This is a genomic window from Salinarimonas sp., assembly GCF_040111675.1.
Taxonomy (GTDB): Bacteria; Pseudomonadota; Alphaproteobacteria; order Rhizobiales; family Beijerinckiaceae; genus Salinarimonas.
This window is the reverse complement of sequence record NZ_CP157794.1, coordinates 4,133,745-4,191,415: the sequence shown is the minus strand read 5'-3', so window position 1 is coordinate 4,191,415 and position 57,671 is coordinate 4,133,745. Positions and strand designations below refer to the sequence as shown.

Annotated in this window: 41 protein-coding genes and 1 tRNA gene (2 of these 42 cut by a window edge); 14 read left to right on the top strand and 28 right to left on the bottom strand. The window is 71.5% G+C overall.

Going from position 1 to position 57,671, the window contains the following annotated elements:
• The 6 genes from ABL310_RS19550 to ABL310_RS19525 form a co-directional block, all read right to left on the bottom strand.
• Nucleotides 1–12,178, bottom strand: the 5' portion of a protein-coding gene (locus ABL310_RS19550) for an amino acid adenylation domain-containing protein (protein WP_349368670.1). It extends 4,481 nt beyond the left edge of the window; 12,178 of the gene's 16,659 nt are visible here — the first part of the coding sequence; its start codon is at nucleotides 12,176–12,178; its stop codon lies off the left edge, out of view.
• Between the two features lie 36 nt (nucleotides 12,179–12,214).
• Nucleotides 12,215–14,173: an AMP-binding protein gene (locus ABL310_RS19545; RefSeq protein ID WP_349368669.1), complete on the bottom strand. Its 1,959-nt coding sequence runs from the start codon at nucleotides 14,171–14,173 to the stop codon at nucleotides 12,215–12,217.
• A gap of 112 nt (nucleotides 14,174–14,285) precedes the next feature.
• The gene (locus ABL310_RS19540) at nucleotides 14,286–14,486 is read right to left on the bottom strand and encodes an MbtH family NRPS accessory protein (RefSeq protein WP_349368668.1); all 201 of its coding nucleotides are present in this window, start codon (nucleotides 14,484–14,486) and stop codon (nucleotides 14,286–14,288) included.
• A gap of 62 nt (nucleotides 14,487–14,548) precedes the next feature.
• Nucleotides 14,549–15,823 carry an aminotransferase class V-fold PLP-dependent enzyme gene (locus ABL310_RS19535; RefSeq protein ID WP_349368667.1) on the bottom strand — a complete coding sequence of 425 codons (1,275 nt, stop codon included), beginning with the start codon at nucleotides 15,821–15,823 and terminating at the stop codon, nucleotides 14,549–14,551.
• 379 nt (nucleotides 15,824–16,202) lie between these two features.
• Nucleotides 16,203–16,928 carry an alpha/beta fold hydrolase gene (locus ABL310_RS19530; protein WP_349368666.1) on the bottom strand — a complete coding sequence of 242 codons (726 nt, stop codon included), beginning with the start codon at nucleotides 16,926–16,928 and terminating at the stop codon, nucleotides 16,203–16,205.
• Entirely contained in the window at nucleotides 16,925–18,583 is a 1,659-nt protein-coding gene (locus tag ABL310_RS19525; RefSeq protein WP_349368665.1) for a cyclic peptide export ABC transporter, read from the bottom strand. Before ABL310_RS19525 ends, ABL310_RS19530 begins: the two co-directional genes overlap by 4 nt.
• Here ABL310_RS19525 and ABL310_RS19520 point away from each other — a divergent pair.
• Both ABL310_RS19520 and ABL310_RS19515 read left to right on the top strand, forming a co-directional pair.
• The gene (locus ABL310_RS19520) at nucleotides 18,582–20,225 is read left to right on the top strand and encodes an ATP-grasp domain-containing protein (protein ID WP_349368664.1); all 1,644 of its coding nucleotides are present in this window, start codon (nucleotides 18,582–18,584) and stop codon (nucleotides 20,223–20,225) included. The two genes, ABL310_RS19525 and ABL310_RS19520, sit on opposite strands and share 2 nt — an antisense overlap.
• Before the next feature lie 174 nt (nucleotides 20,226–20,399).
• Complete coding sequence (locus tag ABL310_RS19515; RefSeq protein ID WP_349367334.1) at nucleotides 20,400–21,608, top strand: IS256 family transposase; 1,209 nt, start codon at nucleotides 20,400–20,402, stop codon at nucleotides 21,606–21,608.
• A gap of 516 nt (nucleotides 21,609–22,124) precedes the next feature.
• Here the strand turns inward: ABL310_RS19515 and ABL310_RS19510 are convergent.
• A tRNA-Gly gene (locus tag ABL310_RS19510) sits at nucleotides 22,125–22,199 on the bottom strand.
• Nucleotides 22,200–22,266: 67 nt separating this feature from the next.
• Nucleotides 22,267–23,358, bottom strand: coding sequence for a 2'-deoxycytidine 5'-triphosphate deaminase (locus ABL310_RS19505; RefSeq protein WP_349368663.1), 1,092 nt, complete (start codon nucleotides 23,356–23,358; stop codon nucleotides 22,267–22,269).
• A 253-nt stretch (nucleotides 23,359–23,611) separates the two neighbouring features.
• Between ABL310_RS19505 and ABL310_RS19500 the strand changes: the two genes are divergently transcribed.
• The 6 genes from ABL310_RS19500 to ABL310_RS19475 all read left to right on the top strand — a co-directional run bounded on the left by ABL310_RS19500 (nucleotide 23,612) and on the right by ABL310_RS19475 (nucleotide 29,254).
• Nucleotides 23,612–24,049, top strand: coding sequence for a hypothetical protein (locus tag ABL310_RS19500; RefSeq protein ID WP_349368662.1), 438 nt, complete (start codon nucleotides 23,612–23,614; stop codon nucleotides 24,047–24,049).
• Between the two features lie 214 nt (nucleotides 24,050–24,263).
• Nucleotides 24,264–24,839: a F0F1 ATP synthase subunit delta gene (locus ABL310_RS19495; RefSeq protein ID WP_349368661.1), complete on the top strand. Its 576-nt coding sequence runs from the start codon at nucleotides 24,264–24,266 to the stop codon at nucleotides 24,837–24,839.
• Entirely contained in the window at nucleotides 24,839–26,374 is a 1,536-nt protein-coding gene (gene atpA / locus ABL310_RS19490; protein WP_349368660.1) for a F0F1 ATP synthase subunit alpha, read from the top strand. Before ABL310_RS19495 ends, atpA begins: the two co-directional genes overlap by 1 nt.
• 79 nt (nucleotides 26,375–26,453) lie before the next feature.
• On the top strand, nucleotides 26,454–27,329 hold the full coding sequence (locus tag ABL310_RS19485; protein ID WP_349368659.1) for a F0F1 ATP synthase subunit gamma: 876 nt from the start codon (nucleotides 26,454–26,456) through the stop codon (nucleotides 27,327–27,329).
• Nucleotides 27,330–27,354: 25 nt separating this feature from the next.
• Nucleotides 27,355–28,788: a F0F1 ATP synthase subunit beta gene (gene atpD / locus ABL310_RS19480; protein WP_349368658.1), complete on the top strand. Its 1,434-nt coding sequence runs from the start codon at nucleotides 27,355–27,357 to the stop codon at nucleotides 28,786–28,788.
• A gap of 67 nt (nucleotides 28,789–28,855) precedes the next feature.
• Nucleotides 28,856–29,254, top strand: coding sequence for a F0F1 ATP synthase subunit epsilon (locus ABL310_RS19475; RefSeq protein WP_349368657.1), 399 nt, complete (start codon nucleotides 28,856–28,858; stop codon nucleotides 29,252–29,254).
• 111 nt (nucleotides 29,255–29,365) lie between these two features.
• Here the strand turns inward: ABL310_RS19475 and mltG are convergent, their stop codons facing one another.
• From mltG to ABL310_RS19440, 7 genes are all read right to left on the bottom strand, one after another.
• A complete protein-coding gene (gene mltG, locus ABL310_RS19470; RefSeq protein WP_349368656.1) occupies nucleotides 29,366–30,817 on the bottom strand; it encodes an endolytic transglycosylase MltG in 1,452 nt (483 codons plus the stop codon).
• Nucleotides 30,818–30,923: 106 nt separating this feature from the next.
• Nucleotides 30,924–32,186 carry a beta-ketoacyl-ACP synthase II gene (fabF, locus tag ABL310_RS19465; RefSeq protein ID WP_349372095.1) on the bottom strand — a complete coding sequence of 421 codons (1,263 nt, stop codon included), beginning with the start codon at nucleotides 32,184–32,186 and terminating at the stop codon, nucleotides 30,924–30,926.
• Between the two features lie 67 nt (nucleotides 32,187–32,253).
• Nucleotides 32,254–32,490, bottom strand: a complete 237-nt coding sequence (locus tag ABL310_RS19460; RefSeq protein ID WP_349368655.1) for an acyl carrier protein — start codon at nucleotides 32,488–32,490, stop codon at nucleotides 32,254–32,256.
• 263 nt (nucleotides 32,491–32,753) lie between these two features.
• Entirely contained in the window at nucleotides 32,754–33,491 is a 738-nt protein-coding gene (gene fabG / locus ABL310_RS19455) for a 3-oxoacyl-[acyl-carrier-protein] reductase (protein WP_349368654.1), read from the bottom strand.
• A gap of 6 nt (nucleotides 33,492–33,497) precedes the next feature.
• Nucleotides 33,498–34,448 (bottom strand): ACP S-malonyltransferase, encoded by a 951-nt coding sequence (gene fabD, locus ABL310_RS19450; RefSeq protein ID WP_349368653.1) that lies wholly within the window; start codon nucleotides 34,446–34,448, stop codon nucleotides 33,498–33,500.
• Between the two features lie 114 nt (nucleotides 34,449–34,562).
• Complete coding sequence (locus ABL310_RS19445; RefSeq protein WP_349368652.1) at nucleotides 34,563–35,408, bottom strand: response regulator; 846 nt, start codon at nucleotides 35,406–35,408, stop codon at nucleotides 34,563–34,565.
• A gap of 101 nt (nucleotides 35,409–35,509) precedes the next feature.
• The gene (locus ABL310_RS19440; protein ID WP_349368651.1) at nucleotides 35,510–36,445 is read right to left on the bottom strand and encodes a tyrosine recombinase XerC; all 936 of its coding nucleotides are present in this window, start codon (nucleotides 36,443–36,445) and stop codon (nucleotides 35,510–35,512) included.
• 87 nt (nucleotides 36,446–36,532) lie between these two features.
• On the opposite strand from ABL310_RS19440, the gene ABL310_RS19435 reads away from it, so the two are divergent.
• Nucleotides 36,533–38,713: a primosomal protein N' gene (locus ABL310_RS19435; protein ID WP_349368650.1), complete on the top strand. Its 2,181-nt coding sequence runs from the start codon at nucleotides 36,533–36,535 to the stop codon at nucleotides 38,711–38,713.
• A 203-nt stretch (nucleotides 38,714–38,916) separates the two neighbouring features.
• Here the strand turns inward: ABL310_RS19435 and ABL310_RS19430 are convergent, their stop codons facing one another.
• From ABL310_RS19430 to ABL310_RS19400, 7 genes are all read right to left on the bottom strand, one after another.
• Nucleotides 38,917–39,624: a DUF1045 domain-containing protein gene (locus ABL310_RS19430; protein ID WP_349368649.1), complete on the bottom strand. Its 708-nt coding sequence runs from the start codon at nucleotides 39,622–39,624 to the stop codon at nucleotides 38,917–38,919.
• Nucleotides 39,621–41,234 (bottom strand): gamma-glutamyltransferase, encoded by a 1,614-nt coding sequence (locus tag ABL310_RS19425; RefSeq protein WP_349368648.1) that lies wholly within the window; start codon nucleotides 41,232–41,234, stop codon nucleotides 39,621–39,623. The genes ABL310_RS19430 and ABL310_RS19425 overlap by 4 nt, the downstream gene beginning before the upstream one ends.
• Before the next feature lie 174 nt (nucleotides 41,235–41,408).
• Nucleotides 41,409–41,882, bottom strand: a complete 474-nt coding sequence (gene greA, locus ABL310_RS19420) for a transcription elongation factor GreA (RefSeq protein WP_349368647.1) — start codon at nucleotides 41,880–41,882, stop codon at nucleotides 41,409–41,411.
• Between the two features lie 109 nt (nucleotides 41,883–41,991).
• Nucleotides 41,992–45,468, bottom strand: a complete 3,477-nt coding sequence (carB, locus tag ABL310_RS19415) for a carbamoyl-phosphate synthase large subunit (RefSeq protein ID WP_349368646.1) — start codon at nucleotides 45,466–45,468, stop codon at nucleotides 41,992–41,994.
• Nucleotides 45,469–45,656: 188 nt separating this feature from the next.
• Nucleotides 45,657–46,898, bottom strand: a complete 1,242-nt coding sequence (locus ABL310_RS19410) for an MFS transporter (RefSeq protein WP_349368645.1) — start codon at nucleotides 46,896–46,898, stop codon at nucleotides 45,657–45,659.
• Nucleotides 46,899–46,994: 96 nt separating this feature from the next.
• Complete coding sequence (locus ABL310_RS19405; RefSeq protein ID WP_349368644.1) at nucleotides 46,995–47,243, bottom strand: hypothetical protein; 249 nt, start codon at nucleotides 47,241–47,243, stop codon at nucleotides 46,995–46,997.
• 13 nt (nucleotides 47,244–47,256) lie between these two features.
• Nucleotides 47,257–47,442, bottom strand: coding sequence for a DUF3309 family protein (locus ABL310_RS19400; protein ID WP_349368643.1), 186 nt, complete (start codon nucleotides 47,440–47,442; stop codon nucleotides 47,257–47,259).
• A gap of 132 nt (nucleotides 47,443–47,574) precedes the next feature.
• Here ABL310_RS19400 and ABL310_RS19395 point away from each other — a divergent pair, with 132 nt between their 5' ends.
• Together ABL310_RS19395 and ABL310_RS19390 are read left to right on the top strand one after the other, a co-directional pair.
• Nucleotides 47,575–47,970: a PIN domain-containing protein gene (locus ABL310_RS19395; protein WP_349368642.1), complete on the top strand. Its 396-nt coding sequence runs from the start codon at nucleotides 47,575–47,577 to the stop codon at nucleotides 47,968–47,970.
• Nucleotides 47,971–48,159: 189 nt separating this feature from the next.
• Nucleotides 48,160–48,696 (top strand): hypothetical protein, encoded by a 537-nt coding sequence (locus ABL310_RS19390; protein ID WP_349368641.1) that lies wholly within the window; start codon nucleotides 48,160–48,162, stop codon nucleotides 48,694–48,696.
• A 12-nt stretch (nucleotides 48,697–48,708) separates the two neighbouring features.
• On the opposite strand, the gene ABL310_RS19385 is transcribed toward ABL310_RS19390, so the two are convergent.
• A complete protein-coding gene (locus tag ABL310_RS19385; RefSeq protein WP_349368640.1) occupies nucleotides 48,709–49,197 on the bottom strand; it encodes an Lrp/AsnC family transcriptional regulator in 489 nt (162 codons plus the stop codon).
• Nucleotides 49,198–49,304: 107 nt separating this feature from the next.
• On the opposite strand from ABL310_RS19385, the gene ABL310_RS19380 reads away from it, so the two are divergent.
• Both ABL310_RS19380 and trxB read left to right on the top strand, forming a co-directional pair.
• A complete protein-coding gene (locus tag ABL310_RS19380) occupies nucleotides 49,305–50,375 on the top strand; it encodes a mitochondrial fission ELM1 family protein (protein WP_374730344.1) in 1,071 nt (356 codons plus the stop codon).
• A gap of 4 nt (nucleotides 50,376–50,379) precedes the next feature.
• Complete coding sequence (gene trxB, locus ABL310_RS19375; RefSeq protein WP_349368639.1) at nucleotides 50,380–51,381, top strand: thioredoxin-disulfide reductase; 1,002 nt, start codon at nucleotides 50,380–50,382, stop codon at nucleotides 51,379–51,381.
• Between the two features lie 296 nt (nucleotides 51,382–51,677).
• Here trxB and ABL310_RS19370 read toward each other — a convergent pair whose 3' ends face one another.
• Nucleotides 51,678–52,484 (bottom strand): hypothetical protein, encoded by an 807-nt coding sequence (locus ABL310_RS19370; protein ID WP_349368638.1) that lies wholly within the window; start codon nucleotides 52,482–52,484, stop codon nucleotides 51,678–51,680.
• 121 nt (nucleotides 52,485–52,605) lie between these two features.
• Here ABL310_RS19370 and ABL310_RS19365 point away from each other — a divergent pair.
• A protein-coding gene (locus ABL310_RS19365; protein ID WP_349368028.1) for an IS630 family transposase occupies nucleotides 52,606–53,558 on the top strand; the annotation gives its coding sequence in 2 pieces (ribosomal slippage) (nucleotides 52,606–52,948 and nucleotides 52,948–53,558; 954 coding nt in all).
• Nucleotides 53,559–53,606: 48 nt separating this feature from the next.
• On the opposite strand, the gene urtE is transcribed toward ABL310_RS19365, so the two are convergent.
• The 4 genes in view from urtE to urtB are tightly spaced (at most 20 nt apart) and all read right to left on the bottom strand, a layout consistent with a single transcriptional unit that may run on beyond the window.
• On the bottom strand, nucleotides 53,607–54,305 hold the full coding sequence (gene urtE / locus ABL310_RS19360) for an urea ABC transporter ATP-binding subunit UrtE (RefSeq protein WP_349368637.1): 699 nt from the start codon (nucleotides 54,303–54,305) through the stop codon (nucleotides 53,607–53,609).
• 4 nt (nucleotides 54,306–54,309) lie between these two features.
• Nucleotides 54,310–55,110: an urea ABC transporter ATP-binding protein UrtD gene (urtD, locus tag ABL310_RS19355; RefSeq protein WP_349368636.1), complete on the bottom strand. Its 801-nt coding sequence runs from the start codon at nucleotides 55,108–55,110 to the stop codon at nucleotides 54,310–54,312.
• Nucleotides 55,111–55,130: 20 nt separating this feature from the next.
• Nucleotides 55,131–56,267 carry an urea ABC transporter permease subunit UrtC gene (gene urtC / locus ABL310_RS19350; RefSeq protein WP_349368635.1) on the bottom strand — a complete coding sequence of 379 codons (1,137 nt, stop codon included), beginning with the start codon at nucleotides 56,265–56,267 and terminating at the stop codon, nucleotides 55,131–55,133.
• Between the two features lie 16 nt (nucleotides 56,268–56,283).
• On the bottom strand, nucleotides 56,284–57,671 hold the 3' portion of the coding sequence (gene urtB, locus ABL310_RS19345; RefSeq protein WP_349368634.1) for an urea ABC transporter permease subunit UrtB. The gene runs 259 nt beyond the window's last position; the window shows 1,388 of its 1,647 coding nt (coding positions 260–1,647); the start codon falls outside the window, past its right edge; it ends in the stop codon at nucleotides 56,284–56,286.

Here is a 57,671-nt window from a genome sequence, read left to right as displayed (position 1 = left end):
CCTCGACCTCAGCGGGCTCGACGCGATAGCCGCGGATCTTGATCTGCGCGTCCGCGCGCCCGAGGAACTCGATCTCGCCGTCCGGTCGGACGCGGGCGAGGTCGCCGGTCCGGTAGATGCGTCGACCAGCGGCTTCGCCCGCCGCATCCGGCAGGAAGGCGCCGGCCGTCGCCGCCGGCTGCCCGCGATATCCGCGCGCGACGCCCGCCCCGCCGATGCACAGCTCGCCGACCGCGCCCACCGGCGCGGGGCGCAGGTGCTTATCGGCGACGAAGACGCGCGCGTGCGGCAATGGCCGCCCGAGCGGGACGCGGCGGCCGCGCGCGACCCGACGCAGGTCCGCCGTGATCGCTCCCACCGTCGTCTCCGTAGGCCCGTAATGATTGAGCAGCGTCAGATCGGGACGGAGCTCGAGGTAGCGGTCGACGGCGTCCCAGGACGTGCTCTCGCCGCCGAGCATGAGCACGGATGCCGGCATCAGGTCCGCCGGCTCGGGCGCGGCCTGGAGCAGCGCGTCGAGATGGCTCGGGGAAATCTTGAGCCCGCCGATGCGGTGCGCGGCCATGTAGTGGCCGAAGGCGACCGCATCGGAGGCGACATCGCGCATCAGATGCACGCAGACGCCGTTGGCGAGCCCGCCCCAGAACACGGTCAGGCCGAAGTCGACCGCGGCGGACTGCGCCACGGCGAACCCGTCGGTCTGGAGCTCGGGGTGCCGGAGCCAGAGCGCTTCGAGATAGGCGGCGAGCTGCCGGTGCTCCACCTCCACGCCCTTGGGGCGGCCCGTCGATCCCGACGTGTAGATCACGTAGGCGAGACCCGCCGGATCGATCGGGGTGGGCGACGGTGCGGGCTCCGGGTCCGGCGCCTCGCCGAGCAGCGCGTCGAGCGTGGTCACGGGCAGGCCGTCCGACGCCCATTGCGCCGCTGCGGCGTCGTCCGCGACGATCAGGAGCGACGCGCCCGCGGTCTCGAGAATCTCGGCGAGCCGCGCCTTCGGGAGATCCGGGTCGAGCGGCAGATAGGCGCCGCCGGCGCGCCACACGCCGAGAAGCACGGGGGCGAGCTCGATGCGGGACGGCATCAGCACGGCGACGAGGTTCTCGACCTCGCAGCCGAGGCGCTGGAGGCGGCCGGCCACACGCTCGGCGAGGCGCACGAGCTGCGCACGGCTGAGCGACCCGTCCGTGGATCGCACCGCGACGGCGTCGGGAAGGTGCTCGGCGATGGCGACGATACGCTCCGGCACGGTCCGGCCGTCGGCGCAGGCACGCGGCGGCGGCCGGCTCTGGTCGGTCGCGGGCGCAGGGGCGAGCGTGATCCGGCCGAGGGGGACGTCCGGCCGAACGGCGGCCTGCGCGAGCAGCTCCGCGAAGAGGCCGGCGATGGTTCGGGCGGCAGCCGGCGTGAACAGATGCTCGTCGTACTTCAGGCGCGCGGTCCAATCGTCGCGCGCAGGGGTCACCGAGAGGGTCAGGTCGTAGCGCGCCCTGCCCTCCCGCGTGGGAACCAGCTCGACGGCGCAGGGCCCGATGCGGTCGACGCCGTGGCTCGCGGGCTGCATGACGAAGCTCGTCTGCGCCAGGGGCGCGCGCCCGCCCGCCCGCTCGGCTCCCAGCGCTTCGAGGATGCGCTCCAGGGGAACGCCCCCGTGCTCGGCTGCGTCGAGGGCGCGCGCCGCGATGCGTGCGGCGAGCGTCGCGAGCGAGGGGTCGTCCTCCAGCGGCGCCCTGACCAGAACCGTGTTGACGAAGCAGCCGACGACGTCCTGAAGCTCGGGATCGTCGCGGCCGGAGACCGGCACGGCAACCGCGAGATCGTCGACGCCGCCGATCCGCGCGAGCGTAGCCGACCAGGCGGCCAGCAGCACCGCGAACAGGCTGTGGCCGTGCTCGGCGGCGAAGCGGCGCACGGCCGCCGCCGTCGCCGCGTCGACGGGGCAGTCGATCCAATGCGCGGCATGGCCGGCGCCGATCCGTTCCGGGCGATCGACCGGGAGCTCCAGGCGCGGCGGCAGTCCCGACAGGGACGTGGTCCAGTACGCGATCTCGCGGGGCAGGCGTTCCGCGCGCTCCGCCGATCTCTGCCAGTCGGCGAAATCGGCGAGCTGGACGTCCGGCGCCGGCGGCGGCTCGGCGTCGCCCGTCGTGATCATTCGGTAGAACGCATCGAGATCCCGCAGGAGGACCTGGAACGAGAGGGCGTCGGCGATCAGGTGATGGAACGTCGCGACGAGGACGGCTCGCTCGGGAGCCGTCCGGATCAGGCGGAAGCGCACGAGCGGCAGCGCGCCGGGATCGAACGTCGCCGCACTCTCGGCCTCGATCACGCGCCACACGCGGTCCTCTTCGTCGTCGGACGATCGCGGATCGATCTCGTCGACGACGAAGGCGGGCTGCGCCGTGGCGGCCACCGTCTGGACGAGCCGATCGTCTCGCCATGCGAAGGAGGTGCGCAGCGGCTCGTGCCGGTGCACGAGCCGGCGGACGGCGTCCTGCAGGGCCTCGACGTCGAGCGCGCCGTGGATGCGTATCGCCATCGGGAGCAGATAGAGCGACGGGTCGCCTGCGACCTGCTCGGCGACGAAGATCGATTCCTGCGCGAGCGAAGCCTGGAAGACGCCCGCACGGGGCGACCGGGGAATGCGCCGCGCCGCCCTGGCGGCGGGTTTCGTCTTGGTCTCGGGTTCGTGCTCGAGGGTGCGAGCGAGTGCCGCGGGTGTCGGGTTCTCGAAGAGGGTTCGGATGGAGATCGCGAGGCCGTGGTCCTCGCGCAGGCGCACGACGATGCGCGCGGCCAGGACGGAATCGCCGCCCAGCCGGAAGAAGTCGTCGTCTCGTCCGATCTCGGGCAGGCCGAGCACCTCGGCCCAGGCGGCGGCGATGCGCGCGGCCGCCGGGGACGGGCGCGCGCCCTCGGCGCCGCCGCTTCGCGCCGGCGCCGGCTCGGAGAGGTCCGGGAGGGCGTTGCGGTCGACCTTTCCGTTGGCGGTCAGCGGCAGGCGATCGAGGACGGCGATCCGGGCGGGGATCATGTGGGCGGGCAGGGTCTCGGCCAGATGCCGGCGCAGCTCGGCCTCGTCCGGGGGGGCGTTCGATCCGTCGGGGGTGACCCATGCGGCGAGCCGGCGCTGCCCGCGCGGCCCCGGCGCGGCGGCGACGGACCGGCCGACCCGGGGATGGCGGGCCAGGGCCGCCTCGATCTCGGCCAGCTCGATGCGATGCCCCTGGATCTTGACCTGGGTGTCGCGGCGCCCGAGGAACTCGATCTCGCCGTCGGGCAGGTAGCGCCCCATGTCGCCGGTGCGATAGAGCCGCTCGCCGGTGCGCGGATGCGGCACGAAGCGCTCCGCCGTGCGCGCCGGGTCGCGCCAATAGCCCCGGGCGAGGCCCGCCCCGCCGATGTGCAGCTCGCCCGGCACCCAGTCCGGCCGCGGGCGCCCGTGCGGATCGAGCACGTGGAAGGCCTGGTTGGCCAGGGGGCGGCCGTAGGGCACGCTGCGCTCGTCGCCGCGCAGGGCGCCCATGTCCTTGTAGTTCGACCAGATGGCGGCCTCGGTCGCCCCGCCCAGCGCGACCATGCGCACGTCGGGCGCGTGGCGCCGCAGCCGCTGCGCCAGGTCCACCGCGACCCAGTCCCCGCTCACCAGGGCCAGGCGCAGGCCCGCGAGGCCCGGCGCGTGGGCGCCGGCCTCGGCGAGGGTGATCTCGAGCAGCGCCGGCGCGCTGTTCCAGACGCTGACGCCGTGGGCCTGCATCCGCGCCAGCCAGTCGGCCGGGTCCGGCCGCTCGGAGGGGGCGGGCAGTACCACCGCGCCGCCGCAGGACAAGAGGCCGAAGACGTCCCAGACCGACAGGTCGAAGCTCAGGGCGGAGACCGACAGGACCCGATCCCGCTGCGTGACGCCGAAGCGGGCGTTCACGTCGGCGATGGTGTTCCAGGCGGCGGCGTGCGAGACGGCCACGCCCTTGGGGCGTCCGGTCGAGCCCGACGTGTAGATCACGTAGGCCAGCGCCTCGGCTCCGGCGCGCGCCTCCCCGGCGGCGAGAAGGCCGGGCGGATCGCCGTCCACGGGCGCGAGACGATCCACCGCGACGACCCGCACGCCCTCCGGCCAGCTCATCGCCTCCGCCAGCCAGGACTGCGTCAGCACCGTGCGCACGCCGCCGTCCGCGATCAGGCTCCCGAGCCGCGCCGTCGGCAGGTCGGGCGTGGCCGGAAGATAGGCGCGCCCCGCCCACAGCGCGCCCAGCAGGGCCGCCGGCTGCTCGCGACCGCGGTCCATGACCACGCCCACCACCTCGCCCGGCTCCCCGGCCAGAGCCGCCGCGACCGCCGCCGCCTGCGCCCGCAACGCGCCGTAGCTCACGCCGCCGCGAGGGTCCACCACCGCCAGGCGTTCCGGATCGCGCGCGCTCCACGCCAGGAACCCCGCCTCCAGCCGCCGGCTCTCCCGCGCCACCACCGTCGCGTTCGCCGCCGACCGCCGCTCCGCCTGCCCGGACGCAAGCCCCTCCACGAGCGCGACATCCCAGTCCGCGAGATCCGCCAGAGCCTCGAGACGAGACCGGAAAAGCTCCTGCATCCCAGCGATCAGGCCACACGGAAACAGGTCCGCGACCGTGTTCCACTCGATGGCGAGCCCGCCGTCCTGCTCGTGCACGATGCAGTCGAGCGAGACCTGCGGGGTCTGCCCGGAACGGTAGACCACTGCGCCCGGCAGGCGTCGACCGCGAGCCTCCTCGAGGCCGAGGAGGCTCGTGAAGACCACGGGCGCGGCCGCTCGCGCGCCGCCACGGCGTCGCGTCAGCTCGCGCAGCACCTCGATCCCGTTGAAGGCGCGATTGTCGAGGTCGGTCCAGAGGCGTTCCTGAACCGTGCGGGCCAGCTCCTCGAAGCTCCCGGCGCCGCACGGCGCCTCGAAGACCGAGACCGAGGTGAAGTCGCCGACGATGTCGGCGATGCGCGGGTGGCGCGGCTCGCGGTTGAACAGGGTCAGCGTCAGCAGGAAACGGTCGTCGGCGGCATGCAGGCCGAGGATCTCGACGAAGGCCGCGAGCACGAGCCCGGTCGGCGTCAGGCCGCGCGTGCGGCATGCGCGTTTCAGGGCCTCCCATGCGCGGGCGTCGACCGAGACGCGCGAGCGCTCGAAGCGCGTGCGAGCGACCGCCCCCGGCTCGGCGAGGATCGGCAGCTCGGGGCCGGCGGGCAGGGCATCCATCCTGGCGGTCCAGTAGGCCCGCGCCTTCAGGTACGCTGGCTGCCCGACCCGGGCGGCCTCCGCGACGGCGAAGTCGCGAAACCCGATCGGCAACGGGGGCAACGGCGCGTCGGGATCGGCGTAGAAGGTCGCCAGATCGCGCTCGAGCACCCCGATGCTCCAGGCGTCGCAGATCAGGAGGCTGATCCCGATGTGAAGCCGAAAGGACGGGCCCGGCAGCTTCGAGATCGCGACGTCGAACAAGGGCCATCGAGCCGGGTCGTGCACGCGCGTCTCGATCCGCGTTCGCAGCGCCTCGACCCGCGCGATCGCTTCAGCGTCCGTCAGGTCTGCGAGGTCGTGCACCGGGATCTCGTGTACGGGCGGGTCGCGCAGGACCTGCTGCCGCCCGGTCTCCAGCACGATCGCACGCAGCATGTCGTGGCGCTCGACCACCCGCGACCAGGCTTTCCGGAACCGGTCGACGTCGAGATCGCTCATCTCGATCTCGACGTAGGTGCGGGCTCCGGCGCCGCTGATTTCGAAGTCGCCGCTGCGGCCGATCCAGTACGCCGCCTGCAGGTCCGTGAGCGGAAAGGGCTCGTGGCGGCGCTCGGGGTCGTGGGTGGTCACCGAGGCGGCGTGCCCTCCCGAGGAGCCCTCCGCCTGCCGACGAGCGATCGTGGCGGCCAGGCCGCCGACGCTCGGATCGCGGAAGAGGTCGAGCAGTCCGATCTCGACCCCGAAGGCGCGCTCCAGCTCCGCGCACAAGCGCGGCGCCAGGAGAGAATGTCCGCCGAGCTGGAAGAAGTCGTCCTGCGCGCCGAGACCGTCCACCCCCAGGGTCCGGGCCATCGCACCCGCCACCCGGGCCTCGATGGCGCCGGAAGCGGGGCGCTCGCGGACGGGGGCGCGCGCGGCGAGGAGCGCGCGTCGATCGACCTTGCCGCCGGGCAGTCGCGGGAGATCGTCGCAGACGAGGAAACGGCCCGGGCGCAGATGCGACGGCATCGTCTCGCGGGCGTGTCGCGCGAGCTGCGTCTCGTCGACGCCGGCCGAGCTCGGCATGATCCAGGCGGTGAGGACGGGCTCGCCGCCATGCCCGCTCTGCGCGGTCACGAAGGCGTCGCGGATGCCGGGAAGCCGAAGGAGGCACGCCGTGACCTCGGCGGGGTGGATCCGATGTCCCCTGATGTTGAGCTCGTCGTCGAGCCTGCCGAGAACGGTGAGCGCGCCGTCGGGCCCGATGCGACCGAGATCGCCTGTCCGGTAGGCGCGGCCGCCGGGTGCCGGGAGGAAGCGTTCCGCGGTTCCCCGAACGTCGTTCGCGTATCCGAGCGCAAGGCTCGCGCCGAGGGCGCAGATCTCGGCGACCTCGCCGACGCCTGCAGGACGCCCGTCGGGCGTGAGCAGCGCGATGGCGCTGCCGGGGGCGACGTCGGTCAGCGGGCAATCCCGCGCCGTCGTCGCGCGCAGCTCTCCGTACGCGACGATCTGCGGCGTCTCCGTCGTCCCGTAGACGTTGAGCACCCGCAGGTCCGGGCGCTCGGCGAGGAGCGGCCCGACGGCGGCGACCTCCAAGCGCTCGCCGCCGAGAAGCAACATCCGCAACGCCGTCGCCCGGCGCATGTGATTCGGCGCGAGCGTGCGCAGGCGCGACACGCTCGTGTTCGCCACCGTGACGGAGCTGGAGGCGAGCCACTCCCCGAGTCGCTCGCCCAGGGTCGAGCCGGCGTCGGGGAAGCAGATCATGGCGCCTGCCGCCAGGGGAATCAACGCGTCGCGCAGGAAGGGATCGTGACCGACCGCCGACAGCGCCGCGCAGCGATCCCGGGCCGCGATCCCGAGCTCGTCGAGATACCCTATCGAGAACGCGTCGAGGGCGCTCAGCGGCGAGGCGACGAGCTTCGGCTCTCCGGTCGAGCCGGAGGTGAAGGCGAGATAGGCGACGCGCTCGCTCTCGGCCTCGGCCGGCGCGGGTGACGGTCGCACCGGCCCGGAACCTTCCGCCGCGCGCCGCGTCACGCGCTCGAGCGGCCAGACGGGCAGGCCGCCGACGTCGGCCGCCGCATGCGCCTGCTTGGCGAGGACGACCGAGGGCCTCGCCGAGCGTATCCGGCTCTCGAGGTAGGGCCGGGGCAGCTCGGCGTCCAAGAGGCAGAACGGCCGCGCCGCGCGCAGGCACGCGAGCATCGCGACGGTCGCGCTCGGCTCGCGTCCGCAGATCACAGCGACGGGCGCGCGGGTCGCGTCCTGCTCGGTCAGGGCCTGCGCCAGCGCCTGCGCCCGCGCGTCGACCTCGGCGTAGCTCCAGGTCGCATCGGGCGAGACGAGCGCCGTGCGCGCGGCATGCGCCGTCAGCGCCGCCTCGAGACGGGCGAGGAACCCAACGGGCGGCCGCGCGTCTCGCCGGTCGAGCCGCGCGGGGGTCGTGGCAGGCAGCGCGTAGGCCTGCAGGGCGCGGCTCGGATCCGCGGCGGCGGCTTCGAGCAGACCCCGGAGCTGGTCGCCGAACGCCGTCATGCGCTCGCGGACGAAGAGCTGTGCGTTGTAGACGATCTGCAGATCCACACGACCGTCGGGCTCGACGACGTAGAGCGTCAGATCCACCTTGGACGTCGTCTCCGGGACGGGCACGAGCTCGGCGTGGAGCTCGCCCGAGCGGGCGGAGGTCGCACGCGCGCCGAGCCCGTTGAAGACGACCTGATACAGCGGATGCATGCGCGGATCGCGGGGCGGCGCGAGATCGGCGATGATCCGCTCGAGCGCGTAGCGCTGGTTCTCGACCGCACCGAGCACGGTGTCGCGAACGTCGCCGACGAATTCCTCGAAACGTGCTTCAGGCCGCGGGCGCACGCGTATCGGAGCCATGGCGACGTAGAGCCCGACCGACCGCAGGTCGCGCGCGTCCTCGCGTCCCGCGCAGGGAAGGCCGATGCAGAAATCGCTCTGGCCGCTCAGGCGCGCGAGCAGCAGCGAGAAGGCCGCCAGGACGACGACGTTCAGCGTCGTCCCGCGCGCGTCCGCGACACGACGCAAGCCGTCCACGACATCGTCCGCGAGGCGCATGGCGACGCTCTCGCCCGCGAACGACCGCACCTCCGGTCTCGGCGCGTCGGTCGGCATGTCGAGGATGGTCGGGACGCCCTCGAGCGTCCGTTTCCAGTAGCGCGCGCTCGCCGCGTCGCTTTCGCTCGAGGCGTCGTCCGCGGCGCAGTCGAAGAAGGATCGCCCCGGCGCCGGCAACGCGACCTCGCGGCCGTCGAGGGCCGCGGCGCATTCCTCGAGCAGCTCCTCCAGGAGGATCGCCACCGACCATCCGTCGGTCACGATGTGGTGCATCGTCAGGAGGACGAGATGCTGGTCCGGCGCGATGCGACGCGCCGTCACTCGCCAGAGCGGACCTCGTGTGAGCGTGAAGGGCTCCGCGATGCGCTCGCGCAGCCACGCGGTCCGTGCGGCCTCGTCCGCGAAAGGCGCATCCTCCATGCGCAGCGGCAGCGGGCGGTTCCCGATCTCGAAGGCGATGTCGTCGTCTCCGACCGGCGCGACGACCGCATCGAGGATCTCGTGGCGTGCCCGCAACCGCGACAGCGCGTCCGCGAGCGTCCCGCGGTCGAGCGCGCCTCGAATCAGCAGGCAGGCGGAAACGTGATGGCTCGTGTCGTCGGGGAACATGCGCGCCTGGAGCCAGAGCCGCTTCTGGGCCGACGACGCCGGACGATGCGTCGCATGCGAGACCGGGCCGTCGAGGGGCGTGACCTGCCCGCCGACATCTCCCGCACGCGACGACGCCAGGTCGGCCGCGAGCCCGCGCGGGGTTCGCCGATCGAACACCTGGCGAAGCCGGAGATCGGGGTAGGCCTCGCGAAGCACGGCGAAGGCGCGAACGGCGCTGATGGAGTCCGCGCCCAGCCGGAAGACGTCCGCATCGGGGGCGACCGCCCCCCGGCCGAGAGCCTTCGCCCAGGCCTGCGCGACAGCTGCGACGATCGAGGGGTCGGCGGGGACCGGCATCGCGTCGCGTGCGCCGCCGTCGGGATCGGCGTCGGCCGAGACCGGCGCCTCTCGTTCCAGCGCGCCGATGTCAAGCTTGCCGCCTCGCGTCAGAGGAAGCCGGTCGCGGATCACGACCGCCGAGGGGATCATGGCACGCGGAAGGCGCTGCGCGAGATGCGACCTGAGCATCTCCTCGCCGACGCCCTCGGCGGCGACCCACGCCACCAGCGTCCGGCGTCCGTCCTGCGCCGGCCGGGCGGCGACATGGGTCGCCGTGACGGCCGGGTGGGAGAGCAGGCAGGCCTCGATCTCCGCCGGCTCGATGCGGACCCCGTTGACCTTCAGCTGGCGGTCGGCGCGACCGCAGAATTCGAGCGCTCCGTCGGACAGACGCCGCACGACGTCGCCGGTGTCGTAGAGCCGGCCGCCGCCGCCGCGCGGGTCCGGACGGAAGGCCTCGGCGGTGAGGCCCGGCCGTCCGAGATAGCCCCAGGCCAGCCCCGCGCCACCGATCGTCAGCCGCCCCGTGCCGCCCGCCGGAACCGTCTCGCCGTCCGCGTCGACGACATGCATCGTGATCGCGTCCATGGGACCGCCGATCGGCACGGTGCCGGAGGGACCGCATCGGACATCGTCCTCCGGCGTGCGCATGTCGATCGCGAAGAAGGAGCACCCGACCGTCGTCTCGGTGGGACCGTACTCGTTGACCACCCGGGTCGGCCCGCAGCATCGCACCCAGGCGCGAACGTCCTCGGGATGGACGGCCTCCGCACCGAGCACGAGAATCCGCGCGCCGCCTGAAGCCGGCCTCTCGCCGATCAGCGCGGTCAACATCCTCAGATGGCTGGTCGTCAGGCTGAGAAACCCGTAGCGCCGCCCGTCGAGGAGGCGGCTCGCGAGTTCCGCGACGCCGTCGGCCAGGATCTCGCAGCACCCGCCGGCGACAAGCGGCGCGAACATGTTCGTGAGGGCTAGATCGAAGGCGGGGGACGAGACGTGAGCGCCTCCGCCCCGGGCGTCGAAGCGGGCCGCGGCGTTCGCGAGATAGTTGGCCAGCGCCGAATGAGGGATCGCCACGCCCTTGGGGCGTCCCGTCGTGCCGGAGGTGAACGTCACGTAGGCGAGGTCGCAGATCTCGTGTCGGGCCGATGCGGGCGGCTCGCAATCCGCGAGGTCGTCGTCCGACCAGCACAGCGCCGGCACGCCGTCGCGACCGTCGGGCGACGGCCGGTCTTCGACGACGAGCCGCGCGCCGCTGTCGCGGAGCATGCCCGCGACGCGATCGCTCGGGCTGTCCGGATCGATCGCCGTCCACGCCGCGCCGCAACGCCATGCCGCCAGCATCGTGACGAGCTGCGCGATGGAGCGCTCCATCCGGATCGCGACGACGTCGCCGCGCGCTACGCCTCGCCGGGCCAGGAGACCCGCGAGCCGGCCGGACCTGTCGGCCAGCTCGGCGAACGTGAGGGCGAAGGAGCCCTGCCGAAGCGCCACGCGGCGCGGCTCGAGGCGCGCGCGCTCGAGCACCGAGTCCACGACGGAGGTCGGCGCGGCGGTCGGCCGGCCGAGCTCGCTCGCGATCAGGCGCGCGCGGTCCGGCCCGACCACGAGCGGCAGGCGCGACAAAGGCAGGGCCGGATCGGCGGCGACCGCCTCGAGAACGGCGCACAGGGCCTTGCCGAACCCCTCCATGCCGCGCGGCTCGAACAGGTCCGCGGCGTATTCGAGCGTGAGGTGGAGCGCGTCTCCTCGCTCGAGCACGTCGATCGTGAGGTCGTATTTCGCGCCCGCCGTCGGGTGCCATACCTCCTCGGCTGCGATCCCGGGAAGGCTCAAGGCCCCGCGCGGCACGCTCTGGAGGTTCAGCATGACCTGGAAGAGCGGCTGGCGGGATGCGTCCCGCGCGATTCCGAGCGCTTCGACGACGCGGCCGAAGGGGACGTCGTCACGCGCCAGCGCGTCGAGCGTGATCGTGCGGGCGCGGCGAACGAGCTGTCCGAAGGAGGGATCGCCACCGAGATCGGCTCGCAGTGCGAGGGTGTTGAGGAAATAGCCGATGAGATCCCGCGACGCAGGGTGTGATCGCCCCGCGACGGGTGTTCCGACGACGAGATCCTCGGCTCCGCCGAGACGGCGCAAGGTCGCCTGAAGACCAGCCAGGAGGACGTGGAACAACGTCGCGCCCTCCATGGACGCGAGGCCGCGCAACGCGGTCGTCGTCGTGCCGCTCAGCTCCAGGCGCACGTTCGCGCCGCGGAAGCTCTGGCGAGGCGGACGGGGCCGCTCGTAGGGCAGGGCCGCGTCCGAGGAGGTCCCGGCCAGGCGCTCGACCCATGTGGCGAGGCGATCGCCGTGGAGCTTCTCCTGCCTGCGCTGCCAGGCGGCGTAGTCGGCGTACTGGATCGCCGCGGCGGCTGGCGAGGCGGCGGTCCCGTCTGCGGCGTACTCGGCCGAGAGGTGCTCGAGCAGGATCTTGTAGGACCAGAAGTCGATCAGGATGTGGTGCATGACCACGAGGAGAGCGTGCCGCTCGGGAGCGAGCTCGAACAGGAACCAGCGCGCCGGGACAGCCTCTTGGATGTCGAACGGCTTCGCGATCTCGGCGCCGACGCGCTCGAGGAGGCCGCTCTCCGCGACGGCGTCGATCACGAGCGGCGGGCCGCTCTCCTCGATGTGCTGGATCGGTCCGGAGGCGGAGAGGGGGAAGCGCGTGCGCAGGATCTCGTGCCTGCGCGCCAGCGCCGAAACGGCTCGCGACAACCTGTCTGCGTCGAGGGGGCCGGTGAGCCGATGCAGGGAGTGCACGGTGTAGGCCGCGCCCGAGCCGCTGACCTCGTGCAGATGCCAGAGCGCCTCCTGCCCGGGTGACAGGAGGAGGGGCTCGTCGCGATCGACGGGACGCAGCGGATCGCCGACCGTGACGTCCAGCCTGTCCCGGGCCTGGCGCAGCAGGGCGAATGCCGATTGAGGCGCTGTCATGGTTCGTCCGTGCCCCCGCGAGAGATGCTGCTCGTGTCAATCGAAGAGGCCGCGGCCGCGCAGAGACTCGAGCATCTCGGAGACCTTCTCGTGGTCCGCTCGCGGCAGCCGCTGCCGCAGCGTTGCGGCGAGCTGGTCGGCCACGTCGTCGAGCGTGACGTCGCCGAGCAGGGTCGCGATGTTGACCGAGACGCCGAACAGCTCGGCGACCCGCGACGCCATGAGCGTGGCCGAGACCGAATCGACGCCGATTTCGGCCACCGTCCTGCCGGGCGAGAGTTCGCTGGCCGACGGCTGGACTTCCCGGACGAGGTCCACGATCAGCGCCAGGAGCGGCGCCGCCCACGGATCCCGATCGGCCGCACGCTCGTTCGGCGCGCGATCCGGCGTTCGGCTCGCGCGACGCGCGTGCGTTCCCGTGAGCACGGCCCGCCGCGCTTCGCCGCGCTGGACCTTCCCGCTCGTCGTCTTGGGGAGCTGATTGCGCCGCAGCCAGACGATGCGGGCGATCGGGAGCTCATGCGCCTCGAGCACGGCCCGGCGCAGCGCACCTTCGAGCCGTTCGCGCTCCGCTGCCTGTTCCGCTGCGCCCTCGATCGCCACGACGGCGACCTCCTCGTCGTGCTCCTCGACGCCGAACACCGCCAGCCGCGCGTCCGCCAGCAGAGGATCGGCCGCGGCGACGGTGGCCTCCACGTCCTCCGAGAAGTGCTTCTCGCCCGACCGGATGAGCACGTCCTTCTCGCGCCCGATCACGAAGAGCTCGCCTCCGTCGAGGCAGCCGATATCGCCTGTCCGAACGAACGAGACGCCGTCCGATCGGAAGAAGGACGCGGCCGTCGCGTCCGTATCGCGCCAGTACCCGGAGGAGACGCTCGGCCCGCCGACCACGATCTCGCCCGGCCCGGTCTCGTCGAGCCGCCCGTCCGCGCGCGCGAACCTCAGAAGCGCGCCGCGGGCCGCGCGGCCGCAGCCGACGACGGCGTTCGTGCCGAGGCTCTCGACCACGCGCGTCCTTCGCTCCGGCAGGCCGCTTCGATCGCCGCTCGCCATGAGTGTCGATTCGGCGAGCCCGAAGCACGGAAAGAACGCCTCCGGCGAGAAGCCCCGGGGCGCGAAGGTCCGGGCGAAGCGCTCGAGAGTGGACGCACGCACGGGCTCGGCGCCGACGACCGCGTAGCGCCAGGACGAGAGATCGAGCGGTCGTGCGCCGTCGCCCTCGCTCCGGCAGCACGTCTGGTAGACGAAATCCGGAGCGCCGCTGTGCGTCGCCCGCGCCGCGCTGATCGCCTCGAGCCACAGACGCGGGCGCCGCCCCACCTGCGACGGATCCAGGACGACGACCCGCGCGCCTTCGGCCAGGGGGGCGAGCAGGCCGAACACGAGACCGAAATCGTGGTAGTGCGGCATCCAGTTGACGGCGGTCGAGCTCTCGTCGAAGGCGAAGGTCGCCTGTATCGCGGCGACGTTCGCTCGTATGTTGCCGTGGGAGATCATTACGCCCTTGGGGCGCCCCGTCGAGCCGGACGTATATTGAAGGTAGAAGACGCTTTGCGCGTCCGCCGTCTCGAGCCAGCGGCCGTTCTCGTCGGCGACGAGAGCCCGGGCGTCGCCCTGCGGCACGTCCGGGGGCTGATCCTCGCCATCGTGCAGCAGGGTCGCGGGCTCGCAGTCTCGGGCGACGGCGTTCTGGAGAGCGGCGCGGCGCTTCGACGAGGCGGCGAACAGCGGAACGGCGATCACGCCCGCCCGCCCGCAGGCCATCAGGGCGGCGACGAAGAGGGCCGGATCCCGTATCGTCAGGAGAACGCGATCCCCCTGTCCGGTACGGCCGGAGAGCCAGGACGCGATCGCTCTCGTGCGGCGCTCCAGCTCGCCGTAGGAGACGGCGCGCCCGTCTTCGGATCCGTCGTAGGCGCAGACGGCGACACGCGACGGCTCGGCTGCCGCTCGCTGAGCGATCCTGTCGAGGATGGAGGCCGACGATGTGATCATGCTGGCGGTTTCCTGCGCAAGAGGTCTCCGTTCCCGCGCGGGCGCCCGCGCGGGTCGGTTCTTGTCGCGAATGGGTCGGCGAACGGCGCGCGAAGGTCTCGCGGCCGCTGGTTCAGGCGCTTCCTTCCATCGAGCGACGCAGGCTGAGCGGCCTCATGTCCGTCCAGACGGTCTCGATGTGGGCGAGACATTCCTCCTTGGTGCCGGCCTTGCCCTCGGCGCGCCAGCCGGCGGGTATTTCCCTCTCGTCCGGCCAGATCGAGTACTGCTCTTCGTCGTTCATCACGACCTTGTACGTCTGTTCTTCCGACATCGGTGGAACTCCAGAGGCATTGTCCGAGTGGGCGAGAGGTCGCTGGGCTTGCGGTCGTTCGATCAGCCCGGGTCGACCCTGGCGCGGCCCACGCCGTAGGCGGGGCCGTCCGTGCGTCCCGAAAGCCGAAGGCTGCGCGCGCGCGCGCTGGCCTCCGCGAGATCTGCGAGGAGGGGAGCGATCGCGCCGGTATGGAGCGGGTTGAGCGCCAGATGAATCGCCGCCGGTCGCAGGCTGCGTCCGAGATACCAGCCGCGCTCGAGCATCAGGTCGGAGACGGCGAAGACATCGAGGTCGGGGTCCGCCGACTTGATCAGGACGATCGAGAGTTCCGACGGCTCGTGAACGCACAGGCCATCGATGTCGGCGATGCCGCGAACGAGCCTTCGCTTGCTGTCGACGATCTGGCGCGCGATCTCGAGGTAGCCGGACTCGCCCAGCGCCTGCATCGCGGCCCAGGCGGCGGCCACGGCGCCCGCGGGCCGCGAGCCGGTGACGGTTCGTGTGCCGTAGGCGCCCCGTGGCCAGCTCGAGAACGAGAACTCGAGATGACGAAGCGCGGCTTCGTCGCGCAGGAGAAGGACCGACGCCCCGCGAGCGGCCATGCCGTACTTGTGGAGGTCGACCGAGATCGATCGAACCCCGCGAACCGAGAAGTCGAAATCCGGGATCGGGTGTCCGAGCCGACGAACGAACGGCGCCAGCATTCCACCGACGCACGCGTCGACGTGGAGCCACACGCCCGCCCGCGCGGCGATCTCCCCGAGGTCCTCGACCGGATCGAAGACCCCGTGCGGATATTGCGGCGCGGACGCCACCATCGCTGCGGTGAGCGGGTCCAGCGCGTCGGCCATGGCGCTCGGCACGGCACGCCCGCTCGCATCGACCGCGGTGCGCCGCACCGTCATTCCGAGATAGGCGCACGCCTTGTCGAACGCCGGATGCGCCGTCTCCGGAACGACGACGTTGAGCGCCGCGGGTGCGCCCTCCTTCGCGTCGCGGGCGGTCTTCAGCGCGAGGAAGATGCTCTCGCTACCGCCGGACGTGAAGGCGCCGGCCGCGTCGGACGGCGCCTGCATCAGCGCCGCGACCATCGCGACGACCTCGTCCTCCAGCTCCGCGACGCTGGGGAAGGCGTCGCCGCCGAGCGCATTCTCGACGAAGAACTCGCGATACGCCTCGGCGAGGAAATCCGTGAACTGCGGATCCTTCTCGTACACGTAGAAGCCGACGCGCCCGCGACGCCAGTCGTAGTCGGCGCGCTTGCGCGTCCGCAGCATCTCGAGAACCCGAGATGCCGGGACGCCCTCGGCGGGCATGCCTGACGGGCGGATCATGTGGATCGCTCCCGCGTCACCGCCGAGACTGCGATGCCGATCGCCACACGTCCGGGCTGGTTCGCCCGCCCGCGCGATCCGCGCCTGGAAGCTTTTTCGGAGTGCATGGGGCGGCACCGACCCATGGATGAGAACAGACGCATTGCAAACACGTCAAAGCTGTGTCGTTCAAGTTTGGCCATGACCGTGAGTGACTCAACGTCTCGAAATGCCTATTCAGGGTAAGCGTCTGGTGCGAGTGGGTCAAGCGTTTTTTGTAACGCGAGGTCGCTTTGATCCCGGGTCTTAATAGCTCCAGATCGTGTACTATGAACACCTCAGATCGCGTTTGGTCACGTTCGTCGAACCCTCGCGCGTTGCGCGATCGCGCCGGCGACCGTTACCCGTAAAAGTTGTGATCGTCTCGTCGCCGATCGGTGATGCGGCGCGCGACGTAACGGACCACGAGCGACATTTGCTCATTGATGAAGAAATGACCGCCCGCAAACATCTGCAGCCGAAACTCCGCGCTGGTGTGCCGACGCCACGCAGCGAGCGTCTCCTCGGGCGCCTCGGCGTCGCCCATGCCTCCGAGCGCATCGACCGGGATCTGCAGCGGCGCGCCGGGCGCAAATCGGTATGTGGCGCAGGCCTTGAAGTCTCTACGGAGGCGGGGGCGGACGATCTTCATCATCTCGTCGTTCTCCAGGACCTCCCGCGGCGTGCCGCTGAGCCGGCGCAGCTCGGCGTCGAACTCGGCGGCGGGCAGGTCGTGCCGAACGGCGCCGCTCGACTCGAGGTGAGGAGCGCCGTGTGCGCAAACGAACAGATGACGGGCGGAGCGCCGTCCGTCCCGCTGAAGGATCCGGGCGGTCTCGAAAGCGACGAGCGCGCCCATGCTGTGGCCGAGGAGGGCGAACGGCTCGTCCGGCGACCGGGCGATGGCGGCCGCGGCGCTTTCGGCCATGTCGAGGATGCTCAGGTCCGGGGGATCGAGATACCCGCCGGGAACCTCGATCGGCGACAGCGCGAGCCAGCCGGGTACGAGCGGCCCCCATTCGCCGAAGACGGACGGCGAGCCGCCCGCGTACGGGAAGAGGAACAGGCGCAGACGTTCGCTGCTCATGGCGCGACGTCCGCGGCGACGTCCCTTCGCGAGACGTCCGATTCGATCGCGCCGTAGCGAAACGTCACGATCCGATCGGCGGTGTGGAAGTAGTCGTCATCGTGCGTGATCGCGATCACGACCTTGCCCCGTGTCGCGAGCTCGGGCAGGATCTGCCGATAGAAGACGTCCCGGAACGCAGGGTCCTGGTCGGCCGCCCATTCGTCGAAGATGTAGACCGGCTTGTCCTCGAGCAGGGCGACCAGCAGCGCCAGGCGCTTGCGTTGTCCGGTCGAGAGGGCGGTCACGGTCGAGATCGCGCCGTTCTCGAAGCGCACCGCCCGCTCGATCTGGAGCCGGCGAAGCAGGTCGTCGATCTCGGCTGCGTCGCGCCCGTCGTCGTCCTCCGTGCGTCGATACTTGTCGAAGACGTGGAAGTCGTTGAAAACGGCGGCGAAATGTTGGGAGTACCAGACGAGGTCGCCGTCCGCCACCGGGGCGCCGTTGAGGACCATGCTGCCTTTCGCAGGCCTGTAGAGGCCGCTCAAGACCTTGGCGACCGTCGTCTTCCCCGAGCCGTTTCCCCCGACGAAGAAGACGACCTCGCCGGGCGTCAGCTCCAGGCTGACGGGGCCGGCTTCGAAGCCGGTCGCGCCCTCGTCGCCTCCATAGGCGTACACGACGTCGCGAAGCCCCAGCATGTGCACCGGGCCGTGACGCGCGACCATCGGAAAGTCCCGCTTCCGGTGCAGATCCTCGCCCAGCACGTCGAGCTGGTTCAGGCGCTCGATCGAGACCTGCGCCATCGTCAGCGTGCTGATGAACAGGACGATGCCTTCGATCGGCGCGGGGAGGTAGAGCACGACGACGGCGAACTTGGTGAGGACCTCCCGGTCCATCTCGACGAAGACGGGAACGAGAAAGACGACCACGCCGAGGCAGAGGAAGTAGAGTACCTGGCTGAGGGTCAAGCCGGAGGTGCTGTAGAGGGCGCCGATGAAGGAATAGCGGAAGTGTCGCCGCAGAAGGGTCTCGAACACCTCCTCGAAGATGAAGTGCTTCCGGCGGCGGTTGAGGGTCAGCTCCTTCACGCCGCGCACCATGCCCCCGGCGACGTCGTAGAGGTCGTCGCGCACCTCGCGCCCCCGGCGCTGGACGACGGCCGCACGGGCGAGGAGCCAGCGATAGATCGCGATGCCGATGCCGAGCACGACGAGCAGCGCCAGCAGGCCTTTCACCGAGACGAAGCCGAGATAGACGAAGGCGCCCGCGAGGACGATCACATTGCCGAACATGGTCGGCAGGCCGCTCAACCCCGCACCGATCCTGACGATGTCGTCGAAGATGAGGGCCATGATCTTGGGGGCGCCGAGCGCCTCGATACGCTCGAGCGGCAGTTGCAGAAGATTGCGCGCGAGGTTGTGGCGGATGCGCGAGATGGCGCGCATGGCGAGCCAATCGAGCAGGCTGCGGGAGGCGATTCGCGCCGCGATCAGGACCACGCACGCCGCCGCGAACCAGAGGCCGGTGGAGGAGAGCGAGACCTCGTCGCTGGACAGTGCCTCGCCGATCAGCTGGAGCGCGAACACCGTCGCCGCCGCCCCGAGCATGACGAGGGCGGTCGCCGGCACCAGAAGGGGCCCGCAGATGCGCGCCAGGAGGTTCACGACGTTCATGGATGGCTCGCGGATGGCGGCGGGGAAGACGTTCGCCGTGCGCCGCATCGGGCGCGGCGCCGTCGACGACGCCAACCTAGAGTTCCTTTCGGACAATGGCAACCTCTGCGAAAGCCGATCCGCGGCGATCGTGTCCGAGCGGGCTCGCCCCGCAGCCTCGAAACCGGCTGCGGCGACGCTGCTCGGCGCCGCCGCAGCCCGACCCGCGCGGGGTCGCGGGCGCCGGCGCGAGCCTCTCTCGGCGCGCGTGAGAAACGCAGATGCGGGCCGCCGCTCGCCGATAGACTGGAATTCGTACGGAGGTGAACGCCTGGAGATCCGTCGTCTGACTCGAGGGTCGCTGATAGAGACATGCGATTGCAAATTCTTGTACGATGTGTTATTGTTTCACTATAATTGTTTTCGTTCGAAAGGGTCGTCGGTGAGAAAAAACGTACTAGTCATTGGCTGCGGCACCGAAATATACCGCGGGTATATCATCAAATCAGTGAGCGAAAGATACAATGTCTTCATAATAAGCGCCACGGATGCGACCTGGGCCGAGCCGTACGCTGCGCAAATCCTTTACGTCGATGAGAATTCTCCGACGAGTCTCTTCGAATGCGTCAAAGAGCTGCGAGGCCGTCACCCCATAGACGGCGTGATGACCTGCGAGGAGCGTTACGTCGAGCTGACGACGGCCGTGGCGCTCGACCTCGAGCTTCCATGCAATTCGCTCGAAAGTGCATTCCTGTGCCGAGACAAGTACGGCATGCGCAGCGCATTCGCCCGCAACGGCGTTGCAACCGCATCGTGCGTATTGGTCCACGACGCGGACGGGGCCAGGAAGGCGGCCGAGGAAATCGGCTTTCCCTTCGTCGTCAAGCCGCGGGACATGAGCGGGAGCATCGGCGTGCGGCGGGTCGACGACCTCCGCTCACTCGAGGAGCACCTCGAATCGTTGTCGAAGGTGCTCTCCTCGGGCGCGACGCGGAGGAAGGGCTTCCTCGTCGAGGAGTTCCTCGAGGGGCCGGAGGTGAGCGTCGAGTGCGTCGTGCTCGACGGCCGGCCGGAGGTCGTCGCCATCACCCGCAAGACCGTCGGCTTCGATCCGTTCTTCGAGGAGCTCGGTCACGTGGTCGCTCCGCGGGAGCCGCTCGCGGAGACCCGCGCCATCGTCGAGGTGGTGCGCGCCGCGCACGAAGCCCTCGAGATTCGTCGAGGCGTCACGCATGCCGAGCTGAGGCTCACGCCGCAGGGCCCGCGCATGATCGAGATCGCTCAACGTCTCGGAGGCGATCGCATTCCCGAGCTCGTGCATCTCGCGACGGGCGTCGATCTGGCGATGGCCGCGGCCGACGTCGCCGTCGGCGGCGTGCCCGATCTCGCGCCGCGATCCGGGCGTGCCGCCGCGGTTCGTTTCGTCTATCCGCCCTACGACTGCCGGATGCGCGGCTTGCCTCCCAACGAGGCGCTCATGGCCATCCCCGGCATACGCGAACTCGGCTGGATCGCCGAAGCCGGGAGCGTCCACCGGCTCCCCCCAGGCGGGTATCTGGCCCGCCTCGCGCTCGTCGTCGCCGAGGGCGCGACCGGCGAGGACTGCCTGCGGACGCTGGATGCGGCCGAGCGCATGCTCGAGCTCGACCTCCTGCCGGCCTAGCTCCCCGCCGTCGCGCTCGTCGAGCGACGCCGCCGCTTCGCGATCTGCGATGGGGCGCGAACTGCCTCGCCGCGGGGTCGCGTACTGTGTCTTCTGCAAAAATCCGATGCTAAGATCGGCGGTCATGGCACGCTGGTGATGTCTGAAGTCACCGACCCCTGGAGGGTGCATGCCATGACCGGAGAGAAGGGTAAGTCCGTCACGTTGGATGTCCAGGCGCTGCTGTCGCGGGACGAGGATTATCTGCCGCGGATGGTTCAAGCGATCGTGGAGGCGACGCTGGAGGCGGAGATGACGGCGGTGCTGAACGCGGAGAAGAGCGAGCGGACGGAGGGGCGCCGGGGCTACCGTGCGGGCTACTACACGCGCTCGCTGGTGACGCGGGTCGGGACGCTGGAGCTGCGGGTGCCGCAGGATCGGCACGGGCTGTTCTCGACGCAGCTGTTCGAGCGCTACCAGCGCTCGGAGAAGGCGCTGGTGGGCGCGCTGGCGCAGATGTACGTGCAGGGGGTCTCGACGCGCAAGGTCAAGGCGATCACCGAGGAGCTGTGCGGACACTCCTTCTCGGCCTCGGCGATCAGCGCGATCAACAAGCGTATGGACGCGGAGCTGGAGGCGTTCGCGCGCCGGCCGCTGACGGAGGCCTATCCCTACCTGATCCTGGACGCGCGCTACGAGAAGGTCCGCGAGATCGGGATCCAGAGCCGGGCCGTGCTGGTCGCGATCGGGATCGACGGGGAGGGGCGGCGCAACGTGCTGGGCGTCGAGCTCGCCAACCGGGAGAGCCGCTCGAGCTGGCGGGACTTCCTGCTCGGGCTGAAGGCGCGGGGGCTGTCGGGCGTGGAGTTCGTGGTCTCGGACGATCACGAGGGGCTCAAGCGCGCGGTGACGGAGACGCTCACCGACGCGGCCTGGCAACGCTGCTACGTGCACTTCCTGCGTAACGCTCTCGACCACGTGCCGCGCAAGCACGACGACGACTGCCTGCAGGAGCTGCGCTGGTTCTACGACCGGCGCGACCTCGCCGAGGTCCGCCAGGATCTCGCCCGCTGGCTGAACAAGTGGCAGGACAAGTACCCGAAGCTGACGCAGTGGGTCGAGGACAACGTCGAGGAGACGCTGACCTTCTACCGGCTGCCGCGCCAGCACCATAAGCATCTGAAGTCCACGAACATGCTCGAGCGCTTCAACCAGGAGATCAAGCGCCGCACGACGGTGGTGCGCATCTTCCCCGACGACGCGGCCTGCCTGCGCCTCGTCCGCGCGCTGGCGGTCGAGATCCACGAAAACTGGCTGGAGGGCACGCGCTACCTCAACATGAGCCACCTGGCCGAGCACAAGAAGGAACAGATGCGGCAGCTGGACCGCGCAGAAGCCGCCTAACGGCGGCTGGGGCGGGGCGAGCGCCCTGCTATTGAGGAGCCAGCGCTCGCCCCGCCCCCGAACCCCACCGGCGCGCCAAACCGCCACGCTTTTGCAGAAAACACTGGACGTAACTCGCCGCGGCCGGCCCCGCGGCGAGCCTGCGCCGCCCGTTGCCGATCTCGTCGCTGCGCTCGGGACGGCTGGGCGAGGATGCCGAGTGGACGGTCGCGGGCCCCCTGTGCGCGCCCGGGTGACGGTGAGACCGTCGAGGGAGCGGAGGCGCACCGTGCTCTTCTTCGCTTTCGGGGATCAGGTCGCTCCGCGCGTCGTCGCGCGCAGGGCCAGCGCCGCGCCGACGGCGTCCGCAGAGGTCGAGGTCGGCGCCGGGGATCTCGCCCGAGCGCATCGGCATCCGCGCCCGGACGAGCCGCTCCGACGTCGGCCTCCGCCGCTCGCGCTCGTCGCCGGCAAACTGCTTCCTCGCCCTCGACAGGGCTGGACGCCTCGATTCCCAACGGCTTGACAAAGCGAGAGTGGAGCGGGCGATCGGGATCGAACCGACGACATTCAGCTTGGGAAGCTGACGTTCTACCACTGAACTACGCCCGCGTCGGCCTCATAGATAGCCGCGCCCGGCGCGGCTCGCAAGCGGGATTTCGCGCGGTGCGCAGGGCGCTCAGGCGAAGTGCTTGGAGAGCTTCAGCCCCTGGGCCTGGTAGTTCGAGCCCGCGCCCGCGCCGTAGAGCGTGCCGGGGCGCGCGGCCATGCGCTCGTAGACGAGGCGGCCGACCGTCTGGCCGTCTTCCAGGATGAAGGGCACGTCGCGCGAGCGGACCTCGAGCACGGCGCGGGCGCCCGCGCCGTCCGCGCCCGCATGGCCGAAGCCGGGGTCGAAGAAGCCGGCGTAGTGCACGCGGAACTCGCCCACCAGCGGATCGAACGGCACCATCTCGGCGGCGTAGTCCGGCGGCACGTGCACCGCTTCCTTGGAGGCGAGGATGTAGAACTGCCCCGGATCGAGAATCAGCTCGCCCGCGCCGTCGGCGTGGAGCGGCTCCCAATAGTCGGCCGTGCGGTGCGCGCCCACCGCGTCGACGTCGACGAGGGCGGTGTGGCGGCGCGCGCGGTAGCCGACGAGACGCCCCTCGCCGAAGCCGGAGAGGTCGACGGAGACCGCGATGCCGTTCTGGAAGGAGGGCGTGGCGGAGGTCACCAGGGTCTGGCTGGCGTGGAGCGCGGCGAGCTCCTCGTCGGAGAGCCGCACCTCGCCCTTGCGCAGGCGCAGCTGCGACAGCCGCGCGCCCTCGCGCACCAGGACGGGGAAGGTGCGCGGCGAGATCTCGGCGTAGAGCGGGCCGCGATAGCCGGCCTCGACGATGTCGAACTCCCGCGCCCGGTCGGCGATGACGCGGGTGAAGACGTCGATGCGCCCCGTCGAGCTCTTCGGGTTGGCGGAGGCGGAGAGGTCGGCGGGGAGCGCGAGGCTCTCCTGGATCTCGGCGATGTAGACGCAGCCCGTCTCCAGCACGACGGGCTTGGTCAGGTCGATCTCGTGGAGCGCGATTCCGTCGAGCCGGTCGCGCACGGCGCGGCGCGGGCCCGGCAGGAAGCTCGCGCGCACGCGCCAGGCGCGCGCGCCGAGCCGCAGGTCGAGGCTCGCCGGCTGCACCTGGTCGGCCGCGAAGGGACGCGGGCTCGCGATGGCGCCCGCCTGCGCCAGGGCGCGGATCGTCTCCGCGGGCTGGATGCCGATTGCTGTCTGGCTCATCTCGTCTCGTCGTCTCCTCGCGGTCGACCTAAGCACCAGGTCCCGGTGGCAGGCAAGCGCGACGCGCGCGCCTCGCCGCGCCGTCTCGGCGATCGTCTCGGGAATGCGCTCGGCGATACGCCCGCCGATCCGCTTGGCGAAGAACCGGTGAACGCCGCCCCCCGGCCGCTCTCGATACCATTTAACGCAAAGGTGACGGGTCCTCGCCTAGGCTGGCCGCCGCGCCCGAGAACGGGCTCCAGGGAGATCGACCGTGGACGCAGAAACCCGTGCCGCGATCAAGAAGCTCGCCAACGCCATCGACGGCGTCGCCGGAATGGCCGCGGGCTGCGCCGCCTACATCGCCGCCATGGAGAACGCCACGCATGCCGACAGGCGCAAGGCGGTGGGCGTCTCGCGCACCTTCGCGCCCGAAGGGCTCGCGGGCGAGGCGGGCATCCCGCCGGCGCGCGTCGCGCAGGCGATGATCGAGCAGATCGCCACGGTGGCGCGCCAGATGGAGCAGCTCAGGCAGCGCATCGACATTCCCCCCCGCCTGCCGCCCCAGCGCGACCGCGACGAGCCGACGCCCGCCGCGTCGGCCGGGGAGGGCGGAGGCGAGACTTCCGGGAAGAAGGCCGCCAAGGGCGGGCCGACCACGGCCGTGCGCGCCGCCGCCGCGGTGGAGAGCCTGTTGCGCCGTCGCGCCTGAGGCCGCGCGCCGCATCGGCTTTTCGCAGTGCGGGACAAGCGTCGCAGGAGCGGTTCCAGGCGCTTGCGCCCCCCGAAAACCCATGGTATCGCACCCACGCCTCGCGGGGGTCGGGTGCATCGCACACTCGCGGCCGAGCCAATCCACACCTCAACGGGCGCTCGCCCGACCGCGGGACGGCGGACGAGCGCTCCTATTCGGGAAGAGAATTTCGGTGGCTGAGCCCAATCAAAAAGGCGGGTCGTTCGTGTCGGGCGTCGCCGGCCGATACGCCTCCGCCCTGTTCGAGCTCGCGCAGGAGCAGAAGTCGGTCGACGCCGTGGAGGCGGACCTCGTGCGCATCGAGGCGCTCGCCGCCGAGAGCGCGGATCTGCGCCGCCTGCTCGAGAGCCCCGTCTACACCGCCGACGAGCAGAAGGCCGCCATGGGCGCCGTGCTCGACAAGGCCGGAATCGGCGGGCTCGCCGCCAACTTCACGCGGCTGGTCGCCTCCAAGCGCCGGCTCTTCCTGCTTCTCCAGATGATCCGGGGCTACAAGGCCCTGAACGCGCAGGCCAAGGGCATCGTGCCCGCCGAGGTCCGCGTCGCGGAGGCGCCGTCCGACGCGCTTCTCGCGGAGATCCGCGCCGTGGTGCGCGAACTCGCGCAGTCGGACGACGTCGACCTCGACGTGAAGGTCGATCCCGCGCTGATCGGCGGCCTCGTCGTCAAGGTCGGCTCGCGCATGATCGACGCGTCCCTGCGCACCAAGCTCAACGCAATTCGCCTTAGCCTGAAAGAGGCCCGCTGATGGACATTCGTGCAGCCGAGATCTCCGCGATCCTCAAGGAGCAGATCAAGAACTTCGGCCAGGAGGCCGAGGTCAGCGAAGTCGGCCAGGTGCTGTCCATCGGTGACGGCATCGCGCGCTGCTACGGCCTCGACAAGGTCCAGTACGGCGAGATGGTCGAGTTCGAGTCGGGCGTGCGCGGCATGGCGCTCAACCTCGAGACCGACAATGTCGGCGTCGTGGTGTTCGGCTCCGACCGCGAGATCTCCGAGGGCCAGACGGTCAAGCGCACCGGCGCCATCGTGGACGTGCCCGTCGGCAAGGGCCTGCTCGGCCGCGTCGTCGACGCGCTCGGCAACCCGATCGACGGCAAGGGCCCGATCGCGTCCGACGAGCGCGCCCGCGTGGACGTGAAGGCGCCGGGCATCATCCCGCGCAAGTCCGTGCACGAGCCGATGGCGACGGGCCTCAAGGCCATCGACGCGCTGATCCCGATCGGCCGCGGCCAGCGCGAGCTGATCATCGGCGACCGCCAGACCGGCAAGACCGCGATCGCGCTCGACACGATCCTCAACCAGAAGCCGCTCAACGCCGAGGGCGCGCCCGAGGCGCAGAAGCTCTACTGCGTCTACGTCGCCGTGGGCCAGAAGCGCTCCACCGTCGCGCAGTTCGTGAAGGCGCTGGAAGAGAACGGCGCGCTCGAGTACTCGATCGTCATCGCCGCCACCGCCTCCGACCCGGCGCCGATGCAGTTCATCGCGCCCTTCGCCGGCTGCGCCATGGGCGAGTATTTCCGCGACAACGGCATGCACGCGGTCATCATCTACGACGACCTGTCGAAGCAGGCCGTCGCCTACCGCCAGATGTCGCTGCTGCTGCGCCGCCCGCCGGGCCGCGAGGCCTTCCCGGGCGACGTGTTCTACCTGCACTCCCGCCTGCTCGAGCGCGCCGCCAAGATGGGCGACGCCGCCGGCAACGGCTCGCTCACCGCGCTGCCGGTGATCGAGACGCAGGCGAACGACGTCTCGGCCTACATCCCGACCAACGTGATCTCGATCACCGACGGCCAGATCTTCCTCGAGACCGACCTGTTCTACCAGGGCATCCGGCCTGCGGTGAACGTCGGCCTCTCGGTGTCGCGCGTGGGCTCCGCCGCGCAGACCAAGGCGATGAAGAAGGTCGCCGGCAAGATCAAGGGCGAGCTGGCGCAGTACCGCGAGATGGCGGCCTTCGCTCAGTTCGGCTCGGATCTCGACGCCACGACGCAGCGCCTCCTGAACCGCGGCGCGCGCCTCACCGAGCTCCTGAAGCAGCCCCAGTTCTCGCCGCTGAAGATGGAGGAGCAGGTCTGCGTCATCTACGCCGGCGTGAACGGCTATCTCGACGCGCTGCCGGTGGCGAAGGTCCGCGCCTTCGAGGACGGGCTCCTCGCGCTGCTCCGCCAGAAGCATCCGGAGATCCTCGACTCGATCCGCGAGACCAAGGACCTCAAGGACGACACCGCCGAGAAGCTCAAGGCGGTCGTGACGGACTTCCAGAAGACCTTCACGGCCTGATCGAGGCCCGCGGTCACCCGCGTCGCCGCCTCCGGGCGGCGACGTCCCGTAACGGAACGAGAAGAGGTCGGGGCGCTCGATGCCGTCTCTGAAGGATCTGCGCAACCGCATCGCCTCCGTGAAGGCGACGCAGAAGATCACCAAGGCCATGCAGATGGTCGCGGCGGCCAAGCTCCGTCGCGCCCAGGCGCAGGCGGAGGCGGCCCGTCCCTATGCCGAGCGCATGGCGAAGGTGCTCGGCAACGTCGCCGCCGGCGTCCAGATCGGCCCGGAGACGCCCAAGCTCCTCTCCGGCACCGGCAAGACCGACACGCATCTGCTCGTCGTCTGCACCGCCGAGCGCGGCCTGTGCGGCGCCTTCAACGCCTCCATCGCCCGTCTCGCCCGCGAGACGGCGAACCGGCTGCTGGCCCAGGGCAAGACGGTCAAGATCATCTGCGTGGGCCGCAAGGGCTACGACATCCTGCGCCGCACCCACGGCAAGCTGATCATGGAGCTGATCGAGCTGCGCTCGGTGAAGGTGCTCGGCTTCGAGAACGCCGAGGAGATCGGCCGCAAGGTGCTCAACCTCTACGCCGAGGGCGAGTTCGACGTCGCGACGCTGTTCTACTCGCGCTTCCGCTCGGTGATCCAGCAGATCCCGACCGCGCAGCAGCTGATCCCGGCCGAGATCCCGCAGGCCGAGGAGGCCGGCGCCGGCGCCATCTACGAGTACGAGCCCTCCGAGGAGGAGATCCTCGAGAAGCTCCTGCCGCGGAACGTCTCGGTGCAGATCTTCTCGGCGCTGCTCGAGAACGGCGCCTCCGAGCAGGGCGCGCGCATGTCGGCCATGGACTCGGCCACGCGCAACGCCGGCGAGATGATCAAGAAGCAGACGCTGACCTACAACCGGACGCGTCAGGCTCAGATCACCAAGGAACTCATCGAAATCATCTCGGGCGCCGAGGCGCTCTGAGCTTAGTCAAGCAAGGACGAGACCCATGGCTGAACCCACCGGACGCATCTCGCAGGTCATCGGCGCCGTCGTCGACGTGACGTTCGACGGCCACCTGCCCGAGATCCTCAACGCGCTCGAGACCGACAACCAGGGCTCCCGGCTCGTCCTCGAGGTCGCCCAGCAGCTCGGCGAGAGCACCGTGCGCTGCATCGCCATGGACACGACCGAGGGCCTGACCCGCGGCCAGCCGGTCACCGACACCGGCGCGCCGATCCGCGTGCCCGTGGGCGTCGGCTGCCTCGGGCGCATCGTCAACGTCGTCGGCGAGCCGATCGACGAGGCGGGCCCCGTCCCGGCCGAGGACACGCGCCCGATCCACGCCGAGGCGCCGAGCTACGCCGACCAGTCGACCGAGGCGCAGATCCTCGTCACCGGCATCAAGGTCATCGACCTGCTCGCGCCCTACGCCCGCGGCGGCAAGATCGGCCTGTTCGGCGGCGCCGGCGTCGGCAAGACGGTGCTGATCCAGGAGCTGATCAACAACGTCGCCAAGGCCCACGGCGGCTTCTCGGTCTTCGCCGGCGTCGGCGAGCGCACCCGCGAGGGCAACGATCTCTACCACGAGATGATCGAGTCCGGCGTGAACAAGGACCCGAAGGAGCACGGCGGCTCCACCGAGGGCTCGAAGTGCGCGCTGGTCTACGGCCAGATGAACGAGCCGCCCGGCGCCCGCGCCCGCGTCGGCCTCACCGGCCTGACCATCGCGGAGCACTTCCGCGACCAGGGCCAGGACGTGCTGTTCTTCGTCGACAACATCTTCCGCTTCACCCAGGCGGGCTCCGAGGTGTCGGCGCTCCTCGGCCGCATCCCCTCCGCGGTGGGCTACCAGCCGACCCTGTCGACCGACATGGGCCAGCTGCAGGAGCGCATCACCACGACGACCAAGGGCTCGATCACGTCCGTGCAGGCGATCTACGTGCCCGCCGACGACCTGACCGACCCGGCCCCGGCGACCTCCTTCGCCCACCTCGACGCGACGACGGTGCTCAACCGCTCCATCGCCGAGAAGGGCATCTACCCGGCGGTGGACCCGCTCGACTCGACCTCGCGCATGCTCGACCCGCGCATCGTCGGCGACGAGCACTACCAGGTCGCCCGCCAGGTCCAGCAGGTGCTCCAGCGCTACAAGTCGCTGCAGGACATCATCGCGATCCTGGGCATGGACGAGCTCTCCGAGGAGGACAAGCTCACCGTCGCCCGCGCCCGCAAGATCGAGCGCTTCCTGTCGCAGCCGTTCTTCGTCGCCGAGGTGTTCACCGGCTCGCCGGGCCAGCTCGTCGCCCTCGAGGACACGATCAAGGGCTTCCAGGGCCTCGTCGCCGGCGAGTACGACCACCTGCCGGAGGCCGCCTTCTACATGGTCGGCTCCATCGACCAGGCGGTCGAGAAGGCCGAGCGTCTCGCCCAGGCGGCCTGATCAGGGCCGACGACCATCGCGGGCGCGCCGGGACGGCGCGCCCGGCTTCCCTTCCGACGAGGATACAATGGCCAGCTTTCCCTTCGAGCTCGTCTCCCCGGAGCGCATCATCTTCTCGGGCGAGGTCGAGGAGGTGGTGATCCCCGCCGCCGAGGGCGAGATGACGCTGCTCTCCGACCACGCCCCGATGATGACCTCGCTGAAGACGGGCTTCCTCGTCGTCGGCGGCGCCAAGGGGCAGGAGCGCATCCTGGTCCAGGGCGGCTTCCTCGACGTCGCCCCCGGCGGCGCCACCGTGCTCGCCGAGCGCGCCATGCCGGTCTCCGAGCTCAATTCCGAGATCCTCTCGCGCGAGATCGCCCGCGCCGAGGAGCTGCATGAGAAGGCCGAGGACCCGGTCCTCAAGGCCGCCGCCGCCGACACCGTCTCCCAGCTCAACGACGCCCGCGCCCAGCTCGGCATGTGAGCGCCGCGCACCGTCGCGAGGTTCGAAAAAGCCGCCCCTCGGGGCGGCTTTTTTCTTGGCGTGCAGTGTCGTGGGATGCGCCGGCGGAAAACTGCGCCGCCTGCGTTCGCCCTATTCCGGCCGACGGGGCGGCAGGGGCGGGCCTTCGCCGCCGGCGGGGGCCGGGGCGGCCTCGGCGCCCTCCGGGAGCGGCGCGCCGTCCTCGCCGAGCGGCTGAAGCTCTGGGACGGTCTGGGCGTTGGTCAGGTCGAAGGTCGTGTTCGCCAGAGGATCGAGGGGCGTGCCCTCCACGGCGTCGGCCGCGTCCGCCGGCCGCGTCGCGGCGGCTGCGGGGGCCGCGGCGGGGGTCGCGGAGGAGCGCTCCGGCGCCTCCTCCGGCACGTCCGCGGGGTCGACCTGGTCGGCCTCGCCGGCGCCCCGGGCGGCCTCGATCTGGCGCCAGCGGGCGACGTTGCGGCGGTGCTGGTCGTAGGTCTCCGCGAAGGCGTGCCCGCCGGTGCCGTCGGCCACGAAGAACAGGTCGTCCGTGCGCGAGGGGGTCGCCACCGCCTCCATGGCCGCGCGGCCGGGATTGGCGATCGGCGTCGGCGGCAGGCCGTCGATGACGTAGGTGTTGTAGGGCGTCGGCTCGCGGATCTCGGTGCGCAGGATGCCCCGCCCCAGCGTGCCGCGCCCGCCGACGAGGCCGTAGACGATGGTCGGGTCGGATTGCAGCTTCATGCCCTGGCGCAGGCGGTTGATGAACACGCCCGCCACCCGCGGCCGCTCGTCGGCGCGCCCCGTCTCCTTCTCGACGATGGAGGCGAGGATGACGAGCTCCTCGGGGGTCGCCAGAGGCAGGTCCTCGTCGCGGCGCGCCCAGATCTCGGCAAGCGCGCTGTCCTGCGCCCGTTTCATGATGTCGATCACCTGCGCGCGCGTGGTGCCGCGCTCGAACTTGTAGGTGTCGGGCATCAGCGAGCCCTCCGCCGGCACCGTCTCGATCTCGCCGGTGAGAACGGCGTCCTCGCGCAGGCGCTCGACGATCTGGAGGCTGGTGAGGCCCTCCGGGATCGTCACCGTGTGCAGCACCGCCCGGCCTTCGGTGAGCGTGTCGACCGCGTCGGCGACGGAGACGTTGGCGCGAAACAGGAACTCGCCGGCCTTCAGGTTCGCCTGCTCGCGATTGAGCACGGCGTAGAGCTGAAAGAGCAGCGGCTGCTCGATCACGCCCTCGCGCTCGAGGATGCGGGAGATCTCGCTCATGCCCGTGGCGCGCGGGATGGTGACGACGGTGTCCGCCGGCAGGGGGCCCGGCTGGTTCGCCTGCTGGGCCAGCACCATCAGCGCCACGAGGGCGGCGAGCGCCACCACGGCGAGGAGGCTGAACAGGCCCGAGAGGGTGGCGAGCAGGCCGCCGCGGGGGCGTCCCACGCGCCGGGGCGGCGGAGGAGGGGCCATCTCGGGCTTGATCGCCTCGTGCGGGCTGCGCGGGGCGAGGCGCGGGGCTTCCGGAGCGCTCCCGTTCGGGGCGTGCTCCGGGGGCGCGGGCGGGGGCGTCGTGTCTCTGTTGCGACCGAACATGGCTCACGTCTGGCGAGGAAGGCGGCGGAGCCTCGCGGCGCCCGCCGCCCGAACTGACCCAGCAATGTGGCGAAAACGCAGCCGATCACCCGTCGCCGCGCGCCCCTCAGGACACGCGGGCGAAGACCAGCGATGCGTTCGTGCCGCCGAAGCCGAAGGAGTTCGAGAGAGCCACGTCGATGCGCTTCTCCTTGGCCGTGTGCGGCACGAGGTCGATCTGCGTCTCGACGGACGGATTGTCCAGGTTGAGCGTCGGCGGGGCCTTGCCGTCGCGCATGGCGAGGATCGAGAAGATCGCCTCGATGGCGCCGGCCGCCCCGAGCAGGTGCCCGGTGGCCGACTTCGTCGAGGACATGGCGAGCCGTGCGCCGTCGTTGCCGAGAAGACGCTCCACCGCCCCGAGCTCGATCTCGTCGCCGAGCGGCGTCGAGGTGCCGTGGGCGTTGACGTAGTCGATATCGGACGCCTGCAGGCCGGCGCGCTTCAAGGCCGCGCGCATGCAGCGATAGGCGCCGTCGCCGTCCTCGGAGGGCGAGGTGATGTGGAAGGCGTCGCCCGAGAGGCCGTAGCCCACGACCTCGGCGTAGATCTTCGCGCCGCGCGCTCTCGCGTGCTCGTACTCCTCCAGCACCACGATCCCCGCGCCCTCGCCCATGACGAAGCCGTCGCGGTCCTTGTCGTAGGGGCGCGAGGCGCGGGTGGGCTCGTCGTTGTAGTGGGTCGACAGCGCCCGGCAGGCCGCGAAGCCCGCCACCGAGATGCGGCTGATCGGCGATTCGGTGCCGCCGGCCACCATCACGTCCGCATCCCCGAGCGCGATCAGCCGGGCGGCGTCGCCGATGGCGTGCGCGCCGGTGGAGCAGGCGGTGACGACGGAATGGTTCGGGCCCTTGAGGCCGTGCTCGATCGAGACGTAGCCCGAGGCGAGATTGATCAGGCGGCCCGGGATGAAGAACGGCGAGATGCGGCGGGGACCCTTGTCGCGCAGGATCAAGGCCGAATCCGCGATGCCCTCGATGCCGCCGATGCCGGACCCGATCAGCACGCCCGAGGCGGCCTGCTCGTCGTACGTCGTCGGGCGCCAGCCGGAATCGTCCAGCGCCTGCTTGGCGGCCGCCATGGCGAAGACGATGAACTCGTCGACCTTGCGCTGATCCTTGGGATCCATCCACCGATCGGGATCGAACGTCCCGTCGGACCCGTCGCCGCGCGGCACCTGGCAGGCGATGCGGCAGGGCAGGTCGGAGGTTTCGAACTTCTCGATGCGGGAGGCACCGCTCCGGCCGGCGAGAAGGCGAGCCCAGGTCTCTTCGACGCCGCAGGCGAGCGGCGTGACCATTCCCAGGCCCGTGACGACGACGCGACGCATCATCTAGCTTTCGAGCTGCGCGGCGCGCCCGCGGAACCGACGAACGGCCCCGCCGGCGCGCACGTCCTCAGCTCGACGCCTTCTCGAGGAACTTGATGGCGTCGCCGACCGTGACGATCGTCTCGGCGGCGTCGTCCGGGATCTCGACGTTGAACTCCTCCTCGAACGCCATCACGAGCTCGACGGTGTCGAGGCTGTCGGCGCCGAGGTCATCGATGAAGTTCGCGTTCTCGGTCACCTTGTCGGCCTCGACGCCCAGGTGCTCGACCACGATCTTCTTCACGCGCTCAGCGATGTCACTCATCGTTCGTGTCCTCGTATCACTCGTCGATCTGCGGACGTTCGTCTGTCGCGACGACCCCGCCGGGATGTCCGTTCGCGCGGCGCGAGGTCGGGAGGCATGGCCGACCCGGACGCGTGCTGCAAAAGCCTTATTCGCGCCCGCGGTCAAGCCCCCTCTCGGAGCCGACGACGAAATTTCGCGGTTTCCTAACACACGGCATCGGCCGTGGCGAGAGCCGCCGCACGGCGGCCCCCAGATTTCGGAGGACACAGCCTCCGCGGGCGTCAGAGCATCGCCATGCCGCCGTTGACGTGCAGGGTGGCGCCCGTCACGTAGCCGGCTTCGTCGGAGGCGAGGTAGACCACCGCCGCGCCGATGTCCGATCCGGTGCCGAGCCGGCCCGCCGGGACGCTGTCGAGGATCGCCGCGCGCTGCTTCTCGTTCAGCGCCTCCGTCATCGGCGATTCGATGAAGCCCGGCGCCACCGCGTTCACCGTGACGCCGCGGCTCGCGACCTCGGCGGCGAGCGCCTTCGACATGCCCACCAGGCCCGCCTTCGAGGCGGCGTAGTTGCCCTGGCCGGCATTGCCCGTGGCGCCGACGACCGAGGAGATGTTGACGATGCGCCCGAAGCGTCGGCGCATCATGCCCTTCACCGCCGCGCGCGAGAGCCGGAAGGCAGCGGTGAGGTTCACCGCGATCACCGTGTCCCAGTCCTCGTCCTTGAGGCGCATGAACAGGTTGTCCTTGGTGATCCCGGCATTGTTGACGAGGATGTCGAGCCCGCCCATGGCGGCCTCGGCCGCCGGCACGAGCGCCTCCACCGACTCCTTGTCGGCGAGGTTCGCCACCTCGACGTGGACCCGCTCGCCGAGCTCGCCCGCGAGCGCGTCGAGCGCCGGGCGGCGCGTCCCCGAGAGGGTGACGGTGGCGCCGCGGGCGTGCAGCGCGCGGGCGATGTCGCCCCCGAGCCCGCCGGTCGCGCCGGTGACGAGGGCCTTGCGCCCGGTCAGGTCGAACATGATCGCTTATCCTCGCTGAAAGGCGGCCTGGAACGCGCCGACGTCGTCGGGCGTGCCGACGGCCTGCGTCGCCGAGCCGGCCGCGATGCGCTTGACGAGGCCGGACAGGACCTTGCCGGCCCCGACCTCGACGAAGGCGTCGACGCCCTCTCCCGCCATATGGGCGACGCTCTCGCGCCAGCGAACGGTTCCCGTGACCTGCGCGACGAGCGCCTCGCGGATGGCGTGGGGATCGCTCGCCGGCGCGGCGGTCACGTTGGCGACGACGGGGGCCTTGGGCGCGGAGATCGTCACCTCGGCGAGAGCGGCGCGCATGGCCTCCGCGGCGGGCGCCATCAGGGCGCAATGGAACGGGGCGGAGACCGGCAGCATCACCGCGCGCTTGACGCCGCGCGCCTGCGCGATCGCCACGGCGCGCTCCACGGCCGGCTTGTGGCCCGACACGACGACCTGGCCGCCGCCGTTGTCGTTGGCGACGTCGCAGACGTCGCCCTCGGCCGCCTCGGCGGCGATCTCCCGCGCGCCCTCGATCTCGATCCCGATCAGGGCCGCCATGGCGCCCGCGCCGACGGGGACCGCCTCCTGCATGGCGTTCCCGCGGATGCGCAGGAGCCGCGCCGTGTCGGTGATCGAGAGCGCGCCGCCGGCGGCGAGCGCCGAATATTCGCCGAGCGAATGGCCGGCGAGGAAGGCGACGTCGCGGGCGACGTCGAGGCCGGCCTCGGCCTCGAGCACGCGCAGAGCCGCGAGCGAGGTCGCCATCAGGGCGGGCTGGGCGTTCGACGTCAGCGTGAGCGGCTCCAGCGGACCCTCGAACATCAGCTCGGAGAGCGCCTGCGAGAGCGCGTCGTCGACCTCTTCGAACACGGCGCGCGCCTGCGGATAGGCGGCGGCGAGCGCCTTGCCCATGCCCACGGCCTGGCTGCCCTGGCCCGGAAACACCAATGCGCGGCTCATGACCTCTCCCTCGTGCGGCGACGCGGCCGTCGATCGACCGGCAGGCGGCTTCGCAAAGGGCGGGGGGGAAGTCAAGCGACGGGCGCGGACGCCGGCCGGCGTCCGCGCGCGCCGTCAGCGCATCGCGGCGACGCGCTGCTTGGCCTCGGCCTCGGGGGTGAGGGCGTTCATCAGGTAGGGCCGACGCAGGCCGTAGATCTTGTGGAAGACCTTCTCGACGTCGCGGATGTAGAAGGGCTTCTTCAAGAGCGCCTCGACGCCGAAATGCTTCAGCGCGCCGGGCAGGCTGTCGCCGGACGAGACGGTCATCATCAGGAGGCGCGTGTCGGGCGCCACCTCGCGGGCCTGGCAGGCGGTCTCGAGCCCGTCGACGCCCGAGAGGTTCATGTCGATCAGCGCCAGATCGTAGCTCGTCATCTGCAGGAGCTTGAGGGCATGGCGGCCCGAATCGGTCTCGTCGATCTCGAAGGAGAACCGGCTGCGCTCGAAGATCTTGCGCACCGTGCCCCGGGCCTGGTCCGATTCGTCGACGAGGAGGAGCCGCAGCGGCTCGCGCATGCGCCGCAGGTTCTTGAGGAGCGCCGTGACGTGATCGGCGTCGAAGGGCTTCTTCAGGAACTCGTAGGCGTCGAGCTCGACGGAAAGGTCGACCCAGTGCTTCATCACGCCGTCGGCCATGAGGATGGTGAGCGGCCGTGCGCCCTGGTGGCGCGCGATCGCCACCGCCTCGGCGCCGGACATGCCGGTCATGTGCACGTTGACGAAGGCGAGGTCCGGCTTGCGCTTGAGAAGGGCGGCGTTGGTCTCGCGGCCGTCCGTCGTCTCGACGATCTCCATCGTCGGATCGAAGCCCTTGAGGGTGACGGCGAGGCTCAGGCGCGCGCCGTCCGCGGGATCGGCGACGAGCACGCGCAGGTGACGGCGCTCCTCGGCTCCGACGCGTGCGGCTCGATCGACCATGAAATCCCCTTTGCGGCTTCCGGAAGACGGCGCAACGGTAAGCAAGAATGCTTTTCAGAACGTTACGGCGATGGGAAAACGGTCGAGCTTCCGCAGCGGCGTCAACCCCGGCGCGCGCGCGGATGAGCGGCCTCGACGGCGGCGAGGAGGCTCTGCGCGTCGACCCTCGTGTAGACCTGCGTCGTCGAGAGGGAGGCGTGGCCGAGCAGCTCCTGGATGGCGCGCAGGTCGCCGCCGCGGGCGAGGAGATGCGTCGCGAAGGAATGGCGCAGCGCATGCGGCGTCGCGCTCTCCGGCAGGCCGAGCCCGCCGCGCAGCTGCGCCATCACGCCCTGCACGATGCGCGGGCTCAGCGGCCCGCCCTTCTCGCCGCGGAAGAGCGGCGCGTCCGCGGGCAGCGGGTGAGGGCAGGACCCGACATAGACGCGAACGGCCTGGGCCACCGCCGGAATGATCGGCACCGCGCGCGTGCGACCGCCCTTGCCGACGACGGTGAGGCGCCCCCCGGCCTCGAGCGGCGCGTCGCGACGCGCGATGCCGAGCGCCTCCGAGATGCGCAGGCCCGCGCCGTAGAGCAGGGCGAGCACCGCCGCGTCCCGGGCGAGCACCCAGTCCGGCTTGTCCTCGTCGGCGCGTGTGGCCGGGTCGGCGAGCGCCACGGCGGCCGGGGCGGGGAGGGGCCGCGGCAGGTCGCGCCTGCGTTTGGGGCCTCGCACGGCCGCGATCCCGGACATCTCGACGCCTGCGTCGCGCGCGAGCCGCCGCGCGAAGCCGCGCACGGCGGCGAGCTTGCGCGAGAGCGTGGCGTCGACGGCGCCCTCCCGTCGTCTGGCGGCGAGGAAGGCGCGCAGATCCCGCGCCGGCAGAGCCGCGATCGCGGCCGCATCCGGAGGCGCGCCGAGATGCTCGGCGAGGAAGGCGAGGAATTGCCGGATGTCGCGTCCATAGGCCTCGATCGTGTTCGGCGCGTAGCGCCTCTCGGTCGCGAGGGCGACGAGATGGGCGCGCAGGGCGGCGTCGACGTCGGGGGCGATCATCACGGGGCTCGACCGTAGCGCCGGCTGGCGCGATGGCGTAAGTCTCGTCGCGCAGGCTCACCAAAGCGTCAACGCGCAACCGATCTCATGTCCCAGACGCTGGCGGACGTCCTCGTCCCGCTGCCCCTCGACACCCTGTTCAGCTACCGCCTGCCGGAGGGCTATCGCCCGCGGGTCGGGGAGACCGTGCGCGCGCCCTTCGGCCAGCGCGAGGTGGCCGGCGTGGTCTGGGGCCTGCGCGAGGGGGCGGGCGACAATCTCAAGACCCTGTCGGGACCGCTGGAGGGGCCGCACTTCGCCGAGCCGCTGCGGAAGCTGATCGACTTCGTCGCCCGCTGGACCCTGGCGCCCCGCGGGGCCGTGCTCGCCATGGCCCTCAAGCTCCCCGACGAGAGCCGCCCCGAGGCGCCGCGCGTCGGCGTGCGCGCCACGGGCGCGCTGCCCAGGCGGATGACGCCGGCTCGCGAGCGCGTGCTCGCCGCCGCCGCCGACGGCCTGGCGCGGCCCAAGCGCGAGCTCGCCCTCGCCGCGGGGGTGAGCGCCGGCGTCGTCGACGGGCTCGTCGACGAGGGCGCGCTCGAGGCGCTCGCGCTCGCGGAGCCGCCGCGCCCCGCGCCGGATCCGGCCCACGCCGCCCCGCGCCTGTCGCCGGCCCAGGCCGACGCCGCCGCCGCCCTCGCCGCTGCCGTGCGCGCGACGGGGGAGGGGCCGCCGCCGCCGGTCCTGCTCGAGGGCGTCACCGGCGCGGGCAAGACGGAGGTCTATTTCGAGGCCATCGCCGAGGCCCTGCGGCAGGGCGGGCAGAGCCTGATCCTGATGCCGGAGATCGCGCTCACGGGCCAGTTCCTCGAGCGCTTCGCCCGCCGCTTCGGCGTGCGCCCCGCCGCCTGGCACTCCGCCGTCACCGGCCGGCGGCGCGAGCGGCTCTACGCCGACGTCGCCTCCGGCGCGGCGACGGTCGTCGTCGGCGCGCGCTCGGCGCTCTTCCTGCCCTATGCCGACCTCAAGCTCGTCGTCGTCGACGAGGAGCACGACGCTGGCTACAAGCAGGAGGACGGCGTCCATTACCACGCCCGCGACATGGCGGTGATCCGCGCCCGGCTCGAGCCCGCCGCGATCGTGCTCGCCTCCGCGACCCCCTCGCTCGAGAGCCGGGTCAACGCCGAGCGCGGGCGCTACGCCCATATCCGCCTGCCCGAGCGCTTCGGCGGGCGCACGCTGCCCGACATCGCGGCGATCGACATGCGCGCCAACGGCCCGCCGCAGGGGCGCTGGATCGCGCCGCCGCTCGCGGCGGCGGTGGAGGCCGCGACGGCGCGCGGCGAGCAGGCGCTGCTCTTCCTCAACCGCCGGGGCTTCGCGCCGCTCACGCTCTGCCGCGCCTGCGGGCATCGCTACGAGTGCCCGAACTGCACCGCCTGGCTCGTCGAGCACCGTTTCCGCCGGGCGCTCGTCTGCCATCATTGCGGCCATGTCGAGCGCCGGCCGGACCATTGCCCGTCCTGCGGCGGGGTCGACACGATCACGCCCTGCGGGCCCGGCGTCGAGCGCATCGCCGAGGAGGCGGCGACCCTCTTTCCGGGCAAGCGTGTCATCACGCTTTCCTCCGACTTCCCCGGCGGCGCCGAGCGCATGCGCGCGGAGCTCGACGCCGTCGCCGAGGGCGCCTGCGACATCGTCATCGGCACGCAGCTCGTGGCCAAGGGCCACAACTTCCCGCTCCTGTCGGTGGTGGGCGTCGTCGACGCCGATCTCGGCCTCACCTCCGGCGACCCCCGCGCGGCGGAGCGGACCTTCCAGCTGCTCCAGCAGGTGACCGGCCGCGCCGGGCGCGGCGACAAGCCCGGGCGCGCGCTGCTCCAGACCTACCAGCCCGGCCATCCCGTGATCGCGGCGCTGCTCTCGGGCGACGCCGAGCGCTTCTATTCCGAGGAGCAGGCGGCCCGCGAGGCGGCGCGCCTGCCGCCCTTCGGGCGTCTCGCGGCGCTCGTGATCGCAGGCGCCGACAAGGACGCGACCCACGCCTACGCCCGCGAGCTCGTCCGCGCGGCGCACGGCATGGGCGTTCTCGACGCCGACCTCTCCGTGCTCGGCCCGGCCGAGGCCCCGCTCGCCATGATCCGCGGCCGCCACCGCGTGCGCATCCTGGTCCGCGCCGCCCGCGATCGCGACCTCCAGGGCTTCCTGCGCGACTGGCTCGCCGCCGGGCCGAAGCCGAAGGGCGGGATCCGGGTCACCGTGGACGTGGACCCGCAGAGCTTCCTGTGAGAGAGAGCATGTCATCCCCGGCCGGAGCGCCGAAGGCGCGCAGGGGAAGGGGACCCAGCACGACTCTTCGCCGCGAAGCGGCGGCATTCGGCGGCGACCAGCCGCCTGGCCGGCGGCCGAAGGAGCGCCTTCGGCGCGACATTCCGCGCTGGGTCCCCTTCCCCTGCGCCGGCTGACGCCGGCTTCGGCCGGGGATGACACCCTCACACGAACAGCACCCGCTCCCGCACCGTGAACCGGCCGCCGTCCACCTGCTCGACCAGCGCCACCTGGTCGACCAGCATCCCCGGTTCCGGCACGCGCTCGGCGTAGAGGGCGGCGAGCTCGGCCTCCAGCGTCGCGACCTGCGCGGCGGGGGCGCGGCCGGCGAGCGTCAGGTGGAAGCGGAAGAGGTCGAGGACGCCGGGATAGCCGTAGGTCATCAGGTTCTCGCGCTGGCGCTCGCTGAGGCGCTCCGGATCGCGGCGCGCGATCTCGGCGTCGGTGAGGGGCGCGCGAAAGGGCTCGAAGCCGAGCACCAGGTCGCGCTCGAGCGCGATCAGCTCCGGCGTCGGCGCGGGCTCGACGAGGGCGATGAAGGCGTCGCCGGCGGCGTTCGCGCCCACCGCCTTCACCGCGAGCCGCGGCAGCCGGAAGGCCGCGCGATCCGCGCAGAAATCGGCCAGCGCCGCGCTCAGCTGCTCCACGGTCCGGCCCTCGGCGAGACGGAAGGGCGCTTTCATCGTGGCGTGGAAGCCGTAGCGGCGCGGGTCCTCGGTGAGCCGGTGGAAGTCGCCCGGATCCTGCGAGGGCGGCACGATCTGGGGCACGTCCGCGCCGCTCTCGGCGTCGTAGCCGAGCACGCCGCAGCCGAAGGCCCACAGGTCCGAGAGCGCCTGGGGGACGAGGTAGAGACCGTAGCGGATCGTCATAGGCCGAGCGCGCCTCCGTCGGATCGCGGGTCGTGGACGGCCTCGACGCGGCCGTCGCGGGGGTGCTTCACCAGCATGCCGGCATGGCCGAGCGTATCGGAATAGGGCGCGTCGAGCACCTCGACCGGATGGCCGAGGCGCTCGAGCCCGGCGATCACGCTCTCGTCGAAGCGGCTCTCGAGCTTCAGGGTGGTCGAGCTCTCGCCCCAGGTGCGCCCGAGCAGCCAGCGCGGCGCGTCCACCGCTTCGGCCGGGGAGAGCCCGGCGCGGTAGCGCGTCAGCACCTGCGCCTGCGTCTGCGGCTGGCCGTCGCCGCCCATGCAGCCGTAGGGCACGACCCGCCCGTCGGCGAAGCGGGCCAGCGCGGGATTGAGCGTGTGGAAGGGCTTGGCCCCCGGCGCGAGCGGGTTCGCGGCGCGGGCGTCGAGCGGGAAGGCGGTGCCGCGGTTCTGCATCGTGATCCCGGTCGCCGGCAGCACGCAGCCGGAGCCGTATTCCCAGTAGACCGACTGGATGAACGACACGGCGAGCCCGTCATCGTCGATGGCGCCCATCCAGACCGTGTCCGCCTCCGAGCCCGGATGCGGATAGGGCGCGGCGCGGGACATCGAGATCTCGGCGGCGGCGCGGGCGAAGCGCTCCTCGGACAGGTGATCCTGCGCGTCCCGCGCGAGCCGCGCCGGGTCGACGGCGACGCGATCGCGCAGGCGGAACGCCTGCTTCACGGCCTCGACGAGCCCGTGATGCCAGGCCGCGTCGTCGACGCGCCCGAGCGCCAGCCGCTCGGCGATGCCGAGGATGGCGAGCGCCGCGACGCCCTGGCTCGGCGGGGGCAGGTTGTAGACGTCGAGGCCGGGCAGGCGGATCGAGAGCGGCCGCACGACGCGGGCCTCGTAGCGGCGCAGGTCCGCGCGCGTCACCGGCGCGCCGAGGCGCTCGAGGTCGGCGGCGATCTCGCGGGAGACGTCGCCCTCGTAGAAGTCCCGCAGGCCCGCCTCGGCGAGGTAGGCCAGCGTGTCGGCGAGCTTCGTCAGCCGCCGCGGCGCGCCGGCGGCGGGCGGCTCGCCGTCGAGGAAGTAGCTCTCGACGAAGCCCGGCGCCGCCCTCAGGTCGGCGTGCGCGGTGGGGAGATCCGTGCGCGCCCAGTAGCGCGCCTCGCTCGGCGAGACGGGCGTCCCCTCGCGGGCCCGACGGATGGCGTCGGCGAGCAGCGTCGCGAGCGGGAGGCGCCCGCCGCGCGCGCGCGCCAGCTCGCCCGCGAGCCGCCAGCCGTCGATCGTGCCGGGCACGGTCAGCGCCGCGAGGGGGCCGCGGGAGGGAATGGTCTCGTGCCCGCGGTCGAGATAGAAGGCCGGCGTCGCGCGCGCGCCCGCGAAGCCGGCGGCGTCGATGGCGTGGACGCGCCCGTTCGGCTCGGAGACGCACCAGAAGGCGTCGCCGCCGATGCCGTTCATGTGCGGGTAGACGACGGCGATCGTCGCCGCCATGGCGATCATCGCCTCGACCGCGTTGCCGCCCTCGATCAGGATCGCGCGCCCCGCTTCGGCGGCGGCCCGGTGCGGCGCGGCGACGGCGGCGGAGGCGAAGGTGGGGGTCTCGAGGCGGGGCATCGGGCTCTCGCGGGCTCGCGGTCGGTGGCGTCGACCGCGTTCCTAGCGCGGGCGAGCCGCGCTGGCGAGGGGGATGGCGCGACATCGACCATGCGAAAGCCTCCCCGAAGCGGGCGCTTCGGAGAGGCTTTCGTCTGCCGGCGGTGCGGGAGGCGGGTGCGGGCGCGGCCGCCCTCAGCGGAAGGCGACGCTCGTCACCTCGTAGGACTTGCCGCCGCCCGGCGTGTGGACCTCCACCGTGTCGCCGACGGTCTTGCCGATCAGGGCGCGCGCGATGGGAGAGCCGATCGAGACCCGGCCGGAATGCACGTCCGCCTCCGGCTCGCCGACGATCTGGTAGACCTTCTCCTCCTCGGTGTCCTCGTCGATCAGCGTGACGGTCGCGCCGAACTTGACGCGGTCCCCGTTGAGCTTCGACGGCTCGATCACCTCGGCGCGGGAGATCAGGCTCTCGAGCTCGAGGATGCGGCCCTCGTTGTGGGACTGGGCTTCCTTGGCGGCGTGATACTCGGCGTTCTCGGACAGGTCGCCCAGCGCGCGCGCTTCCGAGATCGCCTGGATGATCCGTTGGCGCTCGACCTGCTGGCGGTGCTTGAGCTCCTCCTCCAGCTTCCTGAAGCCCGGGGCCGTGATCGGAACCTTGTCCATGTTCTTGGCTCACTGACGAAAAAACCGCGCGCGGAGCGTCGTCGCGCTCCGCGCCGCGGCGGGTGGCGGGGGTGGGCGGGAGCCGCGCGCGGGGGGCGCGCGTCGCGCCTCAGGCGAAATAGTCCTGAAGCGCCCGCACTTCGAGATCGCCGCCGAGATAGGCCTCGATGCCTTCCGCGGCCGCGATCGCTCCTGCGAGAGTGGTGTAGTACGGCACCTTATGCAAGAGGGCCGCCCGGCGGAGCGACCGGGAATCGGAGAGCGCGCTCGCGCCCGCCGTGGTGTTGAAGACGAGATGCACGTCCCCGTTCTTGATTGCGTCGACGATGTGCGGTCGGCCTTCCAGCACCTTGTTGATCTTCTTGGCCTTGACGCCCTCGGCCTCGAGGAAGCGCTGCGTGCCGCTCGTCGCCAGGATGCGGAAGCCCTGGTCGGCGAGCATGCGCACCGCGGGCAGGATGCCGGCCTTGTCCTCGTCGCGCACGGAGACGAACACCGTGCCGGCCTTCGGCAGCATCGTGCCCGAGCCGAGCTGGCTCTTCAGGAAGGCGATGCCGAAGGAGCGGTCGAGGCCGATCACCTCGCCGGTGGAGCGCATCTCGGGTCCCAGCAGCACGTCGACCCCGGGGAAGCGCGCGAAGGGGAACACCGCCTCCTTCACCGCGATGTGGTCGAGGGCGACCTTGCGCTCGGCGAGGCCGAAGCTGTCCAGCGCTTCGCCCGCCATGATCCGCGAGGCGATCTTGGCGATGGGCTCGCCGATCACCTTGGCGACGAAGGGCACCGTGCGCGAGGCGCGCGGGTTGACCTCGAGCACGTAGATCGCGCCGTCCTTGATGGCGTACTGCACGTTCATCAGGCCGCCGACGTCGAGAGCCAGCGCCAGCGCCCTGGTCTGGCGCTCGAGCTCCGCGATCGTCTCCTCGGAGAGCGTGCGCGGGGGCAGCGAGCAGGCCGAGTCGCCCGAATGGATGCCCGCCTCCTCGATGTGCTCCATGATGCCGGCGACGAACACGCCCTTGCCGTCGCACAGGGCGTCGACGTCGATCTCGGTCGCGTCGGTCAGGTAGCGGTCGAACAGGAGCGGGTTCTTGCCCAGCACCGTGTTGATCTGCCCCGTCTTGTCGTTGGGGTAGCGCGCCTTGACGTCGGAGGGGATCAGCGAGGGCAGGGTGCCGAGCAGGTAGTCCTCGAACTGCGTCTCGTCGCGGATGATCGCCATCGCGCGCCCGCCGAGCACGTAGGAGGGGCGCACCACGAAGGGCAGGCCGAGATCCTGCGCCACGAGCCGGGCCTGCTCCACCGAATAGGCGATGCCGTTCTTGGGCTGCTTGAGGCCGAGCTTGTCGAGCAGGCGCTTGAAGCGGTCGCGGTCCTCGGCGAGGTCGATCATGTCCGGCGAGGTGCCGAGGATCGGCACGTCCGCGTCCTCGAGCGCGCGCGCGAGCTTGAGCGGCGTCTGGCCGCCGAACTGCACGATCACGCCGTGGAGCGTGCCCTTCGTGCGCTCGGTGTCGATGATCTCGAGCACGTCCTCGGCGGTGAGCGGCTCGAAATAGAGCCGATCGGAGGTGTCGTAGTCGGTCGAGACGGTCTCGGGATTGCAATTGATCATGATCGTCTCGTACCCGGCGTCGCCGAGCGCGAAACAGGCATGGCAGCAGCAATAGTCGAACTCGATGCCCTGGCCGATCCGGTTCGGCCCGCCGCCGAGGATGACGACCTTCTTCGCGTCGCTCGGCTGCGCCTCGTCGGCCGGGGCCGCGCCGAAGGGCTGCTCGTAGGTCGCGTACATGTAGGCGGTGGGCGAGGCGAACTCGGCCGCGCAGGTGTCGATGCGCTTGAAGACCGGGCGCACGTCGAGCGCCCGGCGCTTCGCCTTGACCTCGGCCTCCTCCAGGTTCGCGAGCACCGCGAGGCGCGCGTCGGAGAAGCCCATGGCCTTGAGCCGGCGGAAGGCGCCGGGCGTGGTCGGCAGGCCGAGCGTGCGGACCTTCGCCTCGGTGTCGACGATGTCCTTCAGGTGCTCGAGGAACCACGTGTCGATCATGCACGAGGCGTGCACGTCCTCGACCGAGGTCCCGAGCCGCAGCGCCTGGGCGACCTTGAGGATGCGGTCCGGCGTCGGCGTGCCCAGCGCGGCCTTGATGGCGTTCTCGTCGTCGCCCTTGCCGAGGCCCTCGATCTCGATCTCGTCGAGGCCGGTGAGCCCGGTCTCGAGCGAGCGCAGCGCCTTCTGCAGGCTCTCGGGGAAGGAGCGGCCGATCGCCATCGCCTCGCCCACCGACTTCATCGAGGTTGTGAGCGTCGGCTCGGCGCCGGGGAACTTCTCGAAGGCGAAGCGCGGGATCTTGGTGACGACGTAGTCGATCGTCGGCTCGAACGAGGCCGGCGTCGCGCCGCCGGTGATGTCGTTGGCGATCTCGTCGAGCGTGTAGCCCACCGCGAGCTTCGCCGCGACCTTGGCGATGGGAAAGCCCGTCGCCTTCGAGGCGAGGGCGGAGGAGCGCGACACGCGCGGGTTCATCTCGATCACGACCATGCGGCCGTTCGCCGGGTTGATGGCGAACTGCACGTTCGACCCGCCGGTCTCGACGCCGATCTCGCGGAGCACCGCGATCGAGGCGTCGCGCATGATCTGGTATTCCTTGTCGGTGAGCGTCAGCGCCGGCGCCACCGTGATCGAATCGCCCGTGTGCACGCCCATCGGGTCGAAGTTCTCGATGGAGCAGATGATGATGCAATTGTCCGCGCGGTCGCGGACCACCTCCATCTCGTATTCCTTCCAGCCGAGCACGCTCTCCTCGATCAGCACCTCGCCGGTGGGCGAGGCGTCGAGCCCGCGCTCGACGATGTCGAGGAACTCCTCACGGTTGTAGGCGATGCCGCCGCCGGTGCCGCCCAGCGTGAAGGAGGGACGGATGATCGCGGGCAGGCCCACCTCGGCGAGCGCCATCAGGGCCTCGCCCAGCGCGTACTCGATGGTGCGCTTGCGCCGCTCGATCTCGCCCGCGGCCCAGCTGCGCTCGAACTCCGCGGCGAGGCGCGCCTTCTCGTCGGCGGCGACGTCCATCGCCTCGAGGCGCGCGATCTCGGCCTTGTACTGGTCCTTGTGCTTCTTCTTCAGGGCCGAGGCGTTGGCGAGGCGCGAGGCGGGCGTCTCGAGCCCGATCTTGGCCATGGCCTCGCGGAAGAGCTGGCGATCCTCGGCCTTGTCGATGGCCTCGGCCTTCGCGCCGATCATCTCCACGCCGAACTTGTCGAGCACGCCCATCTGCTGGAGCGAGAGCGCGCAATTGAGCGCCGTCTGCCCGCCCATCGTCGGCAGGAGCGCGTCGGGGCGCTCCTTCTCGATGATCTTGGCGACGACCTCGGGGGTGATCGGCTCGACGTAGGTCCGGTCGGCGAGCTCCGGATCGGTCATGATCGTGGCCGGGTTGGAGTTCACCAGCACGATCCTGTAGCCCTCCTCCTTGAGGGCCTTCACCGCCTGCGTGCCGGAATAGTCGAACTCGCAGGCCTGGCCGATGACGATCGGCCCCGCGCCGATGATGAGGATCGTGGAGATATCGGTGCGTTTGGGCATGTCGGTCTCGTGTTCGGGGCCCCTCGGCGCATGAAAAAAGAGGCCCGCGCGCGAACACATGAGCCCCATGCCGAGCGGCCCGGCCGCTCGGCGCGGCCGGGATCGCGATGTCGGGGGCGTCTATAGACCGATCCGCGACGCGAGGGAAGGGCGCGAGACCCGAAACCGCGCCGGCAAAGCGCGCGCGCTCAGGCCGGCGCCGTCCGCATGCCCCGGCGGATCAGGAGCAGCGCGACGATGCCGAGATTGAGCAGGTTCCAGGCCACGCCGTTGAGGAAGGCCATGGCGTAGCTTCCCGTGAGATCGAAGATCAGGCCCGACAGCCAGCCGCCGAAGGCCATGCCGACGATGGTCGCCATCAGCACGATCCCGACCCGCACGCCCGCCTCGCCCGGCGCGAAATACTCGCGCACGACGATGGCGTAGCTCGGCACGATGCCGCCCTGGAACAGGCCGAACAGGGCGGAGACGAGGTAGAGCGCCGCGAGACCGTCGACGAGCATGTAGAGGACGAGGGCGAAGGCCTGGAGCGTCGAGCCGATGAGGAGCGTCGCGAGCCCGCCGATCCGGTCCGCGATGAAGCCCGAGGCGATGCGGCTGACGATGCCGAGGCCCAGCATCAGCGAGAGCATCTGCGCGCCCGCCGCCGCGCCGTAGCCGAGCTCGCCGCAATAGGCGACGATGTGCACCTGCGGCATCGCCATGGCGACGCAGCAGGCGACGCCGGCGATCATCAGGAGCGCGGTCAGCGCGTTCGTCGACAGCCCGAGCGCGGCGCGCCCGGGGGGCGCGACATGGGCCTCCCCGGCCGCGGCCACGGGCGCGCGCCGGCGCATCGTGAGCGCGAGCGGGACCATGGCCACGACCAGCACGATCGCCATGGTCAGGTGCGCCTGGCGCCACCCGACGGTCTCGATCAGGTGCTGGACGAAGGGCGGCCAGATCGCGCCCGCCACGTAGTTGCCCGAGGCGCAGATCGCCACCGCGATGCCGCGCCGGCGTTGGAACCAATGGGAGATCTCGGCGAGGAGCGGCCCGAACGCCGCTGAGGCGCCGACGCCGATGAGGAGCCCGTGCGCGAGCGCGAACACGGTGAGGTTCGGCGCGAGGGACGCGATGGCGTAGCCCGCCGACAGGAGCAGCGCGCCGATGACGAGCGGCGGCACGATGCCCACCCGGTCGGCGATGCGGCCCATCACGATCCCGCCGCCGGCGAAGCCCATCATCAGGAGCGTGTAGGCGAAGGACGCGCCGGCCCGGCTCGCCTCGAACGCCGTCTCCACCGCCGGGATCGCGACGACGACGGACCACATGCCCGCGCCGCCGAAGGCCGAGAGCGCGACCGCGATCGCGAGCCGCGCCCAGGCGGCCCGCGTGTCGATCACCTCGCGCCCGGCGGGGGCGAGGGGGCTGGCGCGAAAGAGCGTCATGCGCGAGCGATAGCACGGGAGCGCATTCGTCCGCCACGGCGGCCGGGGCGCGCGAATGCGAGGCCGGGGTTGCGCTCCCGCGCGCCGGCGACCGGCTCAGGGCTCGAGCCGGTAGGCTTCCTCGGGTTCCTCCGGCGGGGAGAGGATCTCGACGAGCTTGCTCAGGCGCCCGCCCGAGGGGATGTGCCGGCCCTCGTTGAGCACGGCCTCGTCGTTCTCGACCCAGGCCCGGGCCTCGACGAGCTCCTCCTCGGTCGCGCCCGTGCCGATGATCTCGGCCACCGTGATGTCGTCCACGGGCCCGACGATGGCCCGCACCTCCTCGCGCGTGAGCTTGTCCGCCATCGGATGCGCTCCCTCAATAGGCCGTGGCCCAGGGCCAGGCGAAGACGATCCAGCCGAGCCACACGAAGATGATGAACAGGATGATGAAGCCGACGAGCGCGCCGGCCGGGGTGTAGCCCCAGCCGCGGCTGTAGGGCCAGGCCGGCGCCACCGCGACGAGGATCAATAGGAGGAGAAGCAGAATCCAGAAGCCGTACACGGCGCCCTCCCTTACGCTGCACCCTGGTCCCCGTCGAACGGGAGGGGGAAGGATTTCGTTCCCGGCGAGACGACGAGACGACGAGACGGCGAGACGGCGAGACGGCGAGACGGCGAGCGGAGGAGGAGAGGCGTGCGCATCGTGGTGGACACCAACGCCTTCGTGGCGGCGGGCTTCAATCCCGGCAGCGCCTCGGCGCGCGTCCTGGCCGCCGTCCGCGAGGGCCGGCTCGCGCTCGTCTGGGACGAGGCGACCCGGGCCGAGACGAAGCACGTCCTCTCCCGCATCCCGCGCCTGCTCTGGGAGGATGCCGAGAGCCTGTTCCGCGAGGAGAACCGGTTCGGCGGCGAGACCGACCCGGAGGCGTTCGGGATGGTGGAGGACCCGGCGGATCGCAAGTTCGCGGCGCTCGCCGCCGCCGCCGACGCGGTGCTGATCACGAGCGACGATCACCTCCTCGCCCATGCGGGCGCCCTGCCTTGCCGCGTCGAGACGCCGGGCGCCTTCGCGCGCGCCGAGGATCTCTGACCCGCGGGACCCTTCCGCCGCGCGCCGGGTTGTCTCCCGATCCGGTAGCGGTGCGGGGAAGACGTCTGCGCGTCCTCGCGGCGTGCTCTATGCTGCGCCCCGGGGACAGGCGCGCATCGAACCAGCCGCGGGCCGGGACCGACTGCTGGATGGATCGCTTCGGATGCGCTCCGGACAGGAGGACACGCCATGACAACGACCGCCCTCGTCACGCCGCCGACGCTCCCCGCGCGGCTTCGCGCGCTCCTCGTCGCCGCCCTGGCGATCGTCGCTTCGGGCGTCGCCCTGCCGGCCGCGGCCCAGCCCGCGCCGGCGATCGGCCAGATCCGCGTCGACGTCTCGCCCCTGCGCGCCAAGGGCGTCGGCAACTACGCCGACCTCCTGCAGGTCGCGCTCGGTCGGGCGCTGGAAGCGCAGTTCGCCGGGCGCCGCGCGCGGGGCGGCGCGACGCTCACCGTGGTGCTCGACCGGTTCGAGCTGCGCGGCTACGGCTCGGGCGGGCAGGACGACTGGATCTTCGGCTTCGGCGCGCCCGGCGGCATGTCGGCGGACGAGCTCGCGGGGGACGCCTTCCTCACCGTCGACGGGCAGGTGATCGCCTCGACGCCGTTGCGCGTCGCGCTGCCGCCGGGCCAGTCCGGCCCCTGGTACGCCGAGAGCTTCGAGCAGCGCCGGGCGGTGAACCTCGCCGAGGCCTATGCGAGCTGGCTGGCGCGGCGGCTGTGAGCCGCCGCGTCCTCAGGGCGTCGTCTCGGTGTCGATCTGCTCGAGCGGGACGAGCGGCTCGTCCTTGACCTGGTCGAGGCTGAGCGCCGTGCGCACGTTGCGTACGTTGGGCAGGCTGACGAGATCGCCGACGAAGGCCTGGAAGGCCGAGAGGTTGGGCGCGACGCACTTCAGGATGAAGTCGATGTCGCCGGAGAGCGTCCAGCACTCGCGCACCGACGGCCAGTCCTTGATGTGCGCCTGGAAGGCGACGAGGTCGCTCTGCTTCTGGCTCTGAAGCTGCACCATGGCGAAGCAGACGACCTCGATGCCGACCGCCTTGGGGTCGACCATGGCGCGGTAGCCCTTGATGACGCCGGCCTCCTCGAGGGCGCGCACGCGCCTGAGGCAGGGCGGCGCGGACAGGCCGACGCGCCGGGCGAGCTCGACGTTCGTGATGCTGCCGTCCGCCTGCAGCTCGCGAAGGATCGCGAGGTCTATGGAGTCGAGACGTCCACGCACGTATGAAGAGCTCCTGGCCATTGCGCCAGGACAGAGGTAGACCGCCCGTCGCCTCCGCACAAGCGGCGGGGACGCATTCACCCGGGGTATCGCCCGAGAAGGTCCAGGTGGTCGAGACGTTGGACGAGACGGTGGACGAGACGCTGGACGAGACTGGGGCGCTCCTCCCCACCCGCGCGGTGGTCCTCACCGACGGCAAGGCCGGCGACGAGCTGCAATGCCTCGGCGTGGCCGAGGCGCTGGGGCTCGCCCCCGAGATCCGTCGCGTGCGCCCGCGCCGGCCCTTCGCCTGGCTCGCCCCGCGCGGGCCGATCGACCCGCGCGAGCGTCCCGGCCGGCCGGAGGGGCCGCTGCCCGAGCCCTATCCCGATCTCGTGATCGCCTCCGGCCGGCGCGCGGTGCCCTACCTCCCCGCCTTGAAGCGGGCGAGCGACGGACGAACCTTCACGGCGTTTCTCAAGGATCCGCGCACCGGGCCCTCCGCCGCGGATTTCGTCTGGGTTTCGGAGCACGACCGGCTGCGGGGCGAGACCGTCCTCGCCACGCTCACCGCGCCGCATCGCGTGACGCCCGCGCGTCTCGCCGCCGCCCGCGCCGCGCCCGATCCGCGGCTCGCCGGCCTGCCCGGCCCGCGCGTCGCGGTGCTCGCCGGCGGCGACAGCCGGCACCACCGCTTCACCGACGCGGATCAGGCGCGCCTCCTCGCCGATCTCGCCCGTCTCGCCCGGGAGGACGGGGCGCGGCCGATGATCACGGCTTCGCGGCGCACGCCGCACGCCCTGCGCGCGGGCCTCGCCCGCCTGGCGGCCGAGACCGGCGGCTTCTTCTGGGACGGGAGCGGCGAGAACCCCTACGTCGCCCTCCTCGCGCTGGCGGATGCGATCGTCGTCACGGCCGATTCGACCAACATGCTGGGGGAAGCCGCCGCCTCCGGCGCGCCGGTGCTTGTGTTCGCGCCGACGGGCGGGCATCGAAAGTTCGAGACGCTCGTCTCGGGCCTCGAGAGGCAGGGGGTGGCGCGGCCCTTTCGCGGACGCCTTGAAGGAACCCGGTACGAGCCCCTAGATTCGACGCCCGTCGTCGCCGCCGCCCTGGCGCGCGCCTATCGCGCCCATCGCGCGGCGCTCGGGCTGCCGCAGACCGCGCTCGGCGAACCCGCCGAGACGCGAGGAGAGTAGGACCATGGCCACCACGAACGCGAAGCTCGTCATCCTCGGCTCCGGCCCCGCCGGCTACACCGCCGCCATCTACGCCGCGCGCGCCATGCTGGAGCCGGTCCTGATCTCCGGCATCCAGCCCGGCGGCCAGCTCACCATCACGACCGACGTCGAGAACTATCCGGGCTTCGCCGACGTGATCCAGGGCCCCTGGCTGATGGACCAGATGCGCGCCCAGGCCGAGCACGTCGGCACCAAGCTCGTCTCGGACCACATCGCCAAGGTCGACCTGTCGCAGCGCCCGTTCCGGCTGGAAGGCTCCTCCGGCGACGTCTACCTCGCGGATGCTCTGATCGTCTCCACGGGCGCGCAGGCGAAGTGGCTGGGCCTGCCCTCGGAGGAGAAGTACCAGGGCGCGGGCGTCTCGGCCTGCGCCACCTGCGACGGCTTCTTCTTCCGCGGCAAGGAGGTCGTCGTGGTCGGCGGCGGCAACACCGCGGTCGAGGAGGCGCTCTATCTCGCCAATCTCGCCTCCAAGGTGACCCTGGTGCACCGGCGCGACAGCCTGCGCGCCGAGAAGATCCTGCAGGACCGGCTGTTCGCCAACCCGAAGATCGAGGTGCGCTGGAACGCGGCGGTCGACGAGATCTGCGGCGGCGGCATGCCCGCCGGCGTGACGCATGTCCGGCTGAAGGACACCGTGAGCGGCGCGATCGAGGAGGTGAGGACCGACGGCGTCTTCATCGCCATCGGCCACAAGCCCGCGACCGAGCTGTTCGAGGGCCAGCTGCCGATGAAGGCCGGCAACTACCTCGTCGTCGAGCCGGGCACGGCGCGCACGGGGGTGCCGGGCGTCTTCGCCGCCGGCGACGTCGCCGACGACGTCTACCGCCAGGCCGTGACGGCGGCGGGCATGGGCTGCATGGCCGCGCTCGAGGCCGAGAAGTTCCTCGCCGAGCATTCCGCCGACCCCGCCGTGCGCGCCGAGGAGAAGCAGCACGACCAGATGCTCGCCGCCTGGGAGTAGACGAGTCGCACATCGTCCCGCGCCGTTGGAGGCCCTCACCGAGCGGCGTCAGCCGCTCGTCCTTCGTTCTTGGAGAAGGTGCCCCCGAAGGGGGCGGATGGGGGTCGTGATGAAGCGCGAGCCCAAGCAGAACGAGCTCGACGCTGCTGGTTCGCGCGGCATCGCGGTCGCGATAGTCCTGCACGACCCACACCCCCGACCCCTCGCCACGAGGGCGAGGGGAGAGCCTGCATCGATGGCTCGCGAGCGCTCGACCGCTTGCTCGGTCTGCACCAAACCGAAGAGCCCCCGCCGCGCTACCGCCGCCCGCCGCCGAAGCTCTCGGAGATGGCGCGCAGGTGGTTGACGCCGCCGCGCTGGCCGGGGCTGCCGACCTGCGGCGGCGGGGGCGGCTCCGAGCCGTCCGCGAGGCGCAGGCCCACGTATTCGCGCCGCCCGTCGGGGTGCATGCGGTAGGCGCGGTAGAGCAGCTGGCCGTCGTGGGCGCGCTCCTCCGCGTCGCTGGGCCGCATCAGCATGAAGCCGCCGGCGCGCTGGAACTCGAGCTCCGGCCCGGGCGGGACCGAGGCGGTCGACAGCGGCGGGTCCGGCGCGAGAACGCGGGCGAGGCCGAGGGCCAGCGCCAGCGCGAGCGCCGCGGCGAGGCCGCCGCCGGCGAGGAGCCGGATGCGCGAGCGCGGCTTCGCGCGTGGGCGCACGGCCTTGCCCTTCGGGCCGCGCCCGCGCTCCTTCGGGCGCCGGGCGAGGATCGCGCTCCAGTATTCGGTCATCGCCGCCGCGAAGGCGTCGCGCACGGCGGGCGCGGTGCGCTCGACGGCGGCGAGGCTCTCGGCGAGCGCCTTGTCGCCGTAGATCTCGACGAGCCGCGGCCGGGCGTCCGGCGCCTCCGGCTCCTCGACCACGGCGACCGCGCCGCCGCCGCTCTCGACGAAGCTCGCGATCAGGCGCGCGCCGTCGCGCGCCCGCCAGTCCTCGGCGTGCGTCTCGATCAGCGTCCAGGCTCCGGGCGCGATGCCGGCGACCGGCGGCGTCTCGTAGCGCACGGCGACGAGATAGGCCGGCGCGCGGCGCCCGCTGTCCTTCTGCGACGTCGGCTGTGCCATCGGCGCACCTCTCCAAAGCTGGAGACTAGAGCAGATCGCTTCCTGATGGAATCGCGCGGGGGATTCCCTTCGAGGCCAGTTCGTGATTCACGGTAGAGGCTGGCGGAGGAGGCCAGCCGCCATGACGAAGCCCCTCTCGATGGATCTGAGGCAGCGCGTCCTCGCTGCGGTCGATGCCGGCATGAGCCGCCGGGCCGCGGCGGACCGCTTCGGGATCGCGCCGTCCGCGGCGGTGAAGTGGTTCAACCTTCGGCGCGAGACGGGCTCGGTCGCGCCGCGGGCGCAAGGCGGCGACACGCGGTCCGGGCGGATCGAGGCGCTCGGCCCGGTCATCCTCGCGATGGTGGAGGAGGCGCCGGATCTCACCCTCGTCGAGATCGCCGAGCGGCTCGAGCGCGAGCACGGCGAGCGCTTCGCGCCCTCGACGGTGCACCGCTTCTTCGGCCGCCACGGCCTGACGTTCAAAAAAAGTCCGGCCACGCCAGCGAGCAGGACCGCGCCGACGTCGCCGCGGCCCGCGAGGCCTGGTTCGAGGAGCAGCCCGAGCTCGACCCGCAGCGGCTGATCTTCATCGACGAGACCTGGCTCAACACCAAGATGGCGCGGTTGCGGGGCCGCGCCCCCGAAGGCGAGCGCCTGCGCGCCGGCATCCCTCACGGCCATTGGCGCACCACGACCTTCGTGGCCGGGCTCAGGATCGGCGGGATCGACGCGCCGATGCTGATCGACGGCGCGATCAACGCGGCGAGCTTCCTCGCCTACGTCCAGCAGGTCCTGGTTCCGACGCTGAGCCCCGGCGACGTGGTGATCATGGACAACCTCGCCAGCCACAAGACCCCCGCCGTGCGCGAGGCCATCGAGGCGGCCGGAGCCGAGCTGCGCTTCCTGCCGCCCTACAGCCCGGACTTCAACCCCATCGAGAACGCCTTCGCCAAGCTGAAGGCCCTGCTCAGGAAGGTCGCCGCCCGGACGCGCGACGCCCTCTGGAGCGCCGTCGCCGACGCCATCGAAGCCTTCCCGCCAGAGGAATGCGCGAACTTCTTCACCGCAGCAGGATATGAACCCGAGTGGTGAGAATCTGCTCTAGCGCGCAAACCTTGCGCGGAGGTTGCTCGCCGGTGCTCAAACCATCACGGCCCGGCGCACCGCCTCGCGATCGAGCGCCGTCGCCTCGCCGGAGAGCACGACCTCGCCGCGGTCCATCACCACGATCGAATCGGCCAGCGCCGCGGCGAAGTCGAAATATTGCTCGACGAGCACGATCGCCATGTCGCCGCGCGCCCTGAGCGTCTCGATGGCGCGGCCGATGTCCTGGATGATCGAGGGCTGGATGCCCTCCGTCGGCTCGTCGAGGATGAGGAGCGCGGGGCGGGTCACCAGGGCCCGGGCGATGGCGAGCTGCTGCTGCTGGCCGCCGGAAAGGTCGCCGCCGCGCCGGCGCAGCATGGATTTCAAGACGGGGAAGAGGGTGAAGACCTCGTCCGGCACGGTCTTCGCCGCCTTCCCCGCGAGCGCGGCGAAGCCGGTGCGCAGGTTCTCCTCCACCGTGAGCAGCGGGAAGATCTCGCGCCCCTGCGGCACGTAGGCGATGCCGCGCCGCGCGCGGGCGTAGGGCTCGAGCCGCGTCACGTCCTCGCCGCGCCACAGGATCGCCCCGGCGGAGACCCGCACCTGGCCCACGAGGGCGCGCATCAGCGAGGTCTTGCCGACGCCGTTGCGGCCCATGACGCAGGTCACGCGCCCGGGCTCCGCCGTGAGCCCGACGCCGCGCAGGGCCTGGGCCGCGCCGTAATGCAGATCGATGTCTCGCGCGTCCAGCATGATCTCACCGCCCCAGATAGACCTCGATCACCCGCCGGTCCGCCGAGACCTGGTCGAGCGAGCCCTCCGCGATGACCGAGCCCTCGTGCAGGACGGAGACCTTCACGTCGAGCGCGCGCACGAAGCTCATGTCGTGCTCCACCACGATCACCGTGTGGTCGGCGGCGATGCGGCGCAGGAGGTCGGCGGTCGTCTCGGTCTCGGCGTCTGTCATGCCGGCGACGGGCTCGTCGACGAGGAGGATCTTCGGGTCCTGCGCCAGCAGCATGCCGATCTCGAGCCATTGCTTCTGGCCGTGCGAGAGCGCGCCGGCGAGCTCGAAGCGCCGCTCCTCGAGCTTGACGATCTCGAGGATCTCGGCGAGGCGCCGCGCCTCCTGGGCCGAGCGGCGGTGGAAGAGGCTCGCGCGCACCCCGCGCGGGCCGGCGAGCGCGAGAACGAGGTTCTCCTCCACGCTCACCATCTCGAACACGGTGGGCTTCTGGAACTTGCGGCCGATCCCGAGCTCGGCGATCGCCGCCTCGTCGAGGCGGGTGAGATCGTGCGCGCCGTCGAGGAGAACGGTGCCCGTGTCGGGCCGGGTCTTGCCGGTGATGACGTCCATCATCGTGGTCTTGCCCGCGCCGTTGGGGCCGATGATGGCGCGCATCTCGCCGGGCTCGAGCACGAGGGAGAGGCTGTTGAGCGCCCGGAATCCGTCGAAGGAGACGCTGACGGCGTCGAGATAGAGGAGCGCCTCCGTCGTGCGCGGGGCGGGCGCGCGGGGCGGCGCGGGGGCGGGCCGGGGCTCGAGGGTGGTGGTCATCGCGTGCTCCTCACTCGGCCTTACTCAGCCGGCTGGGCGCTGGCGGCCTGCGCCTGCCGCGCGCGCTTGCCGAGCCGGATCGCGCGCAGGGCGCCGAGGATGCCCTTGGGCAGGTAGAGCGTCACGGCGACGAACAGGAAGCCGAGGACGAAGAGCCAGGCCTCCGGATAGGCGCCCGTGAGGAAGCTCTTCGCCCAGTTGACCAGCACCGCGCCCAAAGCCGCGCCCGACAGGGTCCCGCGTCCGCCGACCGCGACCCAGACCACGGCCTCGATCGAGTTGGCCGGGGAGAATTCCGAGGGGTTGATGATGCCGACCTGCGGCACGTAGAGGGCGCCGGCGAGCCCCGCCATCATCGCCGAGACCACGAAGACGAACAGCTTGAAGCGCTCCACCCGGTAGCCGAGAAAGCGCGTGCGCGCCTCCGCGTCGCGGATGGCGACGAGGACGAGGCCGAATTTCGAGGTGACGATCGCCTGGGCGAGCAGCAGCCCGCCGGCCAGCGCCAGCGCGGAGAGGGCGAACAGGCCCGCACGGGTCTCGCTCGCCTGCAGCGAAAAGCCGAGCACGTCCTTGAAGTCGGTGAGCCCGTTGTTGCCGCCGAAGCCGAGCTCGTTGCGGAAGAAGGCGAGCATCAGGGCGTAGGTGCCGGCCTGGGTGATGATCGAGAGATAGACGCCGGTCACCCGCGAGCGGAAGGCGAGCCAGCCGAAGACGAAGGCCAGCAGCCCCGGCACGAACAGCGCCATGAAGGCCGCGTAGGCGAAGACGTCGAAGCCCCACCACGCGACCGGCAGCGCGTCCCAGTTCAGGAACACCATGAAGTCCGGCAGGACCGGGTGGCCGTAGACGCCCCGCGGGCCGATCTCGCGCATGAGGTGCATGCCCATGGCGTAGCCGCCGAGCGCGAAGAAGGCGCCGTGGCCCAGCGAGAGGATGCCGCAATAGCCCCAGACGAGATCGAGCGCGACCGCGAGGAGCGCGAAGGTGAGCCATTTGCCCATCAGCACCACGGTCGCGGTGGGGACATGGAGCGCGTGATCCGGCGGGAAGGCGAGGTTGGCGATCGGCACCAGCGCCGCGACCGCGACGAGGAGCGCGATCGCCGGCGCGATGTGCGGCGCCATCAGCCGGAAGAGGATGGGCTTGCGGGTCATGGGCGCGCCTCTCGCTTCAGCTCTCGACCGCCCGCCCCTTGAGGGCGAACAGGCCCCTCGGGCGCTTCTGGATGAAGAGGATGACCGCGACGAGGATCAGGATCTTGGCGAGCACCGCCCCGGCGAGGGGCTCGACCAGCTTGTTCGCGACCCCGAGCGACAAGGCCGCCACGAGCGCGCCCCATAGGCTCCCCACACCGCCGAAGACGACGACGAGGAAGCTGTCGATGATGTAGCTCTGCCCGAGATTGGGCGAGACGTTGTCGATCTGCGAGAGCGCCACGCCCGCGACGCCGGCGATGCCGGAGCCGAGCCCGAAGGTGAGCGCGTCGATCCAGGGCGTGCGGATGCCCATCGAGGCGGCCATCCGCCGGTTCTGCACGACGGCGCGCATGCGCAGCCCGAAGGAGGTCGCCTTCATCGCGACGAGCAGCGCCAGGAAGACCGCGAGCGCGAACACGATGATCCACACCCGGCTCCAGGTCAGCGCGATGCCGAAGAGCTCGAGCGAGCCGGACATGAAGGAGGGGTTCATCACCTCGCGGTTGGTCGGCCCGAAGAGCGAGCGCACCGCCTGCTGGAGGATCAGCGAGACGCCCCAGGTGGCGAGCAGCGTCTCCAGCGGCCGGCCGTAGAGGTGGCGGATGACGAGCCGCTCCAGCGCGATGCCGACGAGGCCCGCCGTCGCGAAGGCCAGCGGCAGCGCCACGAGCAGCGAGAGGTCGAGAAGGTTCGGCGCGAAGGTGCGCATCAGCTCCTGCACCACGAAGGTGGCGTAGGCGCCGAGCATCACCATCTCGCCGTGGGCCATGTTGATGACGCCCATCACCCCGAAGGTGATGGCGAGCCCGATGGCGGCGAGCAGCAGCACCGATCCCAGGGAGAGCCCGAAGAAGACGTTCTGCACGTGCCCCTGGATCGCGAGCCGCCGGTCGATGGCGGCGATCCCCTCCGCCGCGGCCGCCGTCACCGCCTCGGACGCGTCGGCGGGCACGGACAGGAGCAGCGCGCGGGCGGAGGCGTCGCCCTTGGCCGAGAGCCGCGCGATCGCCGCGAGACGCTCCTCTTCGGAGGCGGAGGCGTCGGAGATCGCGAGGGCGGCGAGCGTGTCGTCGAAGGCGGCCTGGACGGCGGGATCGGTCTCGTCGGCACGGGCGGCGGCGAGCGCCTCCCTCTGCGAGAGGTCGCGGGCGCGCAGGATGTTGGCGGCGGCCTCGATGCGGGTGCGCGGATCGGGCGCGCGCAGCGTCAGCCCGGCCATGGCCGTCTGCACCGCGCGGCGCACGGCGTTCGAGACGCGCACGTCGGTGGTGGCGCCGGGCGCGGCCACCGGCTCGCCGGTGAGGGCGTCGTAGGCGGTCCCGGCCCGGTCCGTCCACAGCACGCGCCGGGAGCCCGTCTCGA

Bases quoted from the DNA above. Each gene is read 5' to 3' on its own strand.
- ABL310_RS19405 (WP_349368644.1), bottom strand. From the start codon at position 47,243: ATGGCGGACAAGCTCACGCGCGAGGAGGTGCGGGCCATCGTCGGGCCC.
- ABL310_RS19410 (WP_349368645.1), bottom strand. From the start codon at position 46,898: ATGACGCTCTTTCGCGCCAGCCCCCTCGCCCCCGCCGGGCGCGAGGTG.
- ABL310_RS19520 (WP_349368664.1), top strand. From the start codon at position 18,582: ATGGATGGCTCGCGGATGGCGGCGGGGAAGACGTTCGCCGTGCGCCGC.
- mltG (WP_349368656.1), bottom strand. From the start codon at position 30,817: ATGTTCGGTCGCAACAGAGACACGACGCCCCCGCCCGCGCCCCCGGAG.
- atpA (WP_349368660.1), top strand. From the start codon at position 24,839: ATGGACATTCGTGCAGCCGAGATCTCCGCGATCCTCAAGGAGCAGATC.
- ABL310_RS19435 (WP_349368650.1), top strand. From the start codon at position 36,533: ATGTCCCAGACGCTGGCGGACGTCCTCGTCCCGCTGCCCCTCGACACC.
- fabD (WP_349368653.1), bottom strand. From the start codon at position 34,448: ATGAGCCGCGCATTGGTGTTTCCGGGCCAGGGCAGCCAGGCCGTGGGC.
- trxB (WP_349368639.1), top strand. From the start codon at position 50,380: ATGGCCACCACGAACGCGAAGCTCGTCATCCTCGGCTCCGGCCCCGCC.
- atpD (WP_349368658.1), top strand. From the start codon at position 27,355: ATGGCTGAACCCACCGGACGCATCTCGCAGGTCATCGGCGCCGTCGTC.
- fabF (WP_349372095.1), bottom strand. From the start codon at position 32,186: ATGCGTCGCGTCGTCGTCACGGGCCTGGGAATGGTCACGCCGCTCGCC.
- fabG (WP_349368654.1), bottom strand. From the start codon at position 33,491: ATGTTCGACCTGACCGGGCGCAAGGCCCTCGTCACCGGCGCGACCGGC.
- ABL310_RS19545 (WP_349368669.1), bottom strand. From the start codon at position 14,173: ATGATCACATCGTCGGCCTCCATCCTCGACAGGATCGCTCAGCGAGCG.
- ABL310_RS19540 (WP_349368668.1), bottom strand. From the start codon at position 14,486: ATGTCGGAAGAACAGACGTACAAGGTCGTGATGAACGACGAAGAGCAG.
- ABL310_RS19460 (WP_349368655.1), bottom strand. From the start codon at position 32,490: ATGAGTGACATCGCTGAGCGCGTGAAGAAGATCGTGGTCGAGCACCTG.
- urtD (WP_349368636.1), bottom strand. From the start codon at position 55,110: ATGACCACCACCCTCGAGCCCCGGCCCGCCCCCGCGCCGCCCCGCGCG.
- greA (WP_349368647.1), bottom strand. From the start codon at position 41,882: ATGGACAAGGTTCCGATCACGGCCCCGGGCTTCAGGAAGCTGGAGGAG.
- ABL310_RS19485 (WP_349368659.1), top strand. From the start codon at position 26,454: ATGCCGTCTCTGAAGGATCTGCGCAACCGCATCGCCTCCGTGAAGGCG.
- ABL310_RS19530 (WP_349368666.1), bottom strand. From the start codon at position 16,928: ATGAGCAGCGAACGTCTGCGCCTGTTCCTCTTCCCGTACGCGGGCGGC.
- ABL310_RS19475 (WP_349368657.1), top strand. From the start codon at position 28,856: ATGGCCAGCTTTCCCTTCGAGCTCGTCTCCCCGGAGCGCATCATCTTC.
- ABL310_RS19390 (WP_349368641.1), top strand. From the start codon at position 48,160: ATGACAACGACCGCCCTCGTCACGCCGCCGACGCTCCCCGCGCGGCTT.
- urtC (WP_349368635.1), bottom strand. From the start codon at position 56,267: ATGACCCGCAAGCCCATCCTCTTCCGGCTGATGGCGCCGCACATCGCG.
- ABL310_RS19515 (WP_349367334.1), top strand. From the start codon at position 20,400: ATGACCGGAGAGAAGGGTAAGTCCGTCACGTTGGATGTCCAGGCGCTG.
- ABL310_RS19505 (WP_349368663.1), bottom strand. From the start codon at position 23,358: ATGAGCCAGACAGCAATCGGCATCCAGCCCGCGGAGACGATCCGCGCC.
- ABL310_RS19445 (WP_349368652.1), bottom strand. From the start codon at position 35,408: ATGGTCGATCGAGCCGCACGCGTCGGAGCCGAGGAGCGCCGTCACCTG.
- urtE (WP_349368637.1), bottom strand. From the start codon at position 54,305: ATGCTGGACGCGCGAGACATCGATCTGCATTACGGCGCGGCCCAGGCC.
- ABL310_RS19430 (WP_349368649.1), bottom strand. From the start codon at position 39,624: ATGACGATCCGCTACGGTCTCTACCTCGTCCCCCAGGCGCTCTCGGAC.
- ABL310_RS19535 (WP_349368667.1), bottom strand. From the start codon at position 15,823: ATGATCCGCCCGTCAGGCATGCCCGCCGAGGGCGTCCCGGCATCTCGG.
- ABL310_RS19440 (WP_349368651.1), bottom strand. From the start codon at position 36,445: ATGATCGCCCCCGACGTCGACGCCGCCCTGCGCGCCCATCTCGTCGCC.
- ABL310_RS19425 (WP_349368648.1), bottom strand. From the start codon at position 41,234: ATGCCCCGCCTCGAGACCCCCACCTTCGCCTCCGCCGCCGTCGCCGCG.
- carB (WP_349368646.1), bottom strand. From the start codon at position 45,468: ATGCCCAAACGCACCGATATCTCCACGATCCTCATCATCGGCGCGGGG.
- ABL310_RS19370 (WP_349368638.1), bottom strand. From the start codon at position 52,484: ATGGCACAGCCGACGTCGCAGAAGGACAGCGGGCGCCGCGCGCCGGCC.
- ABL310_RS19525 (WP_349368665.1), bottom strand. From the start codon at position 18,583: ATGAACGTCGTGAACCTCCTGGCGCGCATCTGCGGGCCCCTTCTGGTG.